Origin of the sequence: Desulfovibrio sp. 6_1_46AFAA (assembly GCF_000224635.1) — a bacterium.
GTDB lineage: Bacteria > Desulfobacterota > Desulfovibrionia > Desulfovibrionales > Desulfovibrionaceae > Desulfovibrio > Desulfovibrio fairfieldensis.
The window spans coordinates 238,933-295,138 of the sequence record NZ_JH114304.1 but is presented as its reverse complement, the minus strand read 5'-3'; the positions used below and the strand labels follow the sequence as shown (position 1 = coordinate 295,138).

The 56,206-nt window shown below is 61.4% G+C and carries 55 protein-coding genes and 1 tRNA gene (1 of these 56 cut by a window edge); 32 read left to right on the top strand and 24 right to left on the bottom strand.

The window, feature by feature from the left end:
* Both HMPREF1022_RS13965 and HMPREF1022_RS13960 read right to left on the bottom strand, forming a co-directional pair.
* Positions 1–63 carry the 5' portion of a type II toxin-antitoxin system RelB/DinJ family antitoxin gene (locus HMPREF1022_RS13965; protein WP_009303602.1) on the bottom strand. Its footprint begins 210 nt before the window's first position, so only the first 63 of its 273 coding nucleotides appear in the window; its start codon is at positions 61–63; its stop codon lies off the left edge, out of view.
* Between the two features lie 240 nt (positions 64–303).
* Positions 304–1,098 (bottom strand): DUF3560 domain-containing protein, encoded by a 795-nt coding sequence (locus HMPREF1022_RS13960; RefSeq protein WP_009303601.1) that lies wholly within the window; start codon positions 1,096–1,098, stop codon positions 304–306.
* 448 nt (positions 1,099–1,546) lie between these two features.
* On the opposite strand from HMPREF1022_RS13960, the gene HMPREF1022_RS17635 reads away from it, so the two are divergent.
* From HMPREF1022_RS17635 to HMPREF1022_RS17615, 11 genes are all read left to right on the top strand, one after another.
* Entirely contained in the window at positions 1,547–1,774 is a 228-nt protein-coding gene (locus HMPREF1022_RS17635) for a DUF2188 domain-containing protein (RefSeq protein WP_083823324.1), read from the top strand.
* A gap of 186 nt (positions 1,775–1,960) precedes the next feature.
* Positions 1,961–3,013 (top strand): DUF4917 family protein, encoded by a 1,053-nt coding sequence (locus HMPREF1022_RS13955; protein WP_009303600.1) that lies wholly within the window; start codon positions 1,961–1,963, stop codon positions 3,011–3,013.
* Between the two features lie 55 nt (positions 3,014–3,068).
* Positions 3,069–3,668, top strand: a complete 600-nt coding sequence (locus tag HMPREF1022_RS13950) for a restriction endonuclease subunit S (protein WP_009303599.1) — start codon at positions 3,069–3,071, stop codon at positions 3,666–3,668.
* Positions 3,665–5,173, top strand: a complete 1,509-nt coding sequence (locus HMPREF1022_RS13945) for a type I restriction-modification system subunit M (protein WP_009303598.1) — start codon at positions 3,665–3,667, stop codon at positions 5,171–5,173. Before HMPREF1022_RS13950 ends, HMPREF1022_RS13945 begins: the two co-directional genes overlap by 4 nt.
* The gene (locus tag HMPREF1022_RS13940; protein WP_009303597.1) at positions 5,163–5,972 is read left to right on the top strand and encodes a Fic family protein; all 810 of its coding nucleotides are present in this window, start codon (positions 5,163–5,165) and stop codon (positions 5,970–5,972) included. The genes HMPREF1022_RS13945 and HMPREF1022_RS13940 overlap by 11 nt, the downstream gene beginning before the upstream one ends.
* On the top strand, positions 5,969–6,451 hold the full coding sequence (locus HMPREF1022_RS17630; protein WP_083823323.1) for a restriction endonuclease subunit S: 483 nt from the start codon (positions 5,969–5,971) through the stop codon (positions 6,449–6,451). The genes HMPREF1022_RS13940 and HMPREF1022_RS17630 overlap by 4 nt, the downstream gene beginning before the upstream one ends.
* Positions 6,452–6,534: 83 nt before the next feature.
* Positions 6,535–7,203 (top strand): restriction endonuclease subunit S, encoded by a 669-nt coding sequence (locus HMPREF1022_RS17625; protein WP_083823322.1) that lies wholly within the window; start codon positions 6,535–6,537, stop codon positions 7,201–7,203.
* Positions 7,204–7,214: 11 nt separating this feature from the next.
* Positions 7,215–10,550, top strand: a complete 3,336-nt coding sequence (locus HMPREF1022_RS13930; protein WP_009303595.1) for a type I restriction endonuclease subunit R — start codon at positions 7,215–7,217, stop codon at positions 10,548–10,550.
* Positions 10,547–11,389 carry a M48 family metallopeptidase gene (locus HMPREF1022_RS17620; protein WP_009303594.1) on the top strand — a complete coding sequence of 281 codons (843 nt, stop codon included), beginning with the start codon at positions 10,547–10,549 and terminating at the stop codon, positions 11,387–11,389. The genes HMPREF1022_RS13930 and HMPREF1022_RS17620 overlap by 4 nt, the downstream gene beginning before the upstream one ends.
* Positions 11,390–11,416: 27 nt before the next feature.
* Complete coding sequence (locus tag HMPREF1022_RS13920) at positions 11,417–12,148, top strand: restriction endonuclease (RefSeq protein WP_009303593.1); 732 nt, start codon at positions 11,417–11,419, stop codon at positions 12,146–12,148.
* A complete protein-coding gene (locus HMPREF1022_RS17615) occupies positions 12,103–12,486 on the top strand; it encodes a restriction endonuclease (protein ID WP_083823321.1) in 384 nt (127 codons plus the stop codon). The genes HMPREF1022_RS13920 and HMPREF1022_RS17615 overlap by 46 nt, the downstream gene beginning before the upstream one ends.
* A gap of 20 nt (positions 12,487–12,506) precedes the next feature.
* Here HMPREF1022_RS17615 and HMPREF1022_RS16720 read toward each other — a convergent pair whose 3' ends face one another.
* The 14 genes from HMPREF1022_RS16720 to HMPREF1022_RS13860 form a co-directional block, all read right to left on the bottom strand.
* Entirely contained in the window at positions 12,507–13,148 is a 642-nt protein-coding gene (locus HMPREF1022_RS16720; RefSeq protein WP_009303591.1) for a hypothetical protein, read from the bottom strand.
* On the bottom strand, positions 13,121–14,149 hold the full coding sequence (gene traI, locus HMPREF1022_RS16715) for a TraI/MobA(P) family conjugative relaxase (RefSeq protein ID WP_009303590.1): 1,029 nt from the start codon (positions 14,147–14,149) through the stop codon (positions 13,121–13,123). The genes HMPREF1022_RS16720 and traI overlap by 28 nt, the downstream gene beginning before the upstream one ends.
* A gap of 6 nt (positions 14,150–14,155) precedes the next feature.
* Positions 14,156–14,437: a plasmid mobilization protein gene (locus HMPREF1022_RS19205; RefSeq protein WP_442852271.1), complete on the bottom strand. Its 282-nt coding sequence runs from the start codon at positions 14,435–14,437 to the stop codon at positions 14,156–14,158.
* A complete protein-coding gene (locus tag HMPREF1022_RS13910) occupies positions 14,328–14,966 on the bottom strand; it encodes a lytic transglycosylase domain-containing protein (protein WP_009303589.1) in 639 nt (212 codons plus the stop codon). The genes HMPREF1022_RS19205 and HMPREF1022_RS13910 overlap by 110 nt, the downstream gene beginning before the upstream one ends.
* A 752-nt stretch (positions 14,967–15,718) precedes the next feature.
* Positions 15,719–16,507 carry a hypothetical protein gene (locus HMPREF1022_RS13905; protein ID WP_009303587.1) on the bottom strand — a complete coding sequence of 263 codons (789 nt, stop codon included), beginning with the start codon at positions 16,505–16,507 and terminating at the stop codon, positions 15,719–15,721.
* A gap of 355 nt (positions 16,508–16,862) precedes the next feature.
* Positions 16,863–16,938 (bottom strand) — tRNA-Thr (locus tag HMPREF1022_RS13900).
* Between the two features lie 215 nt (positions 16,939–17,153).
* Positions 17,154–17,525, bottom strand: a complete 372-nt coding sequence (locus HMPREF1022_RS13895) for a hypothetical protein (RefSeq protein WP_009303586.1) — start codon at positions 17,523–17,525, stop codon at positions 17,154–17,156.
* Positions 17,526–17,688: 163 nt separating this feature from the next.
* Positions 17,689–18,699, bottom strand: a complete 1,011-nt coding sequence (gene gluQRS, locus HMPREF1022_RS13890; RefSeq protein ID WP_009303585.1) for a tRNA glutamyl-Q(34) synthetase GluQRS — start codon at positions 18,697–18,699, stop codon at positions 17,689–17,691.
* 4 nt (positions 18,700–18,703) lie between these two features.
* Positions 18,704–19,216 (bottom strand): rhodanese family protein, encoded by a 513-nt coding sequence (locus HMPREF1022_RS13885; RefSeq protein WP_009303584.1) that lies wholly within the window; start codon positions 19,214–19,216, stop codon positions 18,704–18,706.
* 8 nt (positions 19,217–19,224) lie between these two features.
* The gene (locus tag HMPREF1022_RS13880; RefSeq protein ID WP_009303583.1) at positions 19,225–20,100 is read right to left on the bottom strand and encodes a C40 family peptidase; all 876 of its coding nucleotides are present in this window, start codon (positions 20,098–20,100) and stop codon (positions 19,225–19,227) included.
* Positions 20,101–20,323: 223 nt separating this feature from the next.
* The gene (locus HMPREF1022_RS13875; RefSeq protein ID WP_008685373.1) at positions 20,324–20,725 is read right to left on the bottom strand and encodes a flagellar basal body rod protein FlgC; all 402 of its coding nucleotides are present in this window, start codon (positions 20,723–20,725) and stop codon (positions 20,324–20,326) included.
* 84 nt (positions 20,726–20,809) lie between these two features.
* Positions 20,810–21,613: a GTP cyclohydrolase FolE2 gene (folE2, locus tag HMPREF1022_RS13870; protein WP_009303581.1), complete on the bottom strand. Its 804-nt coding sequence runs from the start codon at positions 21,611–21,613 to the stop codon at positions 20,810–20,812.
* Complete coding sequence (gene nikR, locus HMPREF1022_RS13865; protein WP_008685371.1) at positions 21,613–22,032, bottom strand: nickel-responsive transcriptional regulator NikR; 420 nt, start codon at positions 22,030–22,032, stop codon at positions 21,613–21,615. The genes folE2 and nikR overlap by 1 nt, the downstream gene beginning before the upstream one ends.
* Before the next feature lie 45 nt (positions 22,033–22,077).
* Positions 22,078–22,812, bottom strand: coding sequence for a class I SAM-dependent methyltransferase (locus HMPREF1022_RS13860; protein WP_008685370.1), 735 nt, complete (start codon positions 22,810–22,812; stop codon positions 22,078–22,080).
* A 102-nt stretch (positions 22,813–22,914) separates the two neighbouring features.
* On the opposite strand from HMPREF1022_RS13860, the gene HMPREF1022_RS13855 reads away from it, so the two are divergent.
* The 4 genes from HMPREF1022_RS13855 to HMPREF1022_RS13840 all read left to right on the top strand — a co-directional run bounded on the left by HMPREF1022_RS13855 (position 22,915) and on the right by HMPREF1022_RS13840 (position 28,991).
* Entirely contained in the window at positions 22,915–23,403 is a 489-nt protein-coding gene (locus tag HMPREF1022_RS13855) for a CvpA family protein (protein ID WP_008685369.1), read from the top strand.
* 46 nt (positions 23,404–23,449) lie between these two features.
* Entirely contained in the window at positions 23,450–24,259 is an 810-nt protein-coding gene (gene mazG, locus HMPREF1022_RS13850; RefSeq protein WP_008685368.1) for a nucleoside triphosphate pyrophosphohydrolase, read from the top strand.
* 12 nt (positions 24,260–24,271) lie between these two features.
* Positions 24,272–26,482 carry a hypothetical protein gene (locus HMPREF1022_RS13845; protein WP_009303579.1) on the top strand — a complete coding sequence of 737 codons (2,211 nt, stop codon included), beginning with the start codon at positions 24,272–24,274 and terminating at the stop codon, positions 26,480–26,482.
* A gap of 430 nt (positions 26,483–26,912) precedes the next feature.
* Positions 26,913–28,991 (top strand): hypothetical protein, encoded by a 2,079-nt coding sequence (locus tag HMPREF1022_RS13840; protein WP_009303578.1) that lies wholly within the window; start codon positions 26,913–26,915, stop codon positions 28,989–28,991.
* Positions 28,992–29,312: 321 nt separating this feature from the next.
* On the opposite strand, the gene HMPREF1022_RS13835 is transcribed toward HMPREF1022_RS13840, so the two are convergent.
* The 6 genes from HMPREF1022_RS13835 to HMPREF1022_RS13810 all read right to left on the bottom strand — a co-directional run bounded on the left by HMPREF1022_RS13835 (position 29,313) and on the right by HMPREF1022_RS13810 (position 36,367).
* Positions 29,313–29,849: a hypothetical protein gene (locus HMPREF1022_RS13835; RefSeq protein ID WP_008685364.1), complete on the bottom strand. Its 537-nt coding sequence runs from the start codon at positions 29,847–29,849 to the stop codon at positions 29,313–29,315.
* Positions 29,850–30,833, bottom strand: a complete 984-nt coding sequence (gene glpX, locus HMPREF1022_RS13830; RefSeq protein WP_008685362.1) for a class II fructose-bisphosphatase — start codon at positions 30,831–30,833, stop codon at positions 29,850–29,852.
* Between the two features lie 436 nt (positions 30,834–31,269).
* Positions 31,270–32,928 carry an NAD+ synthase gene (locus tag HMPREF1022_RS13825; protein WP_009303577.1) on the bottom strand — a complete coding sequence of 553 codons (1,659 nt, stop codon included), beginning with the start codon at positions 32,926–32,928 and terminating at the stop codon, positions 31,270–31,272.
* Between the two features lie 175 nt (positions 32,929–33,103).
* Positions 33,104–34,948, bottom strand: coding sequence for a UbiD family decarboxylase (locus HMPREF1022_RS13820; RefSeq protein ID WP_009303576.1), 1,845 nt, complete (start codon positions 34,946–34,948; stop codon positions 33,104–33,106).
* On the bottom strand, positions 34,948–35,445 hold the full coding sequence (locus HMPREF1022_RS13815) for an NUDIX domain-containing protein (protein WP_009303575.1): 498 nt from the start codon (positions 35,443–35,445) through the stop codon (positions 34,948–34,950). Before HMPREF1022_RS13815 ends, HMPREF1022_RS13820 begins: the two co-directional genes overlap by 1 nt.
* 229 nt (positions 35,446–35,674) lie before the next feature.
* Positions 35,675–36,367: an L-threonylcarbamoyladenylate synthase gene (locus tag HMPREF1022_RS13810; protein WP_009303574.1), complete on the bottom strand. Its 693-nt coding sequence runs from the start codon at positions 36,365–36,367 to the stop codon at positions 35,675–35,677.
* On the opposite strand from HMPREF1022_RS13810, the gene HMPREF1022_RS13805 reads away from it, so the two are divergent.
* From HMPREF1022_RS13805 to HMPREF1022_RS13775, 7 genes are all read left to right on the top strand, one after another.
* The gene (locus HMPREF1022_RS13805) at positions 36,366–36,839 is read left to right on the top strand and encodes a 23S rRNA (pseudouridine(1915)-N(3))-methyltransferase RlmH (RefSeq protein WP_035061841.1); all 474 of its coding nucleotides are present in this window, start codon (positions 36,366–36,368) and stop codon (positions 36,837–36,839) included. The genes HMPREF1022_RS13810 and HMPREF1022_RS13805 overlap by 2 nt on opposite strands.
* Positions 36,840–37,135: 296 nt before the next feature.
* The gene (locus tag HMPREF1022_RS13800) at positions 37,136–39,247 is read left to right on the top strand and encodes a TonB-dependent receptor (protein WP_009303572.1); all 2,112 of its coding nucleotides are present in this window, start codon (positions 37,136–37,138) and stop codon (positions 39,245–39,247) included.
* A gap of 64 nt (positions 39,248–39,311) precedes the next feature.
* Positions 39,312–39,935 carry a class I SAM-dependent methyltransferase gene (locus HMPREF1022_RS13795; protein ID WP_009303571.1) on the top strand — a complete coding sequence of 208 codons (624 nt, stop codon included), beginning with the start codon at positions 39,312–39,314 and terminating at the stop codon, positions 39,933–39,935.
* 3 nt (positions 39,936–39,938) lie between these two features.
* Positions 39,939–40,769, top strand: coding sequence for a metal ABC transporter substrate-binding protein (locus HMPREF1022_RS13790; protein WP_009303570.1), 831 nt, complete (start codon positions 39,939–39,941; stop codon positions 40,767–40,769).
* Positions 40,744–41,562, top strand: a complete 819-nt coding sequence (locus HMPREF1022_RS13785) for a metal ABC transporter ATP-binding protein (RefSeq protein ID WP_008685340.1) — start codon at positions 40,744–40,746, stop codon at positions 41,560–41,562. The genes HMPREF1022_RS13790 and HMPREF1022_RS13785 overlap by 26 nt, the downstream gene beginning before the upstream one ends.
* Before the next feature lie 177 nt (positions 41,563–41,739).
* A complete protein-coding gene (locus HMPREF1022_RS13780; RefSeq protein WP_009303569.1) occupies positions 41,740–42,555 on the top strand; it encodes a metal ABC transporter permease in 816 nt (271 codons plus the stop codon).
* Entirely contained in the window at positions 42,552–43,502 is a 951-nt protein-coding gene (locus HMPREF1022_RS13775; RefSeq protein WP_009303568.1) for an energy transducer TonB, read from the top strand. Before HMPREF1022_RS13780 ends, HMPREF1022_RS13775 begins: the two co-directional genes overlap by 4 nt.
* 76 nt (positions 43,503–43,578) lie before the next feature.
* Here the strand turns inward: HMPREF1022_RS13775 and HMPREF1022_RS13770 are convergent, their stop codons facing one another.
* Complete coding sequence (locus HMPREF1022_RS13770) at positions 43,579–45,837, bottom strand: STT3 domain-containing protein (RefSeq protein ID WP_009303567.1); 2,259 nt, start codon at positions 45,835–45,837, stop codon at positions 43,579–43,581.
* Entirely contained in the window at positions 45,825–46,562 is a 738-nt protein-coding gene (locus tag HMPREF1022_RS13765) for a 16S rRNA (guanine(527)-N(7))-methyltransferase RsmG (RefSeq protein WP_009303566.1), read from the bottom strand. Before HMPREF1022_RS13765 ends, HMPREF1022_RS13770 begins: the two co-directional genes overlap by 13 nt.
* Before the next feature lie 445 nt (positions 46,563–47,007).
* Between HMPREF1022_RS13765 and HMPREF1022_RS13760 the strand changes: the two genes are divergently transcribed.
* The 10 genes from HMPREF1022_RS13760 to HMPREF1022_RS13720 all read left to right on the top strand — a co-directional run bounded on the left by HMPREF1022_RS13760 (position 47,008) and on the right by HMPREF1022_RS13720 (position 55,382).
* Complete coding sequence (locus HMPREF1022_RS13760) at positions 47,008–47,952, top strand: ACP S-malonyltransferase (RefSeq protein WP_035061837.1); 945 nt, start codon at positions 47,008–47,010, stop codon at positions 47,950–47,952.
* 24 nt (positions 47,953–47,976) lie between these two features.
* Positions 47,977–49,632: an arginine--tRNA ligase gene (gene argS / locus HMPREF1022_RS13755; RefSeq protein ID WP_009303564.1), complete on the top strand. Its 1,656-nt coding sequence runs from the start codon at positions 47,977–47,979 to the stop codon at positions 49,630–49,632.
* A gap of 39 nt (positions 49,633–49,671) precedes the next feature.
* The gene (locus HMPREF1022_RS13750; protein WP_009303563.1) at positions 49,672–50,523 is read left to right on the top strand and encodes an SPOR domain-containing protein; all 852 of its coding nucleotides are present in this window, start codon (positions 49,672–49,674) and stop codon (positions 50,521–50,523) included.
* A gap of 8 nt (positions 50,524–50,531) precedes the next feature.
* Complete coding sequence (locus HMPREF1022_RS13745; protein ID WP_008685327.1) at positions 50,532–51,335, top strand: MlaE family ABC transporter permease; 804 nt, start codon at positions 50,532–50,534, stop codon at positions 51,333–51,335.
* An 8-nt stretch (positions 51,336–51,343) separates the two neighbouring features.
* A complete protein-coding gene (locus tag HMPREF1022_RS13740; protein WP_009303562.1) occupies positions 51,344–52,159 on the top strand; it encodes an ABC transporter ATP-binding protein in 816 nt (271 codons plus the stop codon).
* A gap of 175 nt (positions 52,160–52,334) precedes the next feature.
* The gene (gene mlaD / locus HMPREF1022_RS13735) at positions 52,335–52,784 is read left to right on the top strand and encodes an outer membrane lipid asymmetry maintenance protein MlaD (RefSeq protein ID WP_008685324.1); all 450 of its coding nucleotides are present in this window, start codon (positions 52,335–52,337) and stop codon (positions 52,782–52,784) included.
* A 1-nt stretch (position 52,785) separates the two neighbouring features.
* On the top strand, positions 52,786–53,442 hold the full coding sequence (locus tag HMPREF1022_RS13730; protein ID WP_009303561.1) for an MlaC/ttg2D family ABC transporter substrate-binding protein: 657 nt from the start codon (positions 52,786–52,788) through the stop codon (positions 53,440–53,442).
* Positions 53,432–53,785 (top strand): hypothetical protein, encoded by a 354-nt coding sequence (locus tag HMPREF1022_RS18960; protein ID WP_009303560.1) that lies wholly within the window; start codon positions 53,432–53,434, stop codon positions 53,783–53,785. Before HMPREF1022_RS13730 ends, HMPREF1022_RS18960 begins: the two co-directional genes overlap by 11 nt.
* The gene (locus HMPREF1022_RS13725) at positions 53,679–54,305 is read left to right on the top strand and encodes an MlaA family lipoprotein (RefSeq protein ID WP_232221620.1); all 627 of its coding nucleotides are present in this window, start codon (positions 53,679–53,681) and stop codon (positions 54,303–54,305) included. The genes HMPREF1022_RS18960 and HMPREF1022_RS13725 overlap by 107 nt, the downstream gene beginning before the upstream one ends.
* A 66-nt stretch (positions 54,306–54,371) precedes the next feature.
* Positions 54,372–55,382: an ABC transporter ATP-binding protein gene (locus HMPREF1022_RS13720; RefSeq protein WP_009303558.1), complete on the top strand. Its 1,011-nt coding sequence runs from the start codon at positions 54,372–54,374 to the stop codon at positions 55,380–55,382.
* The last annotated feature ends 824 nt before the right edge of the window (positions 55,383–56,206 follow it).

The following is a 56,206-nucleotide window of genomic DNA, read 5'->3' as shown; positions in this document are numbered from 1 at the left end:
GGCGGTGATGCTCTGGGCCTGGGCCTTGAGGTTTTCATCAATGCGGATTTGCAGATTCGCCATGACGGCCTCCTTGTAATGCATTTCATTACACATGTAATGTCAACTGTAGTTCATGTCAAGATGCCTTGAGGCTCTTGGGATTTTCCCTGATATGTTCAAGTTCTTTCGATTTTGGACTTCACGGCGGCCCTGCCGCCGATGCGGCTTGCGCTCGGCGTGATGTGAGCGCCGGGCGCAAGCCGCGAAAATTTTTAGGGCCGCCCGGTGTGTGCCGGACTGCCCTGGTTTTGATAGAGTCTATCAGGCGGAAAGTTCCGCCAGTCCTTGCCTGACGCATCTTGCCGCAAACAAGGCATTGCCTGTTATCTGGCGAACCCATGCGCCACGGGTGGGCGACCACTTGAAGCCGTGGGACTTCAAAAGCTGGCGGACATTCTCGGCGGGCTTGCCGTCAAAAATGAACATGACGCGGTTTTCCTCCGGGTCTTCCCGGTAGGTGTAGCCCTCGGCTTGCTCTTCCTTATGCTGGCGGGTGGCGGCGTGTTCCAGTTCGGCAATGCGCTCTTTCACGCGGCGCATGTTGGCGTTGTGGTTGGAAAGGGTGAATGGGGCATAGCCCACACGGCCTATATAATCCGGCTTGATTAAATCCAGTGCCTGGGCTTCGGTGAAGCCAAGGGGCACAAGGGCGGCAATACGGGCCTCGTCGGTCTTATGGCGGCGGATTGTCTGATTCGCCGCCTTCATCAGGGCTTGGCTGTTCTCCATTTCTGCCAACTTGGCACGGAGTTTTTGCAGGGCGTCCGGGTCGTCGCTGGAAATGCCGCCGTGACCAACGCTTGCGGCTTTGTCTTTGTAGTGCTCGGCCTTTTCCAGGGCGGCAAAAGCCCTGCCGAAAGTATCGTGTATGCGGCCCCGATAATTGCGGTCGCGCTTTTCGCTGTGATGCCCCACAAGGATGGGCTGCCCGAAAGGGATAGCTTCCGCCATTTTGTGGGCGCGTTCGTGGGTGTCCTCAAATTCCTGGCGGGCCTGATCGGCGCGGTCAAGGTAACGCTGGCGGCGGGCTTCCTGCTTGGCTTCGTAGCTGTTCATCTTCCTTGCTCCTTGGCATTTGTGCCTTCCCGTCCCCGAAAACCTTTCCCCGGCGGCGGAAGGGGGCATTTGCCAATAGGTGCTGCCCCCTCCCACGCCAGGGAAAGGCCATATGCCAGTCGCGCAGCCTACCGCACGGCTTTTCACGCAATCGCGCCCCGCGCAGAGCCGGGCAGCCCGCGCCGCCTGTAGGGGGGAATGGAGTGTGACAAACGCAAGGAGGGAGGCCGTAGGGCGCGGAAGGGAGGAGCCTGCGACGATCCTGCACAAGCCCGAAGGCCGAACGCATGAGGCTTGGCGCACTCCATGCGCGTTGACGCGCACCCCCGGAGGGTGGAAGGGATGACAATTTTACACCATTTTAATTGCTGCAAAATCTATTGACTTGCATATGGCTGGGTGCTAAAAATATTTGCAGCACAGGTATTGGTGCAAAAGGGAGGTTCATATGTCCAGAGACACTCATCGAGTTCTCCCCAACGGTAATGGCGACTGGAAAGTTCAACGCGATGGCAACTCCAGGCCTTCGCATGTCACTTCAACTCAACAGGAGGCTATTCAAATCGCGCGTGAAATCAGCAGAAATCAGGGAACTGAACTGCAAGTCCATGGACGGGATGGACGTATTCGGCAATCGGACAGCCACGGCCACGACCCGTTCCCGCCCAAAGGTTAGGTGACAACATGGTTGAGTGCCTCAAAACGCAAACGGCTGGATGCGCCAACACCCAGCCGTGCGATGAGGTAACCTGCCCACAACGGAACCGTTGCAGGTACTCAGGCAAAACCTCGCTCAGAGAAAGGTATTGTATCTGGTTTTGCGATGAGCTTCAAGGCGGTTCCTTAATCTGCCGGAGGCAGTATGGAAATCCTCTCTTTTGAAGATGCGCTGGCATTAGCCGGTGAAAAACGCCACCTTATGCTCGGAAACGGTTTTAGTGTCGCGGTGCGACCGGATATCTTCCGCTATGGTTCTTTGTTTGGAAAGGCCAATTTTACCCAATTCCCTGAGGTCACGAAAACCTTTAAGAATATTGCGTCTGAAGATTTTGAAGAGGCTGTGCAAGCCTTGGAGAGTGCGGCCCTCGTACTCCCCGGCTTTATGGAGGACGCGCAACTTGTCAGCGACCGCATGAAAGAATGCGCCACGAAAATTAAACATGTGTTGGTTGAAACCATTGCGGGGCAACACCCTGCGCGCCCAGGCGATCTGACAAATCAGCAGTATGAATCCTGTATTCAGTTCCTAAAGAACTTCCGCGACAAGCCCGGTGATGGCAGAATATTTACATTAAACTATGATATTTTGCTGTATTGGGTGCTAATGCACGGCATGGAAGAGAAAAAAATTGCCTTTGATGATGGATTCCGGACAGACACAGATCACGCAGATGCAGAATATGTTGTGTGGGATGATTCGGCACATCAACAAAACGTGTATTATCTTCACGGCGCACTCCATCTATTTGATGGCGGTCATGAATTACAAAAATATTCATGGAAAAGAACGGATATTGCCCTGATAGACCAGACAAGAGAAGCCATCCGGAAGAACTTCTTCCCGCTCTTTGTGGCAGAAGGAACCTCGCACAAGAAACTGGAGAAAATCTATCATCATGGGTACTTAAGCAAGGGACTGCGCAGCCTCGGCGCGATCAATCACTCTCTTTTCCTCCATGGGGTATCACTTTCCGTCAATGATGAGCACCTGGTTAAAATTATTGTAAAAAACACGAAACTTACAAAGATTTTTGTCAGTTTGTACGGCTCGCCGGACACCCAAAACAACAGAGCAACCATAGCGGCGGCTCTTTCGACAAGCCAGAAAAGAGACTCCAAGCATCCCCTTGAGGTGCATTTTTATGACAGCGAAACCGCCAATGTCTGGGGGATGACAAGGCGATGCCCGGCATGAGATACCAAACCTGCCGCGCGGCCATAATCATTTTACGTAAGAAGGGCACATACCTATGACAAAAACACTGCCCTTACGGGATATTGCGGAAATCAGCGCGGGGTATCCTTTCCGAACAGGAATCAGCGATGACCCTGACGGTACTGTGCGGGTAATTCAGATGCGCGATGTAAGCCCCACAGCCTCCGTCTCTTGGGCAAGCACCGTGCGGGTGCGCCCAGAACCCAATATGCAAAACTACTTCCTTAAACAAGATGATATTGTGTTCGTTATGCGCGGCGGCAACTATTATGGAAGCCTGCTTGCCGCCCTGCCTGGGCCTGCCCTGGCGGCCCTGCACTTTTTCCGCATCCGCATCACGCGATCCGATATGATTTTACCCGCGTTTCTGGCTTGGCAACTGGGGCAAAGCCAGGTTCAACGCCACTGTAGCAGCATGGAAGCCGGAACAGCGCAAAAGAGTCTGCGCCTTGCCGATTTTTTCGCCCTGCCCATAACGGTATTGCCGCTTGATCGGCAAAACAAGCTGTTGCACGCGGTCAACGCCATTCATAAAAACATGGAAGCCATGGAATCAGGCATAACCAATTGCCGCCAAATATTGTCTGCCATTGCCGAGTGTGAACTCGGTACACATCGCCAGGAGAACGCATGAGCACTCAAATCAAACAGGATGATGTCAATAAAGCTGTCTGGAATGCTTGCGATACCTTTCGCGGCACCATTTCATCAGACATATACAAAGATTATGTGCTGACAATGCTGTTCCTGAAGTATCTCAGCGACGTATGGCAAGATAAATACGACGCCTACAAAAAACAGTATGGCGACAAAAAAATGGTGCAAGCCATGTTGCTGACAGAACGCTTTGTGCTACCTGAAGGGGCAGACTTCTACTCCTTGTATGAACGGCGTTTTGAGCCGGGCAATGGGGAACGTATAGATAAGGCCTTGCACGCTATTGAAGAGGCCAATATCACCAAGCTGGACAGGGTGTTTCAGGACATCAGTTTCAATTCCGGCAAATTGGGTGAAGAATCACAAAAGAACGACATTTTGCGTTTGCTTTTGGAAGATTTCAGCAAACCCGCCCTCAACTTGCGTCCAAGCCGCATCGGCTCGTTGGACATCATCGGCAATGCCTACGAATTTCTTATCAAAATGTTCGCTTCCGATGCCGGCAAGAAGGCCGGAGAATATTATACCCCCCCGGAAGTTTCCCAACTCATAGCGGAATTGGTGAACCCACAGGAAGGCGATGAAATCTGTGATCCGGCCTGCGGTTCCGCATCTCTGCTCATGAAATGTGGATACAAGGTACGCGATACAACCGGCGCGCGAAAATACGCGCTGTTCGGGCAGGAAAGCATAGGCTCCACCTGGTCGCTGGCAAAAATGAATCTTTTCTTGCATGGCGAAGACAATCACAAGGTGGAATGGGGCGACACCCTGCGTAATCCCTTGCTTCTGGACGGCGACGACAAGCTCAAGCATTTTGATGTGGTGGTAGCCAATCCCCCCTTCTCCCTCGACAAATGGGGGCAGGAGAGCGCGGCCAATGACAAGTTCGGTCGCTTCCGGCGTGGACTGCCTCCGCGCACCAAGGGCGATTATGCCTTCATCCTGCACATGATCGAAGTGATGAAACCCGCTGTGGGCCGCATGGCCGTGGTGGCTCCGCACGGCGTGCTCTTTCGTGGCGCTGCGGAAGGAAAGATTCGCACCAAACTTATTGACGAAAATCTCCTTGATGCGGTGATCGGTCTGCCGGAAAAACTCTTCTTCGGCACCGGCATCCCCGCCGCCATCCTGGTGTTCCGCAAACGCAAGCACGACGACAAGGTACTGTTCATCGACGCTTCGCGTGAGTATGCGGACGGGAAAAACCAGAACTATCTGCGCCCTGAGGACATACAAAAAATAGCGGAAACCTTCCGGGCCAGACAAAGTGTGGAAAAATACGCCTACCTCGCCTCTGTGGAGGAGATCAAGGCCAATGACTATAATTTGAATATTCCCCGCTATGTGGACACCTTTGAGGAAGAACCGGAAATAGACATGCAGGCGCTGCTGGCGGAACGCGCGGGCCTGAAAGCGGAGCTGGAACGGCTGGAAGGCGAGATGGAAAAATACCTCAAGGAACTGGGCTATGTTCAATAGCCGGACGCCGGAGCATGGTGGCCCCCTCTCAGGACTGACGCAAGAATACGCCAGGCTGGACAGTCTCAAAGCCCGGCTGGACGCGTTCCGTCCCTTGCCGCCCGAAGCGGTGAAAAATCTCCATGCGGATATGGTGGTGCGCTACACGTACCATTCCAATGCCATTGAGGGGAACACCCTGACCATCTCGGAAACCAAAGTGGTGCTGGAAGACGGTGTGACCATCGGCGGCAAGAGCATGCGTGACCACCTGGAAGCCATTAACCACCGGGAAGCCATTGACTACCTGATGGCCCTGGCCGGGCAACCCTGCCCCCTGAGCGAAACGGAAATCAAGGATTTGCACCAGATTGTGCTGCGAGGGGTGGATACGGAAAATGCCGGACGCTACCGGCAGCAAAACGTGCTTATCAGCGGCGCTGGCTTCACCCCGCCGGATTTTCTCCATGTGCGGGAGCATATGGAAGGCTTTTGCCAATGGTGCGCGGACGAAGCGTCCAACCTGCATCCCGTGGAACGTGCCGCCCGTGTGCATGCGGATTTTGTGAACATCCATCCCTTTGTGGACGGCAACGGCAGGACAGCCAGGCTGCTTATGAATCTGGAACTTCTGCGGGCGAGCTTTCCCATTGTCATCATCCCTGTGGAAGAGCGCAGCGCCTACTATGCCAATCTGGATGCCGTGGCAGTGCGTGGGGAATATGAACCCTTTGTGCGGCAGGTTAGTGGATTGGTGGAGAAGAGTTTTGCGCCGTACTGGTTTGTATTGGGGGTGGAAGATGCGGGGGGTGCGGCATGAGCGAGAAGTTGCCTGAGGGGTGGAAAATAGCGACACTTGAGGATATTGCCCGTGTAACGTCTGGAGGTACACCCAGCCGAAAGAAATCTTCATACTGGAATGGCTGCATACCATGGGTAACAACTGGAGAAATTTTATTCAATACAATAACGCAGACAAATGAATACATCACAGAGTTAGGGATGTTAAATTCATCTGCAAAAATTTTTCCTGAAGGTACACTGCTTATTGCTATGTATGGACAGGGAAAAACACGAGGTTCAGTTGCAAGATTGGGAATTTCTGCAGCAACCAATCAAGCATGTGCTGTAATATTGCTTTCTGATAGCCAGGATTCATATTTTCATTTTTATAACTTTCAAAATAAATATAATAATATTAGAAATATTAGCAATACCAGTTCACAGAAAAATCTAAGCTTAGAATTAATCAAAAAGCAAAAGATAATTTTCCCGCCAATTTTTGAACAAAAAAAATAGCCCATATTCTTTTAACATGGGATGACGCCATTCACCACACTCAAAATTTTTTGGAAAACAGCAAAACGCAAAAGAAAGCGTTGATGCAACAGCTTTTGACCGGGCGACGGAGATTGCCTGGATTTTCAAACCCATGGAGTGCAGCTCCGCTCAATACTCTATTCAGAGAAATAAAACGCCCTGTCATTTGGGATGACAATAAAGAGTACAAACTTTTGAGTGTAAAAAGGCGTGCTGGCGGCGTTTTTTTTCGGGAAAATATTTTTGGGAAAGAAATTAAAACAAAAAAGCTAAATTCTGTATGTTCTGACGAACTACTCATTTCAAAGATGCAAGTTGTACATGGATCTATTGGAATAGTTCAAAAATATTTTGACGGATGCTTTGTATCTGATTCATACATAATTCTGGCACCAAAAAATAAAAATAAACTGCTTATGAAATTTATAGGATATTATTTTCAGCAACCGCACATATGGCACCTTGCATATCTTAACAGCCACGGTGTTCATATAGAAAAAATGACATTCAACTTTGATTCATTTCTAAAAGAAACAATTGAAATCCCTTCGGACATTGCCGAACAAAAAGCCATAGCCGACGTACTCACCGCAGCCGATACGGTCATTCAGCAATACGAAGCCAAACTTGCCAATCTGCAAGCCCAGAAAAAAGCCCTTATGCAACAATTGCTCACCGGCAAAATCCGCGTCAAGACAGATACTGACGCCGCACAGCACCAACTCGCCTGAGGGGGGAAATTATGCCTGCCGTCCCCAATATGTCCGAAGAATACATCGCCAAGATTCCGGCCCTGCAACTCCTCATGGCCCTTGGCTGGCAGTATGTGAGCCCTGCGGAATGCCTGAAAAAACGCGGTGGCAACCGGGAAGTGATTCTGCGGGACGAATTGGTGGCCTTTCTGCAAACCCGGCGTTTTTCCTACAAGGGGCGGGAGTATCCCCTTTCTCCCAATGCCGTGGAACAAATTGTGCGTGAAGTGAGCACGCCCCCCATGCAGGAAGGGTTGCTCACCGCCAATGAGCGCGTATACGAAAAACTCTGCCAGGGGGTGACGGTCACAGAATTTGTGGACGGGCACAAGATCAATGCCACCATCCCCCTGCTGGATTGGAGCGGATTGGAGGCTGCTTGCCCTTGCGCCAACCGTTTTGTGGTAACGGAAGAAATGGAGGTGCTGGCGGCAGACGGTCTGCACACTCGGCGACCGGACATAGTTGGTTTTGTCAACGGCCTGCCCTTAGTGGTGCTGGAAGCCAAAAAGCCCGAATCCGGCAACCCCAACAAAAGTATGGTGGATGAAGGCGTCAGCCAGAACATCCGCAACCAGAAGCATGACGAAATCCCGCAGCTATTTGTGTATTCCCAGCTTTTGCTGGCGGTGAGCGGCACGGACGGCAAGTACGGCACCACCAAGACTGTGGATACGTTCTGGCAACGCTGGCAGGAAGAGGAAATTGCCGCCGCCGAGGTGGAACGCCTGAAAAACCGCATCCCTTCTGAGGAAGAACAAGAGCGGCTTTTCGGCTGGCGTGAGGATGGCCGGGCCATGCGGGCTTTTTTCCAATCCCTGTGGTCGCAGCCCGTGCAAACCACTGAGCAGGACATCCTGCTGGTCAGTTTGCTCGGCAAAGTCCGTTTGCTGGAATTCATCCGCTATTTCCTGTTGTTTGACAGCAAGAAAGGCAAGATCGCGGCGCGCTACCCGCAAATGTTCGGGGTGCGGCGCATGATCGAACGCATCCAGCAACGCAAGGCTCCGCGTAAAGGTGGCGGCCGTCAGGGTGGGGTTATCTGGCACACCACAGGTTCCGGCAAATCCCTGACCATGGTTTTTTTGTGCAAGGCTTTGCTGTTGCATCCCCATTTGCGGCAGTGCCGCATTATTGTGGTGACGGACCGCGTTGATCTGGAAAAACAGCTGGCCGGAACATTTCTGGATGCCGGGGCTTATGGCGGTGCCATTGCCCGCAAGGAAGGCGAAAAGTCCAAGGCCAAGTCGGGCAAGGATTTGGCCCTGCGCATCGGCAAGGGTGTGGAACGTATCATTTTCACCCTGGTGCAGAAATTTAACTCCGCCGCCAAGCTCAAGGAATGCCACAATCCCAGTGAAGACATCATTGTACTGGTGGACGAGGGCCACCGCAGCCAGCAGGGCGAGACCCACGAACGCATGCGTGCGGCCCTGCCCAATGCGGCCTATATCGCCTTCACCGGCACCCCCTTGCTGAAAAAGGAAAAAACCCTCAGCAAGTTCGGCCCCATTATTCATGCCTATACCATGCAAAGGGCCGTGCGTGACGAAGCGGTGCGTCCGCTCCTGTATGAAGAACGCAAGCCGGAACTGGACATCAACCAAAAGGCCATTGACGCATGGTTTGAACGAATTACGGAAGGACTCAGCGCAGACCAGAAAGCGGACATCAAGCACAAGTTCGACAATAAAGATACCATATACGGGTCTGACAACCGTATTGAACTTATCGCCTGGGATATTGCCCGGCATTTCAAGGACTATATCCGCGATCTCGGCCCGGAGCTAAAAGGCCAACTGGCGACGGACAGCAAAATTTCCGCCATCCGCTACAAAAAGCATCTGGATGAAACCGGCTGGGTCACGTCCGCTGTGGTCATCTCGCCGCCGGATACCCGTGAAGGGAACAAGAGTGTGGATGAGGACGAGGAAGCCCTGCCCCTGGTTCAGCAATGGTACAAAAAGACTGTGGGAAAGACCGCCCCGCAGGACTATGAAAAAAAGATTATCGATGATTTTTCCACCGATGGTGCGCCGGATATCCTGATTGTGGTAGACAAGTTGCTCACCGGTTTTGACGAGCCGCGCAATGCCGTGCTGTATATCGACAAACCGCTGGAAGGGCACAATATCATTCAAGCCATTGCCCGCGTCAACCGCCTGCACCCGGCCAAGGAATACGGTCTGCTTATCGACTACCGGGGTATACTTGCCAAGCTCGATACGGCTGTGGCTGCCTATCAGAATCTGGAAGAACGCACACAGGAAGGCTATGAGATTGAGGATATAAAAGGCCTCTATCATCAGGTGAACACGGAATATAAGCGCCTTCCGGCCCTGCATGACGCTTTGTGGAGCATCTTCCGGGATGTGCGCAACCACAAGGACATGCAACAATTCCGGCAAATTCTTACCCCGCAGTATGAAACTGAACCCGGTGAAGACGGTGACTTGTATGACACCCGACAGAAGGTCCGTGAAGACTTTTACCAGGCCCTTACCGCCTTTGGGCTTTGCCTGAAAGTGGCGCTCTCTTCCCGGTCCTTCTATGAGGACGGTGCGTTTGATGAAGCCACTGTGGCAAAATACAAGCAAGACCTGACCTTCTTCATGGAGTTGCGCAAAATAGCCCGGCGCGATGCTCAGGAAACTGTGGATTACAGTGTCTATGAAGAACAAATTCGCAAACTTGTGGACAAGCATGTGGTGGGAGAAGGCATCACAGTGGCGGAAGACCACTATCTGGTGGATGAGCTGGGCAAGGTGCAAGACCCCACCACCTGGAGCAAGGAAAAGCTGCGCAATGAAACCGACATCATCAAGAGCCGGGTGCGCAAAAGCATAGATCAGGAGTTGGCCTTTGATCCTTATGCGCAGAAGTTCTTCTCGCAACTTTTGAAGGAAGCCATTGCCAAAGCTGAGGAAATGTTCAACCACCCATACAAGCAATTTGCCTTGTTTCAGGAATTTGAAGAGCGTGTGCGGCAACGTCGCATGGCGGATATTCCGGAACAGTTGCGGGAAAAAGAGCAGGCCAGGGCCTTTTTCGGCATTTTTCGCATGGCGCAGGATAGCCATGATCTGACCGAAGAAAATACCGACAAACTTATTGAAGAATCCCTGGAAGCGGAAAAAATCGTCGCACTGGCTGTGGCGGAAAATTCACTCAATCCGCAGGATATAGAGGCGGAAATCACCAAGGGGCTTTTGCCGCGTCTCTATGGCTGGCTCGGTCTGGAACGTGCCAAGAAGGTGATTGAAAATATCATCAAATCCACGCGCTACGGCAATTGGAACAGCAAGCAAGGCGGCAAGAGCGCGTGAGCGAGGGCGTACAATCCGTCCATTATGGGACGGACAGCATTCACTATACTGTACGCCGCAGTACCGGGCGGCACAGTTCGGTGCGCATTCATGTTCACCCTGATGGCGTGGTTGAGGTGGAAGCTCCTGAAGAGGCCGACAGCAACCAGGTGCGTGAGGCTGTACGTGCCCGTGCGCAATGGATTGTGAATCATCTGCGGGAAATAGGCGCGCGGCAACGTCACGTCTTGCCACGCGAGTATGTGAGTGGCGAAAGCCATTTTTATCTAGGACGGCGGTATATGCTGAAGGTGCAGACATTGACCATGCCAGAGGGCGTTCGGGCAAAAAGTCCCCTCCGGGAGGGGGTCAAGCTCTCCGGTGCGTATTTGAGCGTGAGCATTCGCCCCCCTCGTTTACTACGAGTGGAGGATGGCGAACAAAGATTGCCGCTTGCCCTGACTGATAGTGAAGATAAGGCGTTGCGATCCGCGCGGCGACAAAAGGTCAAAATTTTGCTGCGGGACTGGTACAGGGAGCATGCCGCTGCCTATTTTCAAAAACGGCTAACCTCTTTGCAGAGAAATATTGCATGGTTGAGCGTTGTGCCGCCATTTCGCTTGCAAGCCATGCAAAAACAATGGGGCAGCTGTTCGCCTACTGGTGTTTTACTGCTCAATCTGCATCTCATCAAGGCTCCGGCCCGTTGTGTTGACTATGTGCTGTTGCATGAGATTTGCCACTTGAGGGAACACAATCACGGCAACGCCTTTTATACATTGCTGGAATCTCTGTTGCCTGACTGGCGACACATGAAAGACAGGCTGGACAATATGGCGGAAATGTTGCTCAATGAATAGACCGACTAAAAACTTTTGAGGATTGCCATGCCGCTTTATCTTGTGCGTGCCGGGAGCAAGGGCGAGTTTGAAGATAATTTTTTGCAGGACAACCGTGTGTATCTGAGGTGGGGCGGTGCGTTTCCCAATCGGAATATTGCGAAAATGGCCGACTATGAGCAAATCAAAACAGCCATGATCGCGCAAAACCCTGACGAACAGGTGCGCAAGCTCATCAACGGGGCAGGTCAGATCAATGCTTTTGTTCACACCATGCAAATTGGCGACTGGATAGTACTGCCTCTCAAACGTAAAGCCGCCATAGCTGTGGGTGAAATAACCTCTGCCTATACTTTCGATCCCAGAGCGGAAGAAGACTTTCGCCACTTCAGGAATGTGCGCTGGCTGAATACGTCTATCCCGCGCAATGTGTTCGACAAAGATTTACTCTTTTCTTTCGGCGCATTCATGACCGTATGCAGGATCACCCGTAACGACGCAGAGAATCGTGTCAAACGGCTCGCTGCAAACAATTGGCAGGCATCGGCCAATATACTTGGTGATGTGGCCCGCACTGTGGGGGGCGACACCGGACAAGCCCATGAAGACAGCGCTCCTCTGGACCTGGAAGAACTGGCGCGCGATCAACTGTCCGAGCTTATCAGGCGCAAGTTCAAGGGCATTGCCATGGAACGTCTGGTGGAAGGTATTCTGAAGGCACAGGGTTTTGTAACATGCGCACACCTGAAGAAAAACGCGATAAAAGGGACAAGAGTATAGATATCCTTGCCGCGCGTGGAGAGCTTGGATTTGATGCGCCCCGAATTTGTGTGCAGGTAAAATCCGGACAAGACCCCATGGACAGGCCGACATTAGACCAGCTTCGAGGAGCCATGACACGCTCCAAAGCGGAAAAAGGGCTTCTTGTTGCGTGGGGTGGATTTGCCAGAACCGTGGAAGAGGAAATTCCCGTTCAGTTTTTTGATGTGCGTCTGTGGGATGAACAAGAACTCATTGCCCAATTACTTAATGTTTATGAGAAACTTGACGCTGATTTGCGAGCGGAGCTGCCCTTGAAGCGTGTGTGGCTGCCCACAGCCTCGCAAGAAGAGATGTAGTTTTAATTTGTACGTCCACATCATCTTGTAATGTCTCTGTATTTTTTATGGGATTTCAGCGAATAATCATGTTTCAACTCAAAACGGACACAATTTTTGTATACACTTAACTGGGTTCCCCATTTTTTGCGGGCATAGCCTTCCGCAACCTTGGCTGCCAGCTCGTCTGCGCCTGAAAAAAGCACCTCTTTGCCGGTGTCGCGCACCTTGCCGCCGCCGGGCAGGGTGAAGACCACCGCGCCCTTGGCGTCCACGCTACGGGTCATGTCTTCCGGGCGAACAGCCAGGCCGCGCAGGGCTTCCTCCTTGAGCACTTCTTCCATGCGTAAGTAAGCCAGCAGGGTTTTCTTGCCTTTGCGGCTCTGGTCGGTGTCGGCCAAGACTTCCACCTGCTTTTCCGCGTATTCCGCCTTGATGTTATCCAGCGCGGGCGGCCTGGGGGTGATGGAAGGGTCTTCCAGCTCCACAGACTGTTTTCGGGAACGCAGCACGGCCAGGGCGGCTTCATCGCCCTGGTCGGCATGACGGCGCAAAAAGTCGTTCCACGATTCATAGGGCGGCGCGGCCTGCTCCTGCCGCAAGCGGGCCTTGGCTTCGGCCAGTTCCGCTGCCTCTTTCTTCCGGGCGTACTGGATCAGATTACGCCGGTTCTGCTTGAGCATGGTGGATTTTTCGACCTCTGTCCGCTGCTGTCGCCATTTTTCGCGTATGTCGGCCAGAGTCTCGGCCTGACGGGCTTTCTCCGCTTCGGCCTGCTGCTTCCGCTGGCGGCTTCGGCCTGATAGCGGGTGTGCAGAGCTTCCCCTGCCGGGCTGCGCTGCACGGGCCTGTTGCGGTAGCGGGATTCTTCCTTCACCAGAATGGGCATGGGCGGCTGATAGGCTCCCAGAACCTTTTCCAAGCGGCTTTTGGACAAGCGCCTGTCCATGTCACTGGCTTTCAGCGCCTGTTTGCCGTGGCGGCTCTTGATGATAAGGCCGTTGCCCTTTGGGCGGATTTCCAGTCCGTGCCGGTGCAGTTCCTTGTGCAAATCCTGCCAGCTTTTTGCAGCATCCAGTACCGCCAGAATGGATGCGGCACGCTCCCGCACATAGCTGTCGAAGGATTGCACCCCCTGCTGCGCCTCCAAGGCTATGGCCCGCTCATTACGCTGGCCGCGCTCTTTTTCCATGCCGTTGTCCACGGTCAGGCCGTATTCGTGCTCAATCTCCCGGCACAGGGCATCGCGCTTGTTGTAATCCCACGGGTGATCGTTACGGTTCAACGTAACCGGGTGGATGAGGTTGTACGCGATCTGCATGTGGATATTCTGCGTGTCAGTATGGATTGCACAATGCCGCTGGTGCTCAGACAGGCCCAGCGCCTGGCTGAAGCGCCGTTCAATGTCACGCAGAATGTCCGGCGTGAGCTTGGTTTCGTCCTCCGGGCGGAAGCTGACCACAAGGTGGTAGCTTTTGTTGGACGCAACACGGGTGTTCAGGGCCTGCACGTCCTGCACTTCGGCAATGCCCTCGGCGTAATCATCCCCGCCCACGCACCCGGCGCACCACACAAGCGAGGGCTTTTCTTTATCCTCGGCATACTCGCCGGTGCGGGCGATATATCGGGCCAGCCGCCCGTAATTGTCGTTTTCCGGCTCAATGGGGATATGTCGGCTTATCATGCTGCCTCACAGGCGGGCGATCAGGTTTTGGATGGCCCCGGAGGCAGTTATCCAGAGAGCGCAACAGCGGGTAGATATGCACCTTGTCGCCGCTCTGGGCCAGGGTCTGCTTGAGCAAGCGCCGATACTGCCCATTTCGCCCTTCATACGGCGAAGTTCCATGCGTTCGCGCTGGTACTCAAGGCTTTTGAGCGGCTGTCCCTGGCTGGTCAGGGCCAGGAAGCGCGAAAGTGACAATCCGGCCCGGCTGGCGCTGGCCTGTACGGCGCTGAACTCCTTTTCCGTCAGATAGGTTGTCACGGCTTTTTTCTTGGTGGGCATGGGTATTCCTCACTGTAGGGACTTTGGCTGGGGTGGCGGGCTTGGGGGCTTTCTGCGCAGCGGTGAACACGCGCCATGCGTATTGCCGCCCGCGTTCTTCATCCGGCGAGTGATATTTGCCCACGGCCCGCCAGTTGAGGCCATGCCGGGCGATTTCCTGTTCCAGAATCCAGACGCCCCAAGTGCGGTTCACCTCCGGGTCGAGTAACGACGTGGGCGGGATATTATGCCGCTCCATCCACCAGCGGTTGATCTGCATCACCCCCACGTCGAAGCTCTTGCCGCTGCCCTGTGCGGCGGCAATGATGGCTTCGGCCTCCTGCCGGGTGGCGGGGTAGTAATCTTTGCCCGCCACGTTGACGGCAAGGGGATTCAGACTGGATTCCTGCCGGGCAATGGCCTCTATGAGCCAGGCCGGGGGCCGGGTTTCCTCTGCCGTGGCCGTTACGGCCAGCGGCAACACAAGCGCAAGCGCCACAAGTATTGTTTTGAGCATTTTTGCCTCTCTGTTTTCAGTGTTGAGCACGAAGTGCGAATAAGCCCGCCCTCCCACGCAGGGAGCCGGTCGGGAAGTCAGGCCGAAGGTACTGTACTTCCCATGTCCGGCCCTCTGAAAGGCCAATACTGTAGCATCTGTATAAACATTTTGAACTACATAAATCGCTATTAGGACAACTTATTCTTAAATATTGTTATGCATTACTGCCTTCACTTGCCGATGCTTAAAAATGGATACACCTCGTCTATGCATGCCTAAATATACTTCAGTATTGTTCAGACGTTTGCAGGGTGTCCATGCCGACTTTACCGATGTGCAAGGATTGGCGGATGAAACGTGATGGAGTGGGAAGCGTAATCTCACATTTTGCAGCAGGCTGCTGCAAAATCAGGAAGGCACTGGCATGGTTGGCCTCATCCTCTGTGTCAATTGCGAAGGCGCGTACTTTTCCCTATTTTCAATAGCTCCCGTTAATTATGGCAGATTCGCCACAATTAAAAACTGGCTAACCAAAGCTGTCCTGAGCAAGCCGGACTCCTTCTTCTCTCTTCTGATTTTTGTCTGTTGATTTTTATGCCCGACAGCTACGGGCCAACCATGCGACACTTATTTTTTTGAGTGCTGCCAAAGGTGGAAAGATAATGCTCGTCATGGTGAATCATGGCGGAAAATTCGTCTTTGGAGGGCAGGCAAAGCCAAGGAAGCTCAAAATTCAGAAAAAGCCCATGAGGCCAGATGCGCAAAGTCCGCTATGTGCGTCTGCCGGGGCTGAAATCAGCAGGCAATCCGAGTTCTGCGTTAGTCCGTCGTCGGCACTCGTCTGGGTCGAAACCGGCAATCATATATTTTGCGCAAACCATGTTCCAGCGCCGTGTTTCTTCCGTGCGCTTTTCATCAGTTTGAAAAGAGGGCTGCTGAAAAAGCGTTCTGCCCGCCTTCTTGAACGTGTCCCGCATCCTGCCCATGAAGTCCGAGAGCTTACGGTTCAGCTTCTGAGCTTTGCGGCGTAGCCTCTCAGACGCCTTTGCCCGCTCCCGTTGCAGCATAGGGCCAAGCCCCAGCCACTCGAAGAGCGTATCTGTCACCACGCGGGTGGCCCGGCAACCGAAGTAATCCCCTTCCTCGTTTTGGGTGCGCGGCTGCGTTACCCTCATGAATCCCGCTTCCTTGAACAAGGCAATGGCCCGCTCTATCCGGCGCTGACCTATGCCGGAATCCCGCACGATGGTGCGCATGTCGATGTCGATGAAGCCGCTGGCGGGCGTGGGAACGCCCAGGCACATGGAAGCAAGGTCAAGGTGGCTCAGAATCGTTTCCAGCACGATCTGGCAGGCCTCACGGCGTTCTGAGCGGGTCTGACGATTGGGGTGTGACAGCAGCGGGCATTTCTTCGGATGGAAGTACCACGCCTTGGCCCGTTCCGCCGCCAGGGACAGGATGCGCGGCAGGCCGCCTTTGCCCTTTCTTATGGGATGGGCAGGACTCAGCTTCGGCTGCCGGGGATCATGGCCGCAACGGTTGCCGGTGGGGGCGCTCATCGTGTGGCCCTCATGCTCGCAAGACGGGCAAAAAGGCCGAAATGGCTCAGGGTATAAATAGGGTAGAAAAATTCTGCCCGCAACCCATTGTGAGTGCTAGATATTCTGTGTTTTGCCTGTCGCAGGAGCGAAGAAAAGAATGGAAAAATGCCGGAGAAAAGTGGAAGCGTCTTCTGTTCAGAATTGCCTGAAAGACTGCCCTCAACGGCCAGGGTATAAATAGGGTAAATTAAAAAATTCTGTAATTCACTAAAATAAAAGGGTATTTTAGGTATTTTTCGCCAAATTTTCCGCTGGAGGCCGAAAACGAAACAAGGGTTTATGTGCTGCTTTTGCACATAAACCCTTGAAATTATGGAGCCGCCTGTCAGATTTGAACTGACGATCTGCTGATTACGAATCAGCCGCTCTACCAACTGAGCCAAGGCGGCGCGGGGAAATTTGTTTGTCGCGCCAGGGTAGCAATAGGGTAACAGAAACGCAAAATTACCAAAACCATCTTCAGGGTAACTTGCTGATTTCCCTAGCCTTAATCCTTCAAAAAGCTCCGCCGCACTTCTTATTACGAATCAGCTGCTCTACCAACTGAGCTAAGCTGGCGACCGGCTTCTATTGCCAAAAAAGAGCCGCTCTGTCAAGAAGGGCATCAGGGCCGTTCCAGCACCAGCGGGATGGCGTGCAGCTCATGGCTGATTTCTTCCGTGGGTTCCAGGCTCCAGCGGCTGGTTTCGGGCCAGCCCAGGCGCGCCGCCACAGCTTTGGCCACACCGGCCACATTGAGCACCGGATGGCGCTGGAAAACCTGGGGCAGGCCGTAGGTCAAATTACAGACCAAGCATTTGCCCGGCCGCCGGCGCAGTTCAAAGGCCAAAACCGCCCGGTCGGGCGTCACGTTCCGGCAGACCAGCCGTATGTCGTAGGCCCCCTCCTCGGCGCCGCCGAACAGCGCGTCAAAAAAATCATCCGTCCGCTGGGCCGGAAAAGCTGCATCCAGAAAATCCTGATCAAGCGTTGCCACGGTTCTACACACTCCTGCTGAGAGATACGCGCCACTGGGGGCCGCTTCACAATACCATTGCTTCTTAGCGGTAAAAATGCCCGGCCATGTTTCACAAGGCCCGCGAGTTTTCCGCAGGAGGACTTTGCCCGCCGTCAAGCGGAAATCTCAAGCGTACGATGCGTTATGACGCAAGCCGACGCAAATCCTGATCCGTCACGCGCTGGTCCGCGCCGGGCAGGCGCTCCAGAGCAAAATCCGGCAACAATTCCGCCGGGAGCACGGGCCAACCGCGCGGGTTGAGCCCGGCCAGCCGGGCCAGCAGGCCCACAACGCGCCTGGGGTCCGCGCCCCGCTCGCGCAAAACCCGCAAGGACAAACTCCGGTGGCGCTTGGCCAAACGCTGGCCCTCGCCGTCCAGAAGCAGCGGAATGTGCGCATACGAGGGGACAGCATGCCCCAAAAGCCGCAAAAGAGCGATCTGGCGCGGCGTGGAAGACAGGATATCCCGCCCGCGCACCACCTGGTTTACGCCCATAAGCGCGTCGTCCACGGCCACGGCCAGTTGATAGGCCAGCACGCCGTCGGAACGCCGCAAGGCGAAATCCCCGCCGCATTCCGCCAAACAAAAGGATTGGGGCCCCAGCAGCGCGTCCACAAAATCAACGCGCTCCGCCGCGCAACGCAGCCGCACGGCGGCCTTGCGCCCGGCCCGGAGCAGGGTCTCCCGCTGTTCCACGCTCAACTCCCGGCAAATGCCGGGATAGGGCGCGCCCGCGTCATCCACATGCGGGGCCGCGGCCAGCAGGCGCAGTTCCTTTCGGGTGCAGAAACAGGGATAGGTCAGGCCCGCGGCCTCCAGCCGGGCCAATACGTCCGCGTATACGGCTGTGCGTCGGCTCTGCTCATACGGCCCGGCGGGTCCCCCCACATCCGGCCCCTGATCCCAGTCCAGACCCAGCCAACGCAGATCTTCCAATATGGCCGTTGCGAATTCCGGCCTGGAACGCTGGGGGTCGATGTCTTCCAGCCGCAGAATAAGAACGCCCTTGCGCGCCCTCACCGCCAGCCAGGCCAGCAGGAAGGCCCAGGCATTGCCCAGATGGACGTAGCCCGTGGGACTCGGGGCCAGCCGACCGCAAATGCGGTCCGCAGGCTGTTGCGGCGGGCCGCCCTCATGACCGCGAGGCGGCATGGGCTTATTTTTTGTTCCAGGGCATGGCCGAAAGCAGCAAGCCCAGGCCGCAGAAGCCGGTCACTCCGGCAAAGACCAGACCCGCGCCCACAAAGGCGGACAGCCAGATCATGGGCGGCCAGACGAACACTCCGGCCAGGCCCAGCAGCACCAGCGCGCCCGCGCCGATCTGAATCTGGCGGAACAGAGGCATGCTCTGCCGACCGCGCTCCACCGGCAGGCCTTGCTTGGCCCAGGTGCTGACGCCGCCTTCCATCTGCAAGGCGGGTCCTCCGGCCAGCTCTTCCAGCAGGTCACTCTGCTTGGTGGTGCGGTTGCCGGAATTGCAGGTGAATACAATGGGCAGGTTCGGGCTGGCCGGGGCCAGACGCGTCCATTTGATGACGGAGAGCGGGGCCACTTCAGCGCCGGGCACGCGCACGGCGTTTACTTCATCGGGCTCCCGGATGTCCACGAGACGGATTTTTCCGTCCCGAAGTTTTTGCAGGGTTTCAGCGGGACTGATAACAGGAAGCATGAATATACCTATGATTGCTTGCGGCTCTTGGTGCCGGAAGATTTTTTACTTTTCTGGTGGGAAGAGGAGGCCACCTTGGGAGAGGCTTTCTTATCGGAGGCACGGGCAGCGGTTTTGCCGCCCTTGGAAGCGTGCTCGGCCTTGCTTTTTCCAACCTTGGCTGCCTTGGCGGGTGCGGCCTTGGCGCTGCGCCGCGTATCGTTGCTGGCGACCTGCACCACTTTGTCGCGAGAGGCGCGGCGTGTTTTCACACTGCGGCGGGATTTGGCCGGGCTTTTTTTCTGCACGGAGAGTTCGCGCACGGCTTTTTCCTCGGCATAGTCGTTGAGACGGCTTTCGGCCTGGGCCACCAGGTTTTCATTGCCTTCAAAATTCACACGGCGCGCGCCCAGGAAAGTGCTGCTGAAATAGGGGTCACTGAGAGAGTTGATCCGCACTTTGGTGCGGCGGCGCGGGCTGTGGATGAATTTGCCGTCCCCCACGTAAATACCCGTGTGATAACCCCGGCGGGGATGGCGGAAGGCCACAATGTCACCGGCGCGCATATCTTCCTGATTCTTAATGCGCTGGCCCACCGCGGACTGCTCCCGCGCGGTGCGCGGCAACTGCACGCCCACGCTTTTGTAGGCCCAGCAGACAAAGCCCGAGCAGTCAAAACCGCCCGGACTGGACCCGCCCCGCACATAGGGGGTCCCGATGGCCGAACGGGCCTTGCGCAACAGCTGCCTGCTGGCCTGGGCCTGGTCTTCGTCCAGAGCCGCCTCATAGGAACGGCGGAAGCGCTCCACACGCATATTCTCATCGGCGGCATTCTGTTTGGCCGCGCACCCGAAAGCCAGGCCGCAGCCCATAATCAGCGCACACAGTTTCAGATATTTACCCATTCGCACTCCATTCCCAGCATGTTGCGCTTGAAATTGCCGCGTACCGATGAAGTCAATTCACCTTGCGACAATTTCGCGGCGCGGATCTTGTAGAAACCCGCACAGAGCATTCAGACATTTTCAATGCAAGCCATTCCGGCAATGACCGTCCCACCGGCAAGCGGCGGGCAACGGGATAAAAAAACGGGCAGGTCCATCCCGCCCATTCCGGTAATTGCGTCATTCAGGCCTTAAGATCCAGCAGCGTCCCCAGCATGGCGTCGCCGGTACGGACAACCTGGGCGTTGGCCTCATAGGTCCGCTGCGTGGAGATCATCTGCGTCATTTCACGCCCCAGATCCGTGCCGCCGGGATTAACAAAGTCCGACTCCATGGACGCCGGAGCGGTGGATACGGCCGGGTTATTGCGGACCTCGGCGGGAAGCCGTCCGGCAACGCCGGAATCCTGAAGCACGGCATCCAGCCGCACGCCCCGGCCGCCGGGGCCCGTGGCATAGACCGCGTGTTGCGGCGCAAAGCCCGCCGTGTTCACGTTGGCCACATTGTGCGCCGTAACAGCCATACCCCAAGAATGGGCATTCATGGCCGACGCGCCCAGATTCATACTGCCGGTAATGCCGCTCATCATTTACACCTTAGCGGCTCTCATAGCATAAAATCAGCCCACTGCAAAACGCTTTTTCCCGTGCCGGACCGGATCCGCCAAACCCTAAGGCCGAGCGCCTTTCCGGGCTCCGGATGCGGCCAGACCGCGTTCGATGCGGGCAAAGGCGTTATGGTTATGGATGGACTCCATGCTCTCCACCTCCACGCTGAACCAGTCCACATGCGTGTGCCGGGAAAGGCGCTGCGCCACATTGCGCACCACGTCCTCCACAAAGGCCGGGGCGGCAAAGGCGTGCTCGGTGACGAATTTTTCGTCCTCGCGCTTGAGCAGGGTATAGACCGCCGAGGAACCCGACTCTTCGGCCATCTCGATGAATTCCTCCAGCCAGGAAAAGCCGGTCATGCGCACGCGCATGCGCACGATGGCCCGCTGGCTGTGCGCACCCTCACGGCTGATGGCCTTGGAGCAGGGGCAGACGGTCATCACCGGCACGTCCAGATCCAGCAGAAAGGACTGCCCGTTTTCACCCAGTTCGCCGGTAAGGCGGCAGGCATAGGCCACGGTGCCGGGGCTGCCCGAGGCCGGGGCCGCCTTGCGGATGAAATAGGGAAAACTGAAGCGCGCCCAGGCCCGCCGCGCGCCCAGGCGTTCCTTGATGTTTTCCAGCAGGCGGCGCACCGACTGGTAGCTGATTTCCTCATTCCACTCCTCCAGGGCTTCCACAAAACGGCTCATGTGGGTTCCCTTGAAGGCCGAAGGCAGGTCCACGCCCAGGTCCACGCTGGCCACGGTCTGCTGACTGCCCCGGGCGCGATCGCGCACCAGCAGGGGCAGCCTGAGTTCGCGCACACCCACGCGGTCGATATTCAGAGGCACTGTGGGGGCATGGCTTTGTACGTCTTCCATCAGGCCAGATCCTGTCCGGTTGTGGTCACGCTGAACGTGCCGTGTTTGACGCCGCGGCAGGAGATCAGCCGGTCGGCCAGAGCCCGCACGCGCTCGGCCTCGCCCTTGAGCACCAGCACCTCCAGGCAGTTGTAATGATCCAGATGCACATGCAGGGTGGTCACGATGATGTCGTGGTCGTCGTGCTGAATGCGCATCAGCCGCCGCGCCAGATCGTTTTTGTGGTGGTCGTAGACCAGGGTCAGCGTGCCCGCGCCCTGCCCCTGGGATGTCCGCCAGTCCTCTTCGACCAAAGCCTTGCGGATCAGGTCCCGGATGGCTTCCGAACGGTTGGAATAGCCCTTGCGCGCGCAGAGCGCGTCAAAAGGCCCCAATAAATCCTCATCCAGCGATACGCCGAAACGCGCCAGTTTGCCCATACATTCCGCCTGCCGTCTGTAGAAATAATTCCAGCCCGTGCGCGCTCAGTCCGCCCGCCGCCGGATTTCCCATACCTGCACGGTCACCGGCACGGGCTGGGCATAAAGGGGCTCCACCCGCGCGGTATGCACACGCCGCCCCTGCCAGCCGCCGCTGTGCAGGGCGTGCAGAAAAGCCTCATACACTGAGCGCCCCGGCTCGGCCACCCAGGCCGCGCCGTCCGGGGCCAGGGCATGCTCCAGAAAGCGCAGCACCGGCGCCACAAAACGCTTCTCATACATGATGTCCCCGCCCCAGATCCGCGCCATGCTCCGTGCGCGCACCGCCGGGCGCCGCCAGTCCATGAGCGCCCAGCACGGCGGCGTCACGCCATTGAGAGCCGCGTTGCGCGACGCGAAATGCAGGGCGGCTTCCTCGTAATCCACAGCCGTGACCCGCGCGCCCAGCCATTGGCCCACCAGAGCGGTGAGCCCCAGGCCGCAGCCCAGATCCAGGCAGGCGCGGCCCGCGATCTCCTCTTGCCGGGCCGCCAGCCAGCCGGCCAGAGCCACGCTGGAGGGCCAGAGCTCAGTCCAGTAGGGCAGCCGCTCGTCCTCGAAATTATGAGGATCGGCGGTCATGGCATCCCAGAGTTCCTCCAGATCGGCGGCCCGCGTCAGGCGCCATTGCCGCCCCGCCGCGGCCACGCTGATTTCCGGCGTGTAGGCCTCAAGAGCGGCGCTCTGCCCTCCGGGCCCCTGAGATTCCGCCGGGGCGGATGCTGCGGATACGTATTTCACGCGAAGGAATATAGCCCAACGTCCGGGGGCTGTACAGCAGGCCGCATTGTCTCACAGCGGCGCTTCTGCTATGGTGCGTCGTGGAGGCTGAGGGAACCGCATATGGGGCAAGACATTTTTGATCTGATCATCGTCCTGGCGTTGGTCTTTTTTGCCGGACGGGGCTTTGTGCACGGTTTTGTGGGCGAAGTGGCCGGGGTGGTTTCGCTGGTGGGCGGCTTCTGGGCCGCGCACGCCTATCACTCCCTGCTGTCCCCGCGCCTCACGGCCATTGCCGACCCGGCCTGGCGGACCATCGCCGCCTACGTGCTGATCTTTCTGGCCGTGATTCTGGTCGTGGCCGTGCTGGCCCGCCTGCTGCAGAAAATCCTTTCATTTTCCTTCGTCTCCTGGGCGGACAGGCTGGCGGGCGGCCTGCTGGGCCTGGCCAAGGGCGTGCTGCTCTGCGCGCTGGCGCTGCTGGTGTTGCAAAAATTCTTTCACGACGCGCCGTTCATGCAGCATTCGCGCGTCCTGCCCTATTTCAACGCCCTGATGGAACAGGTGCGCACCTGGCTGCCGCCCGATCTCGTGTCCCGCCTGGGAATCTGAACCGGCGCGTCATATGCCCATACTCATACCAAGGATGCACAGCGTTATGGAAAAAAGCGCATTGGAAGAGTTGCAGAACGTCATCGAACGCCTGACGGGCCCGGACGGCTGCCCCTGGGACAAGGAACAGAGCCCGGAAAGCCTGGCCGACTACATTATTGAGGAAAGTCACGAGCTGGTCAGCGCCATCCGCTCGGGCAAAACGGACGACATCCGCGAAGAGCTGGGCGATGTGGCCTTTCTGCTGCTCTTCGTGGCCCGTTTGTGCGAAAAGCGGGGGCAATTCAACTTCAGCGACGCCCTGAACACCAGCCGGGCCAAGATGATCCGCCGCCATCCGCACGTCTTCGGGGACACGGTCTTTGAAAACCTGGACGAGCAGCTCAAAACCTGGGAGGCCATCAAACGCGCCGAACACGCGGACGCCGACGGCGCGCCCCAGGGCATTTTCGACAGCCTGCCCGCCAGCCTGCCGCCCCTGGTCAAGGCCTACCGCATCCACTCCAAGGCCGCGCGCGCGGGCTTCACCTGGCCCGAGGACGAAGAAGTGGAACAGCAGGTGGAGGCCGAATGGCTGGAATGGCTCGACGCCTCGGCCAACGGCGACGCGGAGGCCCAGAAGCACGAACTGGGCGATCTGCTGTTCAGCATTACGGAGCTGGGCCGCCGCAAAGGCATCAAGGCCAATGAGGCTCTGGATCTGGCCACATTGCGTTTCCTGCGCCGCTTCGCCCGCATGGAAGAACTGGCCCGGGAGCAGGGCCGGGACTTCACGGAGCTTTCCCTGGACGACAAGGACGAGCTCTGGAACGCGGCCAAGGCGGAGGAAGAAGCCCAATCCGCCGCCAAGGCCTGACGGAGACGGCCCATGCCGCTACGGACGCGACCTTCAGCTTCCTCCAGGGCCGGACGGTCGGCCGGGCTGCCCGTCCTTCTGTCGGCCGTCATGGCCTGTTGTCTGGCCTCTTGCCTAGTCTGTTGCCTGGCGGCCTGCACGCCCTCAAAACACGCGGCGCGCCCGGCCTCCGGCGCAACGCCGGCCCAGGCCGCAAGCAACGGCCTGCCCAGAGCCGACCCCGGCTATCTGCAATGGCTTGAGCGGCAGTCCATGCTCGGGGCAGCACCCGAACTCACCGCCCAGGTTTCCGGCACGGAACGCATCTGGCGCAACAGCAGCACGGCCCGGCGGTTGCCTGTGCTGCTGGGGGCCGCGCCCAACTGGTTCGCGCTCAATCCGTACACCGTCAGCACAGGACAGCCCGTGTTCCGCGCCCTGGCCGGAGGGACCGGGGCCGGTTTCCCGGACGCGCTGCCCCAGGCCGGGCTCAATGGGCTGTTCGTCTCCCCCACCGGCGAGCGCGGCGACCTCTGGAACAAGCACAACCAGTCCTCGCCCGGCGGGGAAAACGTCGCCTCCCTGCGTTTTGACCCGGCCCTGGGCTCGGACGCGGACTTCGAAAAACTGGCCCAACGCCTGGAACCGTTGCAGATCCAGATGGGCGGCGAGCTGCCCCCGGCGGCCACGGGCCTGGGACCGGACTTCATTCTTCAGGCGCGGCGGGCCGCGCGCTTTGACGGCATCTACGCCATGATCGCGGTGCCGCAGAAAGACTGGGGTCTTTTGCCCCGCCTGCCGGACGAGTGGGAATGCCTGCCCCTGCGGCCCGAAGCCGTGGCGCAACTGGCCCAGCGCGGCCTTTTGCCCGACGCCTTGGTGCGCGATTCCCTGCCCTGGGCCACGCCCGGCGGCTGGGCCGCGACCGGCGAAGTGCGCGGGGCCGACGGCCGGATCCGGCGCTGGGTCTACCGCTACAGCGGCGACGCCCTGCGGCCGGTGCTGCTCTGGCAGGACCCATCGGGCCAAGCCAGGCGCATTTTTTCCGCCGCCATCATCCGGCATACCGGCCTGCAGCAGCAGACCCTGACCGGCCTGCGCCTGGAAGCCCTCATGGGCCTGGACGTGCCCGCCGGAGCGGCTGAAGACGCGGCCGCCGCGCAGGCGGCCCATCCCGGCGGCGGGGATGCGGCCCGCCTCGCCCGACTGACGCCGGGCCTGGACGCTCTGGATGAAGCCGCGCGCGAAGTGCATCGCTACGGCGGCTGGGCCATGCAGGACGACGTGCTGCCGCCCTCGCTCACGCCCGTTGTGCTGGCCGGGGCCGTGGATTTCAGCCGCGACAGCATCACCCCGGCGGCCGCCGCCTATGCCCTGCTCAGCGGCGACGCGGCCCCGCTGGCAGCCCTGCTGCGCGCCTCACAGGCCTCCGGCGTGGACCAGAGCCGCCTGGCGCGCGGTCTGCACGACTGGCAGGCCGTGGACTGGCAGCCCCTGCTGGACCTGCCGCAGGGCCGGGAACTGATCCGCAAGGCGCAGCGTCTGGCCGGCGCCCCGCCCGAGGCCATGCAACTCTGGACCACGCCCGCCTCTCTGGCCGCGCGCGCTCTGGGCCTGAAACCGGCGGAAGCATCGGCTTCGGCGGCGGACGGCAGCGGCAAAAGCGCGGCCCTGCGCGAAGCCTGCCTTTTGCTGCTGGGCTGGCGTGTGGGCCTGCCGGGCTTGAGTTTTGTGAGCCCCCAGGATCTCAGCGGGGCGCTGGACCTATCGCGCTCCACGGCGGATCTGCCCGCCAGCCTGGGCCTGACGCCTCTCTGGGGCGGCAATCCGGGCGGCGTCGCACCTGACGCGCCGTCGGCTTTCGGCGCTCTGGAACAGCAATGGGCGGACAGACAAAGTTTTCTGCACAGTATGGCCCGCCTGTTGCGCGCCCGCCGCGACGCGGGTCTGGCAGAGGGCAAACTGCTGGCGGTATTCAGCGGACCGCCGGGCTGCGTGGCCGTGCTCAGCGCCCTGCCCTCGGGCGGCTGCTGGCTGCTGGCAGCCAACTTTTCCGCTGAAAAACGCATTTTCCCCCTGGCACTGCCCGCCGGTATTACGGCGCGCACTGTCCGGGACATCGGCGGCGGCCAGGACCTGTCTTCCGCCTTGACGCGGAACGGGCACGGCCTTGAACTGGAGCTGGACGGCCGCCATTCCCGCCATGTGCTGCTGGACGGCCCGGCAGCGGGCCTTGGCCGATAGAGTTTTGAGACAAAGTAACATTGAAAAGTTACTTTGCTCCAGCGGCTGCGAAAGCAGACGCCCGCGCCGAAAGCCAAGGCAGGGCCGCGTTCCCGCCGCGCGTCAGCCGTTGCCGCTGGGCGGCTTGCTTGAGCCGTTCACGGCGAAGCCGTGTTACGGATCAAGACAGCAGCGCTACGGATGACGACAGCGACGATAGGCTGAGGGCAGCGTCACCTTTGAGAATGTCAATTCTCAAAGGCAATCTGTTCTAAGAAAGCGCTGATTAATGAAGATTTTTGTTCTCTGCCAAGGACGGCGAACCGCGGGCGGAGGGAGCATATTCAAACCCGGCCTTCGCACGGAATGAGCCGGACGCAGGCAGAGGGCAAAAAAACCATTAATCAGTGATTCCTAAAAGCATCCACCCCTTGCAGCAAGGAGCGACGCCATGACTTCAGACAAAGCCCCCACCCCTTCCCCGGACGCTTCGCCGGAGAGCAGGACGGACGCCATGCCCGACGCCGCTCCGGAGACCACGCGGGCCGCAACGCCGGATCACACGGCCGCTACGGGCACGACGCCCGAACAGACAGGACCAGACGGACAGGACGCCGTTGCCGGTCAGCCGGAAGCTGACGCAACGCCGGATGGCACACACGCCGATAAAAATAAGGGCGGCCATGTGCCGCCGCGCGCGGAAAAACAGGCCGCGCCGGTCCCCCCCGCTGGCCAGGCCGAAAAATTCTTCCAGGCCCTTTGCTGCCTGGGCCCCCTGGTGCTGCTGACAGTGCTGGCGGCCCAGGCCTGGCCGGATTTCTGGCAGGGCTGGCGGGGCGACGCCCTGTATTGCCCGGCAGAGGTCCGGAACATCCAGATCTTCCTGCACGCGCAGCAGGACGGGCAATGGCTGGCCCCGGGGGCGGGCCTGGCAATGGAGTCGGCGGCGGGTTTGGCGGCGCAGTGGCCGGGCTTCACCTGGTTTCTGGCCTCCCTTGCCGCGCTGCTCCCGCCCGCCCTGCTCTTTCCCCTGTCCGGGGCTCTGGCAGCCGCCCTGGCTCTGCTGGGCGTCTGGGGCCTGAGCCGCGCGGCGGGCTTCGGCTCCAAGGCGGCCCTGGCCGCCGGTCTGATTCTGCTCTGCATGCCTATTTTCGCGCCTCTGGCCCATTTCACGGGTCCGGCGGCTCTGGCGGCCGCGCTGCTGCTCTTCTCCCTGATCTGCTTCTGCCGGGGCTGGCAGGCGCAACGCGCCTGGTTCTACCTACCGGCGGGCTTTGTGCTGGCCGGTCTGGCAGGCCTGACCGGCGGGCTCTTCCATCTCTTGCTGCCCCTGCTCGCCAGCGCCCTCTTCCTGCTCTGGCGGGCCACCTTCCGCCGGGCCCAGGCTCTGGACGCCCTGACCGGCTTTGTCCTCCTTCTGCTGCTTCTGGCCCTCTGGCTGGGCGGGATCATCCTCTGGACCAACGCCGAAGGCTATATGCAAGGCCTGTTCGCCACAGTGAGGCAATGGCACGGCCCGGTGACCGCCCGCTGGTGGCTGCCCCTGGCCGTGGCCGGTCTGGGCCTTGTGCCCTGGATCGGCATGGTGGTCTGCGTTTCCTGGCAACGGGTGCTGCGCTCAGCCTGGAGCGATCTCAAGGCCTCCCGAGCGGAACGCGCCGGTTCGGCCTTTGTCTGGATAAGCATGGTGCTGGCTTGTCTGCTGAGCCTGTTCATGCCCATGGCGCAGCTCCAGAGCGTGGCAGTCTGCCTGGCCTGCCTGGCCGCGCCCCTGCTGGGCAAGGCCCTGCTGCGCCTGCCCCATCTGGGCAGCCGCCTGTTTTACCTCATCGCGGCTCTCTGCCTGCTGCACGCGGGCATGGCCCTGGTAGCGGCGAGCTTCGGCTTTTCCCTGGACTGGATGGCGCGCTTTTTCTCCTGGCCCCTCAGCCCGGAACAGCGCGAAATGATTCTGGGGCTCAAGGCCCTGCCCGTGCTCGGCACGCTCTGCCTGCTGGCCGCCGTGGCCATGACCCGTTTTATCCGGCGGGACCATCCGGGCGGCGCACTGCTGTTCTGCACTCTGGTGGCCGTGATTCTCACCCAGCCGGCTGCCCTGATGCTCGCGCCGGAGCTGGCGGCCCTGCCTGAGGCCCATCTGAGCCGCCTCCAGGACATCCGGATGCCGACCATGCCGGAAAACGCCGTGACGCCCGCCGCGCCCGCGACGCCGCAGGAAGAAGGTGCGCCGCCCGTCCCGGCCGCGCCGGAAGCAACTCTGCCGGACCAAGCCCCGAACCAAGCCTCGGAGCAGGCACGGGAGAATGCCGCACCCGCGCCGGAACCGGCAGCGCAGCCCGAGGCCGCCCGGCCTGAAACACAGCCGGAAACGCCGCAAGCCGTCGAGCCCCTGCCGGAAACCGCGCGCGAAGCCGGGCCGGAGCAGACGACCACTCCCGCACCCGTGGCAACGCCCGAGGCCGCTCCCCAATCCTTACCGCAAAGTGGGAAGCAGGAAAACGCGCCCGCCGCGCCCTCTTCCGCCAACTGATTTATTCCATCACACAAGAAGTCAAGAGAGCCGCTCCGGATGTGTTCCGAAGCGGCTCTCTTGACTTCCGCCGCGATCAGACGCGGAAGTCAGGGCATTTCAAGGTTGAAATGCTCTAAGGGGGCTGCGAGAGCAGCCTTCTGCTACGAAGCCGAAGCGCAATTTATTTGCGCTGTTGCCTCTCCCGTTAGCGAGTCTTAGAGCTTTACGGGCGAGGACAGCATAGCCAAGCGGCAAAGTAAGCGTGTTTTTACCTCTGGAATGTGCAGCATTTCAAAGGTAATCCGCTCTGAAGCAATTCACTTTTGAAATAAGCGAATTCTATCTGTTGATGGGCGGCGCATTGCCCCCGGCCTTGAGCATGGTGCCCAGGTGGCGACGGGCCAGAGCCAGCTCTTCCTCGGTGACGCCGGGCATGTCGCGCGGGCGGGTGCCGCTCATGTCGTTGCCTTCTTCCACAATGACCAGGGCCGCGGCCATGCGGCCCATGACGCAGAAAAAGCGTACCGGGTCCCAGCCCTGGGCGCGCACCCATTCCGCCGCTTGGGGCGAATAGAGGAAGTCCGCCTTACCGTTGCGCAAGACCGGATGGGCCTCTTCCTTATGCTCCTTGGCCCAGGCCCGGAAGCGGGGCAGAATTTCCAGAAAACCCACCAGTTCCTTGTCGGTGACCGGCGGTTGATTTTCATACACCGTGACGGCCTGGGCGGCCTTTTTCTGGACGGCGCGCGCCGCCAGGGCGTCCTGGGCCAGGACCGGCGTCAGGCTCAGAGTCGCGACCAGCACCGCGACCAAAGCCAGCCCGGCCCGAAAAAGCCGACGCAGCAACGTCGGCGTTCTGTGATAACCGTTATTCATTCAATACCGAACCGCACTAAATTTAGAGAGTCTGTCCATATTGTGATAGGACTCCACATACCGCAGTGTGCCGGTTTTGCCGCGCAAAACCAGAGAATGAGTCACCGCGTGGCGGGCGCTGTAGCGCACGCCGCGTAAAAAGTCGCCGCCGGAAATGCCCGTGGCGGCGAAGAAACAGTCGTCGCTGCGCACCAGGTCATTGACCGTGAGCACTTCGCGCAGATCTATACCGGTCTCGTTGATGGCCTCTTTTTCCACATAGGACTGCGGGTCCAGCCGGGCCAGAATCTGCCCGCCCATGCCCTTGATGGCGCAGGCGGCCAGCACGCCTTCCGGAGTGCCGCCCGTGCCCATCATCACGTCCACTTCGGAACGCGGGTCCACAGCCATCAGCGATCCGGCCACGTCGCCGTCGGTCTGCAACTGGATGCGCGCCCCGGCGGCGCGGATTTCCTCGATCAGGCGCTGGTGACGCGGCTTGTCCAGCACAAAGACCACCAGATCCTGCACGCTCTTGCCCATGGCTTTGGCCACATTGTCCAGGTTGACCCTGACCGGCGCGTCCAGGTCGATAACGTCGCGCGCCTCGCGCGCCACCACCAGCTTCTGCATATAGTAACTGGGACCGGGATCGAACATGCTGCCCTTGGGGGCCACGCCCACCACGGAAATGGCGTTGGGCCGCCCGTAGGCCAGCAGATTGGTGCCTTCCACCGGGTCCACGGCCACGTCCAGACGCGGACCGTCGCCCATGCCCACCTTTTCGCCGTTGTAGAGCATGGGCGCATTATCTTTCTCACCCTCGCCGATGACCACCATGCCGTCGATGTGCAGGGTGGAAAAACTGATGCGCATGGCGTCCACGGCCGCGCCGTCCCCGGCCTCCTTGTCGCCGCGGCCAAGCCAGCGGGCTGATGCCAGGGCCGCGGCCTCGGTGATGCGTACAATATCAAGGGCCAGGTTTTTCTCCGGTGCTTCCGCCATGACATCCTCCAGCTGATGGAACTGCGTTGTTTGAGAACTGGTTTTACTCCACTGCGCGCCGGGCTTCAAGGGAAAAGCCCGGCCCCTTCAGGGCAATCGAATGAATGCCTTAATCGTCGGATATTCATTTGCATCCATACGTGTGCCTTCCTTAAATCCGCGAACACAGCCGACGCAGTCGGCAAGTGAGCGGGGGCTGGTTTTGCGGGAATTTTGCAAAATTGGCGATTTTTTCGTGCGGGCAAGGCAGCGGCACGTTTTTGAGCGGAGCATACTTGAGTATGTGAGCATCAAAAATGCGCCGGTAACGCCGCCCGCGCGGAAAAGGCGGATTTTGTAAAATAACCGCAAAGGTACAGGAAGGCTGACGCAAGAGTATTTTTCTTTTTCGTTCTATTCATTCAATTGCCCTGCCGACAGCTTCGCCCGGACCCGCTTACGGCAGCCGGTAGCGCCCGGCCACCGGCGCCTGCCAGCCCGCGCCGAAGGGCACGCGGCTCACGTGCAGGGCCAACGGTTCCTGGCGGCGCTTGAATTCCGCCCGGAACAGCTTGTCGCGCACCTCGCGGCAGACATCGCTCATGGGCTTGTCCTGCCCCTGGGCGGTAGGCTCCAGCAGTTCCTCCAGCATGGGGTCCAGCTCCTCGTAAGGGGGGATGCTGTCCGCATCCTTCTGGCCGGGCCGCAATTCGGCGGAAGGCGCTTTGTCAAAGACGTTCCGCGGGATGATCTCCGCGCCCCGGTGGGCATTGTACCAGCGGGCCACGGCATAGACCTGGCTTTTGGTCAGATCCGCGATGACCCCCAACGCGCCCACGGCGTCGCCGTACAGGGTGCAGTAGCCCATGGCCCCTTCGCTCTTGTTGCCGGTGTTCAGCACCAGGGCCCTGGCCCGGTTCGCCAGGGACGTGAGCAGCGTGCCCCGGATGCGGGCCTGCACGTTTTCAAAGGTCACCTCGCCCGCATACGGCGGGAAAAGATCCAGGCCCGGCTTGAGCGTCGCTTCAAAGGCTCGCATCAGAGGCTCAATGGGCAGGGTCACGGTGGACACGCCCAGATTGTCCGCCAGCCGACGGGCGTCGGTCAGCGAATCCTCGCTGGTGTACGGCGAGGGCATCAGCACGCCGGTGACCTTGTCCGCGCCCAGGGCTTCCACCGCGATGCAGCAGACCAGGGCCGAATCCATGCCGCCGGAAAGCCCCAAAATGGCTCGTTCCGCGCCGCACTTGCGCACAAAGTCGCGCGTGCCCAAAGTCAGGGCGCGCCAACCGGCTTCCTCGGCGCTTCGGCAAAGCTCCTCCACCCTGCCGGACCCCCGGGCCGTGTCCACCACCAGCACGTCTTCGGCAAAGGCCTTGCCGCGCGCCAGGAGCTGGCCGGTGGGGTCAAAGGCCAGACTTTGGCCGTTGTACACGCGGCTGTCGTTGCCGCCCGCCGGATTGACCGAAAAAAGATGTATGTGATGCCGGGCCGCCACATGCGAAAGCATGTGCTCGCCCGCCTCCTGCGCGCCCACGCAATAGGGCGCGGCGGCCATGTGCACCACGGCGTCCACCCCGCGCTGGACCAGCTCCATGAGCGGATTATGGCCACTGGCGTACTGGGTTTTCCAGAACGCGCCGTCCTCGGCCACGGCGTCCTCGCAGAGCACCACGCCCAGCCGCCAGCCGCCCAGGCTCAGGATGCCGCAGGACACCCCGCGGTCGAAATAGCGCACGTCGTCGTCCTGGCCCGAATTCCGGCCCATATTCTGATAGACCTTGCGCGAAGCCACCTGCCACTGGCCCTTGTCCACCAGCACGCCCGCGTTGGAGAGCAGACCGGCGGCATAGACGCTGGGCACCGGCGCGCCCACCAGCAGGGGCGGCCCGTCCTTCAGGGCCTCGGCCAGATTCCGCAGGGCCGTACGGCAGCCCTGGGCGAAATCAACGGCGCGCAGATAGTGGCCGGGAGCCACGCCGCAGAGGGCCAGCTCCGGCGTGACGCACAAGTCCGCCCCTTCCCGCGCGGCCTGGCGCGCGGCCTCCAGAATGCGCTCCTGATTGCCGGCCACGTCGCCGGTGACGCTGTTGCACTGCAATAAGGCGATTTTCATTCCACGGCCTCCCCCGCGATTAAAACATAAAGGAAATACTGATTAATGAAGATTTTTATTCTCCGCCAAGAAGGGCGAACTCCGGGCGGAGGGAGCATATTCAAACATATTCGACCACCGCACGGTGTGAGCCCGACACAGGCGGAGGGCAAAAAGACCATGAATCAGTGTTTCCTTAAAAATATCCATGCAAAGGGCCACCCGGCGCGGCCAGCGCTTCCACTCCGCGCGTGACGGCCGGATCCTCTTCCAGAGGGGGGGCATGGAAGGGCTTGAGGCGGGCGTCCAGAACCAGGGGCGCAGCGCAGGACCAGTGCTTGGCGCGTGTCTGGGCATGCGCGCCGTAGCTGTCCGTGGCCGGGTCCGAACGGGTGAAGACCACCCAGAGAAAATTGTCCAGCCCGGCGGCGCAGAAAGCGGCATCGTCCACCACGGCCACCAGCGGAAAGGCCTCCCGCTCGGGCCAGGCTTCCAGGCGGCGGGCCAGTTCCTCCATACGCGGGTCCGGTTCGCCGCGCTCCAGCGAGTGCGCCGGGCCGCGCACGACCAGCAGGCCCGGTCCGGCCACACGCGGCTCGGAAAAGCCCTCGGGCAGATCCGGAGCGCCGCGCAGTTCCAGGCCCAGCTCGCGCCGTTTTTCCCCGGCCGAGGCCCAGATCAGCTTGGAGCCTTCGTGCAGGCCGCAGCCCGTATAATCCAGGGTATCGCTGGTACTGCGGGTCAGGAAATGCAGGTCGCGGCTGAAGTCGGTCCGCTCCAACAGGTGGCGCAGAAAAGCGGGCACGTCGCGGGCGCACAGGCCAGGCGCGTCCTCATGCGCGGCCAGCAACACGTATTTGGCAAGGGCGGTCTGGGTGGCCCCCAGCAGATGCAGGGCCGCCGTGAGCAGTTCGCGCGGCCTGCGCCGCGCCTCGTAAGGAGTGTAACGCTCGCTGCCCAGGGCCAGCAAAAGAGGATGCACCCCGGCGACATCCACGGCATGCACCTCGCGCACGCCCTGGAAAACCTGGGGCACCAGGGGCGCGGTGAGTTCGTGGATGAAGTCGCCGAAAACCGTATCCTCCTGCGGCGGGCGGCCCACGGCGGTAAAAGGCCAGACCGCGTCCCGCCGGTGGTACACGGCGTCCACCTTGAGCACCGGGAAATCGTGCCGCAGGCTGTAGTAGCCCACATGATCCCCGAAGGGCCCCTCGGGCTTGAGCCCCGGCACGAGACGCCCGCTGATGCAGAAATCCGCCTCGGCCAGAACGGGCAAACGCAGCTCCGGGGCGCGCGCCAATTCCACCCGGCGTCCGCCCAGCAGACCGGCGAAGCGCAGTTCCGAGAGTCCCTCGGGCAGGGGCATGACCGCCGCCACACTCAGCGCGGGCGGGCCGCCCACATAGACATGCACCGGCAGTTCCTCACCCCTGGCGATGGCATTGGCGTGGTGCGCGCCGATGCCCCGGTGGATCTGATAATGCAGGCCCGCCTCGTCGGGCGCGTAGGCGTTGCCCGCCAGCTGCACCCGGTACATGCCCAGGTTGGAGGCGTTCAGGCCGGGGCGGCAGGGGTCTTCGCTATAGACCAGGGGCAGGGTGATGAAGGGTCCGCCGTCGCCCGGCCAGCAGGTCAGGCGCGGCAGATCGGCGAGATTGCAGTTGCACTCCAGCACCGGAGCGCCGCCGTTCCGCTTCGCGCGCGGCAGCATGCGGACCAAGCCGGGCAGCGCGGCCAGCGAACGCCAGGGCCGCCGCAGGGCCGCCGAGGGATCGGCCTTGGCCGCCAGCACGGCGTCCACGGCCCGCAGACTGTCCCGGAAAATATAGCGCAAACGCTCGCGCGTGCCGAAGAGATTGGCCAGCATGGGAAAACGCGTGCCCTTGACTCTGGTGAAGAGCAGAGCCGGGGCCTTGGCCCGGAATGCCCGGCGCTGCACGGCGGCCAGTTCCAGATAGGGGTCCAGTTCCACATCCACGCGCCGGAGCTGCCCTTGGGCCTCCAGATCCACCAGGCACTGGTTCAGGTTGGCGTAGCCCATCAGCAATCCCCTTTTCGCGCCGGGAGCTCCACCGCGCCCAGCATCCGCCGTCCCGCGAGAACCTCGCGGAAGTCGGCCAGGATGCGGGCGTGGTCAAAAGCCAGTGGTTCCGGCAGATCGTCCGGCGGGTAAAAAGCAGCTCCGGCCGCGTCGTCTCCGGCGCGCAGGGCTTCGGGATCACGGGGCCTGCCGGTGAAGACCACGCTCAGGGTATGTTGACGGGGATCACGGTCCGGGCGGGAATAGACGCCCAGCAGACCGGTCAGTTCCACATCCAGACCGGTTTCCTCGCGCATTTCGCGCACAGCGGCGGCCTCGGCCTGTTCGCCCTCGTCGATAAAACCGCCGGGCAGGGCATAGCCCAAAGGAGGATTGGCCCGCGTAATGATCACCACGCCGCGTCCCGGCTCATAAATAACCACGTCCGTGGTGGGCGTGGGATTGCGGTAACAACTGTAGGGCTTGCCGCAATGCGGGCAGATCACGTCTTTCTTCATGCGCTTTCCCGGAAAAATGAAGTGCGGCCGTATGGTAAGCCAGTCCGGCCCGCGCCGCAAGGTACAGCGCCGTGCCGGGCCATTCCGCTCTTCGTCCGTTGTTTTATTCTGCCCTCCGGGCATCAGGGTTCTCGCTTCGCTCCGGCTTGGGCCGCCTCCGGCGCGGGCAGGCGGCCCAAACGCCGGGAGGCGTAAAGCCTCCATGCCGGGAAAGGCCGACGCCCTGACCTTACAGACAAAGAAAGCCCGCATCCGTGAGTGCCCGAACGCCGACCGCGCCGACACGCAACAGGCGCAGGCGCGCGCAACCGTCTTCCTCGCCCGCCGGAGATTCGGGCAGCGGTTCCGGCAAAGGTTCCGCCAGGGTGGAGGGCTCGCCCCCGGCGGGCTGTTCGGCCTCGCTCAGGGCGGGCAGCAGGCCGCCCCCATCGCCCGATTCCGCCAGGGCGGACAGCAGTTCCGGGTCCAATTCCTCCAGAGTGCGGGCCGGGGGACGCCCGCTCAGATTGGCGCTGCTGGCGGTCAGCACGCCGCCCGCCAGATGCGCCAGCCGGGCGGCCAGCGGATGCGGCGAGACGCGCACCGCCGCCTTGCCGCCCGCACTGAGCAGAGGTTCGGGCAGGCCGGGCCGGGCAGGGAGCAGCAGGGTCAGCGGGCCGGGCCAGAAACGCGCGACCAGCTCCGGCGGCGCGGCTTCCAGCCGGACCACGTTTCCGGCCTGGGCCGCATCGGCGGCCAGCAGGGGCAGGGGCCGCTGGACGGGCCGCCGCTTGAGCTGGTAGATACGGCCCACGGCCGCCGCGTCGGCGGCCAGACAGCCCAGACCGTAAAAGGTTTCGGTGGGGAAAATCACCACGCCGCCCCGGCGCAGGCATCGGGCCGCAGCTTCAAGATCAAGCACGCGGCAGGGGGAATCGAACATGACAGGCAAACCTTTGCGGCTGATCAGCGTGGGCCGTCTGAAGACGCCGTTCTGGAAAGACGCCGCCGCCCACTATCTGGCGCGGATCACGCGCTGGCGGCGTCTGGAATGCACGGAAGTGCGCGACGGGGACGCGGCTCTGCCCCCGGACCGGCGCAACTCCTTGGAAAGCCGGCGGATTCTGGAGGCTCTGGCCCCGCAGGACGTGCCCCTGGTGCTGGACGAGCGCGGCCTCAGTCTGACTTCGCCGCAGCTGGCGGCCCTGCTGCGGCAACTGGACCAGGAGGCGCGCGGCCGGGCCTGCTTTATTGTGGGCGGGGCCTGGGGCCTGGACGAGGCCGTGCGCGGCCGGGCCTACCGCCTGATCAGCCTCTCGGCCATGACCCTGCCGCACGAGCTGGCCCGCGTGGTCCTGCTGGAGCAGCTGTACCGGGCGGAGTGCATCCTGCGCAAGGTGCCGTACCATCATTGATCCGGCGCTGGTCCGGCGCTTCCGGGCCGCCGCCGGTTTCCGTTTCTTGTAGAGATTGCCGCCGTCGCCGTCAATGTGCGGCGGGCGCACCCTTTCCGCTTCAACCTCACCTATTTTCAAAACAGGCTTGACTCGCCTCTTGTATCGGCATAGCTTCGATAGCACGTTTTTTATATACATAACATATTTTACATACGCATATAAAAAACGTAGCACTTCGACAGGCTGACGCGCCGCGTCATGGGGGAAACACCACAATAAACGCGGCTGGAGGCCGCAAGGGGGGAGGTTTCGGCATGGGGAAGGTTTTCAAGCTGATGCTCGCGCTGGCCGCGTGTCATGTTCTGGCGGCAGGCCCGGCGGCGGCCGAGGGAGATACCGCAGCGGCGCAGCCCGCCGGGCGCAAGGAGGCGCTCACCGAAGGCAGCCTGGCGGCGTACACCCTGCCGCCGGTAACCATTTACGGAGTGGCCGATCAGGCGCCCACCGTACCGGTCATGACCCGCTTCGGCACACAGTTCAACGTACTCACCGAAGAGCAGATTCAGCTCCAGAACTCCCTGGATTTTTATGACGCCCTGCGCAACGTGCCGGGCGTCATGTACCAGAAAAAGAACATCATCGGCGGCCAGACCGGCCCCAGCCTGTATATTCGCGGACGCGGAGCCAGCCATCCCAGTCCGGACCTGAGCATCTTTTTCGACGACGTGCCCCGCAGCGGCGTGCTTTACGGCCAGGCCCTGGCCGACGGCATTCCGGTCTACGCCCTGGGCGGTATGGAAATTTACAAGTCGCCCCAGCCCTCGCGCTTCGGCAGCGGCTACGGCATGATCAACTTCATTCCCAAATACATGACCGAAGACGGCTACGAATTGCGCCTGGGCTTTGAGGCGGGCAGCTTCGGCACCGTGGCCGAAAACCTGGGCATGGGCGCGAAGAAAGACGGCGTGGACATTTACGCGGCGCAGAGCTTTATCAGCACCTTGGGGCACGAAGAACACACCGCCGCCCATCAGGCCAGCTATTACGCCAATCTGGGCTTCCAGTTCAGCGAAAACTGGAGCCTGCGCCTCATGGCCAACCGGGTGGACGCCGAAACCCAATCGCCCAACAATGCCGTCACGGGCAGCAGAACCCAAGGACCCAGCACGTACCTGATGGCTGACCGCTACGACACCGGCACAAGTCTGGCGACGCTGTCCCTGAACAACACCTATGACAATGCCCGAGGCTATCTGAAGGGCTATTACAACCACACCCTCTTCCATATCCGGGGTGAAGACGGCGAGGCCGCCACTTCCCGCCAGACCAATGTGCTCTACGGTTTGCGTGGCCGGGAGACCTTCAGCCTCTGGGAAGGCAATGAGATTATGGCCGGTTTCGACCTGGACGTGACGGAACTGCAAAACGACCAGCGCAAATACGCTACGGACACCACAAGATCCTGGGATTTTCCCACGCAGACCCTGTTCTCCCCCTATCTGGCCGTGAGCCAGACCTTCGGCAGCGAAGAAAGCTTCCACGTCACGCCCTCGGCGGGCATCCGCCTGTACACCAGCGACGTTTTTTCGGACTACGCCTCGCCCCAGGCCGGTCTGGTGCTGGGCTACGCCAACACCAATCTGAGTTTCGCCTACGCGCGCGGCGTGAATTACCCCAGCCCCGTGGTCCTGCAGGGTTTCCTGGCTGACCGGTCCCTGCCCGGCTACCTGAACACCAAGGACATCAAGCCGGAAGTGGTGGACCATTACGAAGTCGCCCTGAGCCACGTCCGGCCCGGCCTGTTCAGCGCGAGCGCCACCTATTTCCACGACGACGGCAGGGACCGGCTCAGAGCCAATATGGCCATGGCTATGCCCGTCAGCGATTCCTTTTTCAACTCCTCTACCGCTGAATACAAAATCGACGGCCTGGAACTGGCGGGCAGCGTAACCCCGCTGGACGGGCTGGAAATTTTTGCCGGGGGCACCTGGCTCAAGGCCTGGGCCAAGGGCGACGACGGCAAAAGCACGGACAAAATGCCCTATACGCCCAGCTTCGCCCTTCAGGCCGGTTTCAAGTGGAAATTCTGGGAGCACTTTCTGCTCAGCGGCGACTACCAGCACCTGCAAAATGTCTACGCGGGCAATCTGATGCGGGGCACTCCCCCAAAAAATCCGAACAGCAACTTCACTGAACTGCACGACGTGGACAAACTGCCGGACATCAATGTGGTCAATCTGCGGCTGGACTACCTCTTCAGCTACGACGACCTGCATCTGGAAGAAGGCCGGGTCTTTGTGGCCGTCAACAATGTGCTGAACACGCCTTACGCCTACGCGATGCAGAAAACCGCCGACAACACGGACCGGCAGCTTTATTACATGCCCGGCACCTCCTTCATGGCGGGATTTGAACTCAAATTCTAGACCCACGCCTCTCGAGGCCGCCGCTCTTTGCCCGGAGCGGCGGCCTCGTCAGCCTGGAACTTTTATGGAAACGTTTATGGTGGACGAAGAACACTGCGCCGCGCGGCGGCATTTTTTTGAGGACCATGCCGAAGGCTGGGAGGATCGCAACTATTCCCCGGAAAAGTTGCGGCGTCTGGAGAGCCTGCTGGCGCGTGTGGATTTGGACAGGGGCATGACCGTCTTGGACGCCGGTTGCGGCCAGGGGGTGCTGCTGCCCTTTCTGCGCCGCCGGGTCGGCGGAGAAGGCCGCCTCATCGCCCTGGACGCCTCGGCGGCCATGCTGCGTTGCGCCGCGCAACGCCATCCCGACGCCTGGATACTGCATGCGGGCGTGGAAGCCGTTCCCCTGCTGGACGGCTATGTGGATGCGGTGATCTGCTTTTCCGCCTTTCCCCACTTCAGCGACAAGGAAGCGACGGCGTGTGAATTTTATCGCCTGCTCAAGCCCGGAGGCGCGGCCTATGTCCTGCACATCGACGGCCGGGAAAAACTCAATGATCTGCACGATCAGCATCATGCGGTATGCGGCGACCATTTGCCCTGCCCGCACGGGATGAAGAAAATCTTCAGCCAGGCGGGTTTTTCAAAGATGCGGGCGGATGAAAGCGCGGAGCACTATTATTTTGCCGCTTGCAAACAGGAGTGAGACATGCGGGTCACTTCCATTCTTTCCCCGGTTTTCCTGCTGTGCGCGACCCTGGCCGTCTTTCTGGCGACGGCTGCGTCCCCGCAGGCCCGGTCACTGAAAATCATCGCCGGTACGTCGCTCATTGAGGGCATCGCCAGAGATCTCACGGCCGGAGAAAGCGAAATCCTCACCATTATCCAGGGTTCCAGCTGTCCCGGCCATGAAAACGCCAAAACCTCGGACTTCGTTTTCGCGGCCAAGGCCGACCTTCTGCTGATCCATACCTTTCAGAGCCGCATGCCGCAGATCACGGGCATGCTGGAGGCCATCGACAACCGGCGACTGCGCGTGACGGCGCTGGGTCCGCACGGGAGCTGGCTGGTGCCGGAAAACCAAAAGGAGGCCGTGCGCCGCATTGCCGCCGCGCTGATCGACATTGCCCCGGATCAGGCCCCTGCGGTGGAACAGCGCATGCGCCGACGCCTGGAGCGGGTGGATGGCGCTGCCGCCGCATGCGGGCGCATGCTCGCGCCCGTACGGGGCAAGGCCGTGCTGGCCGCTGAAATGCAGGCGGAATTCGCCCGCTGGGCCGGGCTGGACGTGCTGCGGACCTACGGCCGGGCCGAAGACCTCAGCGCCGGTAATCTGGCCGGCCTGCTGGACAACGTGCGTGACAAAAACGTGCGCGGCGTGATCGACAACCTGCAGAGCGGCGCGGACGCGGGCCTGCCCCTGGCACTGGAGCTGAAGGTGCCGCATCTCGTGCTGTCCAATTTCCCCGGCTCCGCCCCGGACGTGCCGGATTACTTCAGCCTGCTGCGCGCCAATGCGGAACAGCTCGCACGGCTGTAACACGGCAGCCGCCGCCCGGCCCCGCGCTCTGGCCCGTCTGATCGGGGTGGACGTCAGATTCGGCCCGCGCCGCGTGCTGCGCGACATCACACTCGAAGTCGCGCCCGGCGACTTCTGGACTCTGATCGGCCCCAACGGCGCGGGCAAGTCCACCCTGCTGGGGCTGTTCAACGGCCTGACGCCCTGCTCCACGGGCCGCGCGGAGTATGCGGGCCTGCCGGTGACGCCCAAAACCGCGCCCGCCGTCCGTCTGAAAATCGCCCACGTTTTCCAGACCTCGGACCTTGACCCCAAGATGCCGCTCTCGGTCTTTGAATCCGTGCTGGGCGGCACCTACGGCCGCCTCGGCCTGTTCAGGCGACCCGGCCCGAGGGAAAAGGACCTGGCCATGCACGCCCTGGAAACCGTAGGGCTGGCCGATCTGGCGGGCCGTCCCATCGGCCACCTGTCCGGCGGCGAGCGCCAGCGTACGGCCCTGGCCCGCGCTCTGGCCCAGGAGCCGGAACTGATTTTGCTGGATGAGCCCACCGCCGCCCTGGACTGGCAGGCCCAGAGGGATATTCTCAACGCCGTTGCCGCCCTGCGACGGGACTTTGCGCTGACTGTCTTTATGGTGACCCATGACCTCAACGCGGTCTTCAATCTGGCCCGAAAGGTCGCCATGCTGCGCGAAGGGCGGCTGATCTGGCAAGGCGACGTCAAGGACGCCATGCAGCCGGAACTGCTCAGTTCCCTGTACGGCGTGCCCATCGCCATCGCCGACTGCAACGGCCGCAAGGCAGCGCTTTTTTAGGGCAATTCACCGTTAAACAGGCGAATTGCCCTAGCGGCCGCGAGAGTCGAAGCATGCGGCCGACGTAACGTTTGAAATATTCCACAAGGCTTTCAGGCAAATCCTTGCCCGAGCAGCCGGAGACGGCATTACTCGCCGTTAAGCCCATTTGAAGTGTTGATTGCTGTTGGAGGCGCTTTGGAATCCTTCCTGAGCTATGAATTCCTGCAACGGGCCCTGCTCATGGCCCTGCTGGGCGGCGGCGTGTGCGGGGCCATAGGCGTCTTTGTGGTGCTCTGGCGCATGAGCCTTGTAGGCATGTGCATATCCCACGCGGCCTTTGCCGGAGCTCTGCTGGGCCTCTGGCTCGGCCTGCCGCCTCTGGCCGGAGGCCTGGCCGCCAGCCTGGGCGCGGCCTCAGCCGTGGGTCCGCTGGCCGAGCGTCCCGGCTTCAGTCTGGATACGGCCATGGGCGTGATCTTTTCCGTGGTCATGAGCCTGGCCATGCTGGCCCTTGGCTTGCTGCCCGGCGCGCGGACCGAGGGCTTGAGCCTGATCTGGGGCAGCCTGCTCACAGTGACCCGCCTTGATCTGGCGCTTATGGGCGGCACGGCCTTGCTGCTCTTTGCCTTCATCTTTGTATTTTTCAAAGAAATCCAGGCCATCATCGGCCAGAAGCAGGCGGCGCTGGCCTCCGGCATTCCGGTCCGTAAAATCCGCTACGCCAGCCTGATTCTCATGGGGCTGGTGGTGGCCTTTGCCCTCAAGGCCATCGGCGGCCTGCTGATCTTCTCGCTTATCGTCACTCCGGCGGCCACGGCCCTGCAACTGACCTACAGCCTGCGCCGCATGTTCATTCTGGCGGCCCTGCTGGGCGCGGCGGCTTCGGCGGCGGGGCTCTGGTTCTCCTTCCACTTCTCCGTGCCGCCCGGTGCGGCCATTGTACTGACTGCCGCCGCTTTTCTGCTGGCCGCCATCCTGCTCTCTCCCAAAAAACGCGGAAAAACGGTGTGAAACACGGGGAAATCCAGGCGGCACAAGTCAGCCGGGACGGCCTGCCCCCAGTCTGGGACGGACATCAGGCACCCGCGCCGGTTCCGGGCACGCGAAACGCGGCGCTTGCGTTCCCGCCCGCCCGGCCGCGCGGTCCGGGCCGCGTCTGGAAAGGCTGGCTGCTTTCCTGCTGCCTGCATTTCTGCCTGCTGGGCGGCATTCTGGCCTTCGCCGCATATCAGGTGGAGAAAGAAGAACCGGTCTATCGGGTTGCTCTGGTCGCCCTCGGCGACATGAGCCCTGCGGGAACAGGCGCGGGACTGCCGGGAGGCACAAGAGGCGGTGCGCCGGACACCGCACCCGTCCAAGACCCCGGTCCCCCGCCCGCTCCGGCGGCCGAACCCGCCGCCGGTAAAAACGCAGTGACGCATAAAAGCGCGGATACGCCGCACCCGGTTGCGCCCGCAAAAACACGCTCTCCCGGAAAGGCCGCCGGGAAAAACGAAAAAAGGCCCACAGCGCCCCCCCAGGAACGGATGCCATCTCCCGCCGGGCCGTTGACGCCGCAGGCATCAGGCGGCCAAGCCGCGACCGTACCGGCAGGTTCCGCCGGGACGGGTACGCGGCACGACACGGCGGCCAGCAGCGCGGGCACAGGCGGAAGCGGAGGTTCCGGGCTTTACATGCCGGGACAACTGGACCATCTGCCGTCCGTGCTGCGGCCCGTCAAACCGGACTATCCTCCGGACGCCAAAAAGAAAAGGATTGAAGGCCGCGTGGTCGTACGCCTGATTGTGGACAGCACGGGCCGCCCGACGGAATGCGCCGTCCATGCCGCCGAGCCGTCAGGCTACTTTGAGGAAGCTGCGCTCGGCGCCGCGCGCAAAACGCGCTTTATCCCCGGCAAAAAAAACGGACGGCCGGTGAGGACCCTGGTATTGCTGCCGTTCGCCTTCCGCCTGCGCTAGGATCTGTTTCCGGCTTGTCCTTTCGCCCTCTGCCCGCGTCAAGCGCCTTCCGCGCGAAAGTAGTTTCCGGACGACCTCAGAGCACCTCGTAAATCCGGGCAAAGACATTGTCGTAAACCAGCTTGAAGTAGGGCGAGAAGCGCGGATCCTGCGGGTCGCCCACCAGCAGCTGGACCATCAGCGAATTGTACAGGCCCTGATCCACGGCCAGTTTTTCGTCCGTGACCCGATTAAAGAGGAAGTTCACGTTCCGCCGCCCGGACAGAAATTCCTTCTGCTCCTCGGGCGTGGCCTTGGGGTGGGCGTCGAACCATTCCTGCACGTAATTGCGGCGGGTCACACCCGTTTCCTCGAACACGCTGATCGACGAAGGATAAATGGTGCTGGTGCTGCCCTCCAGACGTACTTCGCCCGTGTCCAGGCGGTAGGCCAGCGCCTGCGGCACAATGGACAGCGCGCCGCCCTCGCCCTGGCGGGTCACGAAATTCCAGTTGCCGAAATTGCTGATCCAGAAGCCCAGGCGCAGCATTTCAAAGCTGACCACCACAAAAAGCCGCCCCTTGGCTTCCACCAGCGGGGTCTCCGGCGAGCGCAGTTTGTCCATGAGGGCCTGGGCCGCCCGGCCGTCCAGGCCCTCAAAGACATTCCCCGGCTCGTTGCCCATCTTGGCCGTGTAGCGGATCAGCTGCCGGGCGAAGCGCGCGTTGTCCGTGGCAAAGACCGCGGCGGGCAGGTAGAGCGAAGGCCCGGCGTGCTGCGCGCCGTCCGCGATGGTCGAGCGCCGCGCGAAATGGTGGGCCGCATAGCCCCAGTCCCACCAGAGCCAGAGCTTGGCGTCCTCGGGGGTCATGGTCCGGGCGCGGGTCAGCGCCTCGGCGTGGCGGCGGTTGATTATGGGTCCCTGGGAGATGGCCTGGATCATATCCGCGAAAGGAGCCACCAGCAGGGCCAGCAGAATACAGGAGGTCGCCACGCCCGCCACGGCCCCGCGCAGATCGGCGCGCAGCAGGCGCTGCAAGAGCCAGTACAGGGGCAGGGTCAGGCCCACGGCCACCACCGGCGCGCCGAACATGACCATCCGGCCGCCCAGCTTGGTGCTCAGCAGGCCCAAGGCCGCCAGGGGCAGCAGAAAAAGCGCGCCGGGCCGCCGGAAAAGCACCAGGACAAAACCGGCCAGGCCAACGACGGCGGCTTCCATCCAGGGATGGAAATAGGGGAAGAGCGCCGCGAAGCTCAGATCCTGCACTTCAATAATGGACTGGGCCACCGAGGGATAGACCAGACTCATGCCCTCGCCCGTGCTTCTCACGTCGCCGCTGTGCTTGAGATAGGCGTTGGCATGATTGATCAGGGTGGTCAGGATTTCGCCCTGCACCAGCAGGGCCGCCGCGCCCAGCCAGAGCAGGACCAGGACCAGGGGACGGCAGAGCAGGTGGCGCAGCCCGCGCCCGGCCTTGTTCCCGGCCAGGAGCAGAATCAGGCTGAAACCGAAGCCCGCCGGGCCGCCCAGGGTGGGCAGGGCGTAAGCCAGCCCGCCCAGCAGCAGAATGCCGCGCCGCCCGCGCGGGGCCATGATCAGGGCCATCAAGGCCAGCAACACCACATTATAACGGATCAGATAGGGAAAAACCGAATGCCATTCCTGGGTCCACCAGGAAATGACGCCCGACGCGCCCAGCAAGAGCACCCACTGCCAGCGCAGGGGATTGCCCAGACGCTCCAGGTGCGCCTCATCCGCGCCGCGCTCGCCCCAGAGGCGTTGCGCCGCCTTGAGGCCGGATCCCAGGGCCAGCCGCCGCAGGATCATCCGCGGCAACAGCATGTAGCGCATGGCCCAGCAGGCCGGAGCCAGGGTCATCAGGAGCGGAAAAAACAGGGTCACCAGGTCGGTATCATAATAGCCCAGCAGGGTGCGGGCCAGAAAACCGGGAGCCAGAGAGGTGATCAGCCCGGCGGCCACGCCCGCCTCCATGCTGCCCAGGGCCCAGACCCAGGCGAAGACGATCACCGCCACCAGGCTTGCCAGCACCGCCGGGAACCAGAAGGCCACGGCGGCCGGATAGGTATGCAGGGTCTGGGCCATGAGCCGCAGCATCTCGGCCATGGGATGCCCCACGCCCAGACCGAAACCCTCGGCGGCGGCCACCCAATGGTAGGCGTCGTGGGTTGCCAGCAGCCATTCGCTGCCCAGGCGGTATTCCGGATTCTGCCAGCAGGGCCACTCCATCATGCGCAGGCCGAAAGCCAGTCCCAAGGTCAGCAGGCCCCAGAACAGGCCCCGCAGCCAGTAGTGAGGCGCGTCCTGCCGCGCGCCGGACGCGCCTACCCCAGGCACGGCCCGTCTTCCCCGGCCCGTTCGGTCCGCTCGGCCAATACGGGTTCAACGGCTTTTCCAGTCCCGCCGGAGATGTCCCCCGACGGGCTCAGTGCCCAGAACCAGCGTCCGCTGCCCGCCGCCGCATAGGAGCGCACGCCCGCCAGCCGCCAGGGCGCGGGCAGACGTTCGGGCGCGGGAGTCAGCGCCAGGATGACCAGCACTCCCTCGGGCCGCAGCCGGGGCAGGGTCAGCTCAAGCAATTCGGGCCAGGGCATGAAGGCCCGGCTCACAATGCAGTCCGCCTGATAATACTGGCCCTGAAAAAAATGCTCCACCGAACCGCGAAACACATGGGTGGCGGACAACTGCAGGCGGGCAAGGACGCTGGACAGAAACAGGGCGCGCTTTTCGCGCACTTCCACCATATAATAGCCGCCCCTGGTCCAGGCCATACGCAGGGGAATGCCGGGCAAACCCGCGCCGGAGCCCAGATCCCAGCTCAAGGGCTCTTCCGGCAGGGGCAGTTCCTCCAGAAAGGACGCCAGATGAAAGCTGTCGGCCACCAGGCGGGCCAGGATGTCCTGCCAGGAGCGCGCGCCCACCAGGTTCATGGCCGCGTTCCACCGGCACAACATTTCCAGATAGACGGCCAGCGGCTCCAGAGCCGCCGAGGGTACGTCCGCGCCCGTGGCCGCCGCGAGCCGGGCCAATTCCTTTCTGTCCACCGTCTGCTGCTCTTGCATGATCCTCATCTCCGCATTCACCGGCGGATGCGCCGGGCTTTCAGTCATATCCCCGGCAAGCGGGACTTGCAAGCCCCGCCCCGATAACGTAAAAAAAGCAATTCAACAGCCCGATGCGCATCCCGCGACGGCGGAGCCGACAGGCGGGGAGACGCAAAAATCAGCGGCTGACGACAGCAACGATAGGCTGAAGGCAGCGTCAGCTTTGAAATCGGCACAATTTCAACGCGAATCTGCTCCAGGGCCTGTTGACACTACCGGGATTTTGTTTGCCGGCAAGGAGAACAAGCCTTTTATGAAAGGAGTGTACTCTTCTGGCACTCGACTGGAATAAAAGGCGAAGTTCGACAAAATCAGCGGGCAAAAGAATGTAGCGTCAACACGCCCTAGTCGTCTTGACGTCGGCACCACTTGAGTTCACACGCCCTTTGGAGAGAACGTACTTATGACGCAACCTGTTCTGCTTTTTCCCGGCCAGGGCTCGCAGGAGCCCGGCATGGGCCGCGATCTGGCCGAGGCCTCGTCCGAGGCCATGAACCTCTGGAAGCAGGCCGAGCGCATCAGCGGCCTGCCCCTGCGCGAAATTTACTGGGAGGACGACGAGGCCGCCATGAGCGACACCCGCGCCCTGCAACCGGCCCTGACCGTGGTCAACTGCAACCTCTGGCGGGAAGCGGCCGGGCGCGTCAGCCCCTGTGGGGCCGCCGGGCACAGCCTGGGCGAGTTCAGCGCCCTGGCGGCGGCGGGCGTGCTCTCGCCGGAAAACGTGCTGGAAATCACGGCCCTGCGCGGCCGCCTGATGGCCGAGGCCGACCCGGAGGGCAACGGAGGCATGGCCGCCCTGCTCAAGCTGGATGAGCCGCGTGTGGCGGAAATCGTGGCCGAGGCCGCCGCCGAAAGCGGCGAAATGCTGCTCACCGCCAATTACAACACTCCGGCCCAGCTGGTTGTCAGCGGCGCCAAGTCCGCCGTGGCCCTGGCCTGTCGAAAGGCCAAGGAGCGCAAGGGGCGCGGCATTGAACTCAAGGTCAGCGGCGCGTTCCACAGCCCCATGATGGAAGAGGCCAATAAAGAGCTGGCCCCCCTGCTGCGCAAGGCCGTCTGGCGGAAGCCGCGTTTTCCGGTTTACTGCAATCAGCACGGCAAAGCCGTGCACGACGGCGAAAGCGCCAGGGAAAGCCTGCTGCGGCAGATGGTTTCGCCCGTGCGCTGGATTGAAACCGTCCGCAACCAATACGCGAACGGAGCGCGCTTCTGGCTGGAGTTGGGCCCCAAGGCCGTACTGGGCAAGATGGTCGCCCCCTGCCTGAACGGCATCGCCGTCGGGAGCGACGCGTTGCGCGTGGAACTGGTCAGCACTCTGGAAAGCCTCACGGCATTCAGCCTGTAATATTTTTAAGGATACGGAAAAGATATGCGCGCCACCGACACCCTGCGCACGGCCCTCGCGGCCATTCTGGAAGAAGAAGGACTGGCCTGGCCGGTCAAAACCGTCATTGAGCCCCCGCGCGATCCCAAACACGGGGATCTCTCCACCAACGCGGCCATGCTGCTGGCCAAGGAAGCCAAGTGCAATCCCCGCGAACTGGCCCAGAAGTTCGCGGCGCGGCTGCTGGAGCGCTGTCCGGACCTGGAAAAGGCCGAGGCCGCCGGACCGGGCTTCTGCAACGTGACCTTCAGCCAGGCGTTCTGGCGGCGCACGGTGCTGGATGTGGAGGCCGAGGGCGGAGCCTACGGCGCGAGCGGCACGGGCGCGGGCCGCAAGGTGCTGCTGGAATACGTCTCGGCCAATCCCACCGGCCCCCTGCATGTGGGACACGGCCGGGGCGCGGCCGTGGGCGACAGCCTGGCCCGGCTGCTGCGCAAGGCCGGATATGCCGTGGATACGGAATATTACATCAACGACGCGGGCCGCCAGATGCGCCTGTTGGGCCTTTCGGTCTGGCTGCGCGTACTGGAGCTGGCCGGGCGTCCGGTGGACTGGCCCGAGGATTACTACCGGGGCGAGTACATCATCGACATCGCGCGCGAGATGCTGGCGGACGATCCCCATCTGCCGGACCTGCCCGAAGCCGAGGGTCAGGAGTGCTGTTACCAGCGGGCCATGAACGAGATCCTGGCGGGCATCAAGGCGGATCTCAACGAGTTCCGGGTGGAGCACCAGCGCTGGTTTTCGGAAAAGACCCTGGTGGAGCGCGGCGCTGTGGACGCGGCCTTTACCGCCCTGGGCCGGTCCGGGTACACTTATGAGAAGGAAAACGCCTTCTGGTTCGCCACGGAACAGCTGGGCGACGACAAGGACCGCGTGCTGAAAAAGTCCGACGGCAGCCTGACCTATTTCGCCACGGACATCGCCTACCACCATGACAAATTCGAACGGGGCTACGACTGGCTCATCGACATCTGGGGCGCGGACCACCACGGCTACGTGCCGCGCATGCGCGCGGCCATTACGGCCATGGGCAGGCCGCGCGACAGTTTCGACGTGGTCCTGATCCAGTTGGTCAATCTGCTGCGGGACGGCAAGCCCGTGAGCATGTCCACCCGCGCGGGCACCTTTGAAACCCTGGCCGACGTGCTGCGCGAAGTGGGCGCGGACGCGGCGCGTTTCATGTTCCTCTCGCGCAAGAGCGACAGCCCCCTGGATTTTGATCTGGAGCTGGCCAAGCAGCGCAGCCTGGACAACCCGGTCTATTACGTACAGTACGCCCACGCCCGCATCTGCGCCGTGCTGCGCCGCGCCGGAGAGCGCGGCGTCGGCCTGCCGGAAACCGTCACGGAAGAGATGCTGGCCGGCCTGGACACGCCCGAAGACATGGCCCTGCTGCGCAAGGCCGCCGCGTTCCAGGACATGCTGGCCGCAGCGGCCCGGGCCCTGGCCGCCCACCACGTGAGCCACTATCTGACCGAGCTGGCGGGCCTGCTGCACAGCTACTACGCCAGACATCAGGTGCTGCTCGCCGACGATCAGCCGCGCACCCTGGCCCGTCTGGCCCTGTTGCGCGCCGTGGCCCAGGTGCTGCGCAACGGCCTGGACGTGCTGGGCGTCAGCGCGCCGGAGGCCATGTAATGAATGCCGTCCAAATCGTGTTGCATATCAGGTAAAAGCATGCCCCAGCCCCTACGTAAAAGTTTTCAGAAAAGCGCCTCTTCCGGCGGCAAGCCCCGCCGCTTTACCTTCAGTCTGTCCGGTGTGGCCGTTGCCGCGCTGGGTCTGGTGCTGGTGGCCGCCGTAGGCTGGGCCTTTTTCATGGGTTTCATGGTCGGACGCGGCCAGAATCCGGAAAAAAGCGTGGAGCAGATGACCGGCATGCTCCGGGATGAGCAGGCGCAACCCGCCGCACCCGCGCCGCAAACAGCCTTGGCCGCCCCAGGCGCGCAAAGCCCGCCGACGGCTCAGCCGGAGCAGGCAGAGCAGCCGGAACAGACGGGGAGCACAGCCGGAGCCCCGGCTTCCCCGGCCGACGCGGCGCAAGCCCAACAATCTCCCCAGGCAGCCCCGCAGGCCGCCCCACAGGATGGGTCAGCCTTTCCGTTCAGCCGCCCGCAGGGCGCGGGTCTGGCCGCCTGGGGCATCAACCCGGCCACGCCCGCGCCGGGAGCGGCCGCCGCGCCGTCCTCGCCCCCTCAGAGCCAGCGGGCTGACCCGCGCCAGACCCAGCGCGCACCGGCGGCGCAACCCAAGGCGGCACAGGCCGAACCCTTGTTCGACTACAGTTTTCAGGTGGCCGCGTTCAAGGACAAGGCCGACGCGGACAAGCTGCGCGCCCGCCTGGAAAGCAAAGGCCTGCGCAGCCGCCAGCAGAAGAGCGGCAAGGTGCTGCTGGTGCTGGTCAATCTGCGCGGCACGGAGCTGGATGCCGCCAATCTGCGCGAGGAGCTGCAACGTATGAAACTGGGCAAGCCCATTCTGGCTTCCAAAAAAGCGGTTTCCGGCAAGAGCCGGAAGACCGGACGCTGAGGCGGACCGTGGACGGGCACAGCGCCAAGCCGGGCTTTTTGCGTCTTCTGGGCCGTCCCTGCCTGCGCGGCATTGACGCCGTGGGCGGCATGACCCTGTTCATGCTGGCCGGGCTGGGCCAGATATTCACCAGCGCCAGGATTTTTCCGCGCAGCCTGCAACAGATCTACGTGATCGGCTACAAATCGCTGTTCGTGATTCTGCTGATCGGCATCTTCTGCGGCATGGTGCTGGGCCTGCAGGGCTATTACACCTTGATCCAGTTCGGATCGGTGGGCATGCTGGGCTCGGCCGTGTCCCTGACCCTGATCCGCGAGCTGGGGCCGGTGCTCACGGCCATCATGCTCACCGGGCGGGCGGGATCGTCCATGGCCGCCGAAATCGGGGTCATGCGCATCACGGACCAGATCGACGCCCTGGACGTCATGGACATCAACTCCCTGGGCTATCTGGTCAGCCCGCGTCTGGTAGCCGCGCTGATTTCCTTTCCCCTGCTCACGGCCATTTTCGACGTCATCGGCATTCTCGGCGGCTATCTCACCGGCGTGCTCATGCTGGGCATCAACGAGGGCGCCTATTTTTACCGCATCGCCAGTTCCGTGACCATGACCGACATATCCGGCGGCTTTGTCAAAGCCCTTGTTTTCGGCCTGCTGGTCACCACTGTCTGCTGCCACCAGGGCTACTACACCCACCGCCGCCGCGACAGCGTCGGCCCCGAGGCCGTGGGCAACGCCACCACCTCGGCGGTGGTCATTTCCTGCGTGCTGATCCTGGCCGCGGACTATGTGCTGACATCATTCTTATTGTAGGCGGAAGTATGCAGGCTTGGGACATTGAATTTCACGACCTGAGCGTGGGCTACGGCGAGCACGTGGTGCTGCGCGACATCAACGCCGTGCTGCCTGCGGGCAAGGTTTCCGTCATTCTGGGCGGCTCGGGCGGCGGCAAATCCACCCTGCTGCGGCATATCATCGGCCTTTCGCGGCCGCTGTCCGGCAGCGTGTATCTGGGCGGCCGGGATCTTTTCGCCCTGAACCGCGCGGAATTCCGCCGCGTGCGCCGCCAGATGGGCGTGCTGTTCCAGGACGGCGCGCTGCTGGGCGCGCTCTCCCTGGCCCAGAACGTGGCCCTGCCCCTGAGCGAGCATCTGCGCCTGCCCAAGCCCCTGATCCGCGAGGCGGCCCTGCGCGTGCTGCGCATGGTGGGCCTGGAGGACTTCGCCGACTTTTACCCCAACCAGCTTTCCGGCGGCATGCGCAAGCGCGCGGGCCTGGCCAGGGCCATCATCGCCGAGCCGCGCATTCTGCTCTGCGATGAGCCCACGTCCGGCCTGGACCCGATTACCGCCGCCCGCATGGACGAACTGCTGCACTCCATGCACGAGCAGTACGCCGAAATGACCCTGGTGGTGGTCAGCCACGACCTGGCGAGCCTGCGCGCCATTGCCGACTACGTGCTGGTGCTGCGGGACGGCGGCGCGGTATTCGCGGGCAGCCTGACCGAACTGGAGGCCAGCCCGGATCCCTATCTGCGGCAATTCCTCAGCCGCGAGGCCGGGGACCAGCGCCTGACCCTGCACCAACCGGCTGATCCCGTCGTGCGGGCGGCCCTGGACAAATGGCTGGCGTCATGACGGCCCCTTCGCCCCCACCCTGCGGAAGACGCGGCTGTCGCGGCATTGAAAGGCGCTGAACCACGGATCTGGTTGAACCGCCCGGCGTCCTGTGGGCTTGAAACTTTGCCGCCGGGCAGATATACTAAAAAAATGTCATGTTCTGTTATGCCGCAGTCTGGAGTCTGAAAAACGCATGAACAGCGTCCGTGAAACCGCCGTGGGCATCTTTGTGCTGCTGGGCCTGATCTGTGTGGCCTACCTGGCCATCAAACTGGGCCGCATGGAATTCTTCGCCAATCAGGGCTTCGAGCTTTCCGCCCGCTTTGATTCCGCCTCGGGCCTGCGGGTGGGCGCGGATGTGGAGCTGGCGGGCGTGCCCGTGGGCCGGGTGGTGGCCATCAGCCTTGACCCCGATCCCCTGCGCACTCAGGCAGTGGTCCATCTGCGCCTGGACAAAAACCTGCGTCTTTCCGACGACAGCATTGCTTCCATTAAAACCAGCGGCCTGATCGGCGACAAATACGTCAGCCTCTCGCGGGGCGGTTCAGAAAAAACGATCCCGCCCGGCGGCACCATCACGGAGACGGAATCTCCGGTGGATCTGGAAACGCTGATCGGTAAATACGCCTTCGGAGGTGTGTAATATGCCCCGTATACCCGCGTTTTCACGCGCTCTTATTCTGTTCTGCGGCCTGGCTCTGGGCTTGGCCGCTTTCTCCGTCGCGGTCCAGGCTGCGCCCGCGCCCTCCTCGCCTGCCCGCCAGGCGCTGGAAACAGCCACCAATCGCATTCTCGCCAGCATCAAGAATCCCGACTACGTCAATCCGGCAACACGCGGCCCCCTGCGCCAGCAGATTGAGGACGAGGTGCTGCATATCTTCGATTTCGGAGAATTTTCCTCCCGCACGGTGGGCGCGCGCTGGCGCTCTTTCACGCCCCAGCAGCAAAAGCAGTTCAGCGACGCCTTTGCGGATCTGCTGATCAGCACCTATGTGAACAAGATCGACGGCTACAACGGCGAGCAGGTCGTCTATGTGGGCGAGCTCTCCTCGGCCGCGGGCGACCGCACGGAAGTGCGCACCGTCATCACCATGAAGGACGGCAAAAAAGTGCCCGTGGCCTATCGCATGCTGCCCAAGGACGGCGGCTGGCGCGTCTATGACGTGCTGATCGAAAATATCAGCTTGGTAAAGAATTACCGCACCCAGTTTCAGGACATTCTGAACAGCGCGAGTCCGGACCAGCTTATTGAGCGGGTGCGGGCCAAAGCCCAGGAAGTGCGCCAGCAACATGCCCAATAACACGTCCGTATCCCGCTTTGGCGGCCTGCCCTTCCCGGCGGGCCGCCGCGTCGGCCCGGCCCTCTGTTTACTCCTGCTTCTGGCCTGGTCTTGCCCTGCGGCCGTTTCGGCCGCTCCGGCGGACCCGCCCCGCACGCCCTCCACGGTTTACGCCAACAGCCCGTCCCTGGCGCCGGGGGCCATTACCGTGCATCCCTACGGCCAGATGCAGCAGTCCGACAGCCTGGACGACTACGATACGGCCCCGGTGGACAGTATCTCGGACCCCCTGGAGCCCTGGAACCGCTTCTGGTTCCGCTTCAACGACATTTTTTTATCTCCATATCGCCAGACCCGCGTATAACGCCTGGGTCTTCATAACTCCCCACCAGCTCCGCAGCGGCCTGAAGAACTTTTTTTCCAATGTGCTGTTCCCCATGCGTTTCGTGAACAATATCCTGCAGTTCCGTTTTCTGGAAGCCGGGGTGGAGTTCGGGCGCTTTTTCATCAACACCACATCCAGCCTGGGTTTCGCGGACGTGGCCAAGGGCAAGAAAACCATTGTGCCCGTGGACCCCTCGGGCGAAGACTTCGGCCAGACCCTCGGGCGCTGGGGCATCGGCCACGGCTTTTACGTGGTCTGGCCCTTTATCGGCCCCAGTTCCGCGCGCGACACCGTGGGCCGGGCGGGCGACCTGTTCACGGACCCCTTTTTCTACGTTTACCCCTGGGAACTGGCCACCAGCTCGGAACTGGCCCTGCGTTTCAACGCCTTGGGCGACGTGCTGCCGCTGTATGAGGACCTGAACAGCGCCGCAGTGGATCCCTATATCGCCATGCGTGAGGCGTATATTAACTTCCGCAATTCCCAGGTCAAACACTGAGCGTCGGGATTTGCCCGTTGGCGGCGTCAAATTTCGTAGCGCGTCTCGGTTGCATAAAAGACACTCATGGCGACACCCTCCAGAAATTTTTTCAGCGCCTCCCCTGACGCCGCTCCCCTGCTCCGGCTGGAAGACCTTTCCGTGCACTTCCCCTTTGAGGGACATCTGCTGCCCGCCGTGCGCGACGTGCATCTTGAGCTGCCCCCGGCGGCCATCACCTGCCTGGTGGGCGAATCCGGCTGCGGCAAAAGTCTCACGGCCCGCGCCGTGCTGCGCCTCACGCCGGAAACTGCCGTGCTCGGCGGCCGGGCGCTGCTGCGCGGCGAAGACCTGCTCAGCCTGCCGGAAAAAGAGCTGCGCGGCATCCGGGGCCGCCGCGTGGGCATGATCTTCCAGGAGCCCATGACCTCGCTCAATCCCGTGCTGCGCGTGGGCGAACAGGTGGCCGAGCCCCTGCGCCTGCATCTGGGCATGGGCCGGGCCGAAGCCCGCCGGGAGGCGGAACGCCTCTTCGCGGACGTGGGCATTCCCTCGCCGCACAGCCGCTATGACGACTACCCCCACCAGCTTTCCGGCGGCATGCGCCAGCGGGTGATGATCGCCATGGCTCTGGCCTGCCGCCCCGAACTGCTGCTGGCCGACGAACCCACCACCGCCCTGGACGCCACAATTCAGGGCCAGATATTGCGCCTGATCCTGGACCAGAGCCGCGAGCGCGGCATGGCCGTGCTGCTGATCACCCACGATCTGGGCGTGGTGGCCGAAGTGGCGGACGTGGTAGGCGTCATGTACGCCGGGCGTCTCGTGGAACGCGCCCCGGCGCGCGAGCTTTTCGCCGATCCCCGCCACCCCTACACCAGGGGACTGATGCATTCCGCGCCCAGCCGCCGCTCCATGGGCCTCAGCCGTCTGCCCACCATTCCGGGCAGCGTGCCCTCACTCCAGAACATGCCGCCGGGCTGCCCTTTTCAACCCCGCTGCCCCGAGGCCATGCCCCGTTGCGCCGAAGCCATGCCGCCCTCATTCGTGCTGGGCCAGCATGCCGTGGCCTGCTGGCTGGCCGACGCCACGGCCTGAGCCCGCCGACGAGCCCTAAAAGGTCGCCCGCTCCCGCTCAACAAAGTTCTTTCCCGCCGAAAAAAAAAACCGCCTCAATTGAAACCGGTTCCGGAATCGCGGGCTTCGGCCAAAGCGCCGGGCGCGGTTCACAGCGTCCCGGCCAAGCGCGGTGACAATCCCCCCGAACCCGTATGCCCGAGACCTCACCATCTTGGCCCAGGGACTGAGCGCCGTAAAATTCTAGATCAAGCATTCCAACCAAGGGCCATCCTTCCGGCCGACATGCCTCTTTGGCAACGATCGCGGATCAGGCACGTCACAAACTGACATCGGGTGTCGCCTGTGCCTTTGAATTTATTACTATATAAAGCAAAATAATGCTTTATTACTCTATTTATCATAAATAAATATTATTATTTTATATATCGTATGTATTTCTTCGAAAATTAGAACTATATTAGTAATATTCAGCAATTATTGGATCCCCGCCCAATATAATGTTATATTGTAAATAATATCCCTAAAGATACGTTAATTTTCTCCGATATAGCAATTAAATCATATCTCATCTCTCCTTTGACGGCGACTCAGTCGCGCGGAGAGAGAATCTAAGCGACAAGCCAGTGGTTTCTCAACAAATCGCGCTCTGACCCGGACGGTTGAGCGACAACACATGCCGTTTTTCGTATGAAGGAATGTTGTCATGAGAAAAACCACCGGCCATCCCTCGCTTCTGAACCGCCGCCGCGCCGATCTGCCCGGCGTTGGCCTATTGCCGCAGAGAGAGAGAGAGAGAGAGAGAGAGAGAGAGAGAGAGAGAGAGAGAGAGAGAGAGAGAGAGA

Bases quoted from the DNA above. Each gene is read 5' to 3' on its own strand.
- HMPREF1022_RS13960 (WP_009303601.1), bottom strand. From the start codon at position 1,098: ATGAACAGCTACGAAGCCAAGCAGGAAGCCCGCCGCCAGCGTTACCTT.
- HMPREF1022_RS17635 (WP_083823324.1), top strand. From the start codon at position 1,547: ATGTCCAGAGACACTCATCGAGTTCTCCCCAACGGTAATGGCGACTGG.
- HMPREF1022_RS13955 (WP_009303600.1), top strand. From the start codon at position 1,961: ATGGAAATCCTCTCTTTTGAAGATGCGCTGGCATTAGCCGGTGAAAAA.
- HMPREF1022_RS13950 (WP_009303599.1), top strand. From the start codon at position 3,069: ATGACAAAAACACTGCCCTTACGGGATATTGCGGAAATCAGCGCGGGG.
- HMPREF1022_RS13945 (WP_009303598.1), top strand. From the start codon at position 3,665: ATGAGCACTCAAATCAAACAGGATGATGTCAATAAAGCTGTCTGGAAT.
- HMPREF1022_RS13940 (WP_009303597.1), top strand. From the start codon at position 5,163: ATGTTCAATAGCCGGACGCCGGAGCATGGTGGCCCCCTCTCAGGACTG.
- HMPREF1022_RS17630 (WP_083823323.1), top strand. From the start codon at position 5,969: ATGAGCGAGAAGTTGCCTGAGGGGTGGAAAATAGCGACACTTGAGGAT.
- HMPREF1022_RS17625 (WP_083823322.1), top strand. From the start codon at position 6,535: ATGCAACAGCTTTTGACCGGGCGACGGAGATTGCCTGGATTTTCAAAC.
- HMPREF1022_RS13930 (WP_009303595.1), top strand. From the start codon at position 7,215: ATGCCTGCCGTCCCCAATATGTCCGAAGAATACATCGCCAAGATTCCG.
- HMPREF1022_RS13920 (WP_009303593.1), top strand. From the start codon at position 11,417: ATGCCGCTTTATCTTGTGCGTGCCGGGAGCAAGGGCGAGTTTGAAGAT.
- HMPREF1022_RS17615 (WP_083823321.1), top strand. From the start codon at position 12,103: ATGCGCACACCTGAAGAAAAACGCGATAAAAGGGACAAGAGTATAGAT.
- HMPREF1022_RS16720 (WP_009303591.1), bottom strand. From the start codon at position 13,148: ATGCTCAAGCAGAACCGGCGTAATCTGATCCAGTACGCCCGGAAGAAA.
- traI (WP_009303590.1), bottom strand. From the start codon at position 14,149: ATGATAAGCCGACATATCCCCATTGAGCCGGAAAACGACAATTACGGG.
- HMPREF1022_RS13910 (WP_009303589.1), bottom strand. From the start codon at position 14,966: ATGCTCAAAACAATACTTGTGGCGCTTGCGCTTGTGTTGCCGCTGGCC.
- HMPREF1022_RS13905 (WP_009303587.1), bottom strand. From the start codon at position 16,507: ATGAGCGCCCCCACCGGCAACCGTTGCGGCCATGATCCCCGGCAGCCG.
- gluQRS (WP_009303585.1), bottom strand. From the start codon at position 18,699: ATGCCGCCTCGCGGTCATGAGGGCGGCCCGCCGCAACAGCCTGCGGAC.
- HMPREF1022_RS13885 (WP_009303584.1), bottom strand. From the start codon at position 19,216: ATGCTTCCTGTTATCAGTCCCGCTGAAACCCTGCAAAAACTTCGGGAC.
- HMPREF1022_RS13880 (WP_009303583.1), bottom strand. From the start codon at position 20,100: ATGGGTAAATATCTGAAACTGTGTGCGCTGATTATGGGCTGCGGCCTG.
- HMPREF1022_RS13875 (WP_008685373.1), bottom strand. From the start codon at position 20,725: ATGAGCGGCATTACCGGCAGTATGAATCTGGGCGCGTCGGCCATGAAT.
- folE2 (WP_009303581.1), bottom strand. From the start codon at position 21,613: ATGGAAGACGTACAAAGCCATGCCCCCACAGTGCCTCTGAATATCGAC.
- nikR (WP_008685371.1), bottom strand. From the start codon at position 22,032: ATGGGCAAACTGGCGCGTTTCGGCGTATCGCTGGATGAGGATTTATTG.
- HMPREF1022_RS13855 (WP_008685369.1), top strand. From the start codon at position 22,915: ATGGGGCAAGACATTTTTGATCTGATCATCGTCCTGGCGTTGGTCTTT.
- mazG (WP_008685368.1), top strand. From the start codon at position 23,450: ATGGAAAAAAGCGCATTGGAAGAGTTGCAGAACGTCATCGAACGCCTG.
- HMPREF1022_RS13845 (WP_009303579.1), top strand. From the start codon at position 24,272: ATGCCGCTACGGACGCGACCTTCAGCTTCCTCCAGGGCCGGACGGTCG.
- HMPREF1022_RS13840 (WP_009303578.1), top strand. From the start codon at position 26,913: ATGACTTCAGACAAAGCCCCCACCCCTTCCCCGGACGCTTCGCCGGAG.
- HMPREF1022_RS13835 (WP_008685364.1), bottom strand. From the start codon at position 29,849: ATGAATAACGGTTATCACAGAACGCCGACGTTGCTGCGTCGGCTTTTT.
- glpX (WP_008685362.1), bottom strand. From the start codon at position 30,833: ATGGCGGAAGCACCGGAGAAAAACCTGGCCCTTGATATTGTACGCATC.
- HMPREF1022_RS13825 (WP_009303577.1), bottom strand. From the start codon at position 32,928: ATGAAAATCGCCTTATTGCAGTGCAACAGCGTCACCGGCGACGTGGCC.
- HMPREF1022_RS13820 (WP_009303576.1), bottom strand. From the start codon at position 34,948: ATGGGCTACGCCAACCTGAACCAGTGCCTGGTGGATCTGGAGGCCCAA.
- HMPREF1022_RS13815 (WP_009303575.1), bottom strand. From the start codon at position 35,445: ATGAAGAAAGACGTGATCTGCCCGCATTGCGGCAAGCCCTACAGTTGT.
- HMPREF1022_RS13805 (WP_035061841.1), top strand. From the start codon at position 36,366: ATGACAGGCAAACCTTTGCGGCTGATCAGCGTGGGCCGTCTGAAGACG.
- HMPREF1022_RS13810 (WP_009303574.1), bottom strand. From the start codon at position 36,367: ATGTTCGATTCCCCCTGCCGCGTGCTTGATCTTGAAGCTGCGGCCCGA.
- HMPREF1022_RS13800 (WP_009303572.1), top strand. From the start codon at position 37,136: ATGGGGAAGGTTTTCAAGCTGATGCTCGCGCTGGCCGCGTGTCATGTT.
- HMPREF1022_RS13795 (WP_009303571.1), top strand. From the start codon at position 39,312: ATGGAAACGTTTATGGTGGACGAAGAACACTGCGCCGCGCGGCGGCAT.
- HMPREF1022_RS13790 (WP_009303570.1), top strand. From the start codon at position 39,939: ATGCGGGTCACTTCCATTCTTTCCCCGGTTTTCCTGCTGTGCGCGACC.
- HMPREF1022_RS13785 (WP_008685340.1), top strand. From the start codon at position 40,744: ATGCGGAACAGCTCGCACGGCTGTAACACGGCAGCCGCCGCCCGGCCC.
- HMPREF1022_RS13765 (WP_009303566.1), bottom strand. From the start codon at position 46,562: ATGCAAGAGCAGCAGACGGTGGACAGAAAGGAATTGGCCCGGCTCGCG.
- HMPREF1022_RS13760 (WP_035061837.1), top strand. From the start codon at position 47,008: ATGACGCAACCTGTTCTGCTTTTTCCCGGCCAGGGCTCGCAGGAGCCC.
- argS (WP_009303564.1), top strand. From the start codon at position 47,977: ATGCGCGCCACCGACACCCTGCGCACGGCCCTCGCGGCCATTCTGGAA.
- HMPREF1022_RS13750 (WP_009303563.1), top strand. From the start codon at position 49,672: ATGCCCCAGCCCCTACGTAAAAGTTTTCAGAAAAGCGCCTCTTCCGGC.
- HMPREF1022_RS13740 (WP_009303562.1), top strand. From the start codon at position 51,344: ATGCAGGCTTGGGACATTGAATTTCACGACCTGAGCGTGGGCTACGGC.
- mlaD (WP_008685324.1), top strand. From the start codon at position 52,335: ATGAACAGCGTCCGTGAAACCGCCGTGGGCATCTTTGTGCTGCTGGGC.
- HMPREF1022_RS13730 (WP_009303561.1), top strand. From the start codon at position 52,786: ATGCCCCGTATACCCGCGTTTTCACGCGCTCTTATTCTGTTCTGCGGC.
- HMPREF1022_RS18960 (WP_009303560.1), top strand. From the start codon at position 53,432: ATGCCCAATAACACGTCCGTATCCCGCTTTGGCGGCCTGCCCTTCCCG.
- HMPREF1022_RS13720 (WP_009303558.1), top strand. From the start codon at position 54,372: ATGGCGACACCCTCCAGAAATTTTTTCAGCGCCTCCCCTGACGCCGCT.